Origin of the sequence: Desulfovibrio sp., from assembly GCF_018379785.1 — a bacterium.
GTDB lineage: Bacteria > Desulfobacterota > Desulfovibrionia > Desulfovibrionales > Desulfovibrionaceae > Desulfovibrio.
Genome location: NZ_JAGZUV010000022.1, coordinates 18726 through 61923, shown reverse-complemented (window position 1 = coordinate 61923; position 43198 = coordinate 18726). Strand labels below are relative to the sequence as shown.

42 protein-coding genes, 1 tRNA gene, 1 pseudogene and 1 riboswitch are annotated in these 43198 nt (G+C 63.1%); of the genes and pseudogenes, 29 read left to right on the top strand and 15 right to left on the bottom strand.

Annotation, left to right across the window (positions count from 1 at the left end; all coding sequences use genetic code 11):
• A partial coding sequence (locus KH208_RS06805; RefSeq protein ID WP_291434971.1) for a S24 family peptidase occupies positions 1 to 181 on the top strand: 181 nt, incomplete at its 5' end.
• A 197-nt stretch (positions 182 to 378) separates the two neighbouring features.
• Here KH208_RS06805 and KH208_RS06800 read toward each other — a convergent pair.
• The 4 genes from KH208_RS06800 to KH208_RS06785 all read right to left on the bottom strand — a co-directional run bounded on the left by KH208_RS06800 (position 379) and on the right by KH208_RS06785 (position 2978).
• Positions 379 to 468, bottom strand: a tRNA-Ser gene (locus tag KH208_RS06800).
• 112 nt (positions 469 to 580) lie between these two features.
• Positions 581 to 859 (bottom strand): HU family DNA-binding protein, encoded by a 279-nt coding sequence (locus KH208_RS06795; RefSeq protein WP_288228963.1) that lies wholly within the window; start codon positions 857 to 859, stop codon positions 581 to 583.
• A gap of 338 nt (positions 860 to 1197) precedes the next feature.
• Positions 1198 to 2028 carry a glutamate racemase gene (gene murI / locus KH208_RS06790; RefSeq protein ID WP_291434969.1) on the bottom strand — a complete coding sequence of 277 codons (831 nt, stop codon included), beginning with the start codon at positions 2026 to 2028 and terminating at the stop codon, positions 1198 to 1200.
• Positions 2029 to 2069: 41 nt separating this feature from the next.
• A complete protein-coding gene (locus KH208_RS06785; RefSeq protein WP_291434967.1) occupies positions 2070 to 2978 on the bottom strand; it encodes a sulfite exporter TauE/SafE family protein in 909 nt (302 codons plus the stop codon).
• A gap of 302 nt (positions 2979 to 3280) precedes the next feature.
• Between KH208_RS06785 and hisH the strand changes: the two genes are divergently transcribed.
• From hisH to KH208_RS06690, 19 genes are all read left to right on the top strand, one after another.
• Positions 3281 to 3922, top strand: a complete 642-nt coding sequence (hisH, locus tag KH208_RS06780; protein ID WP_291434965.1) for an imidazole glycerol phosphate synthase subunit HisH — start codon at positions 3281 to 3283, stop codon at positions 3920 to 3922.
• Entirely contained in the window at positions 3912 to 4691 is a 780-nt protein-coding gene (gene hisF, locus KH208_RS06775; protein WP_291434963.1) for an imidazole glycerol phosphate synthase subunit HisF, read from the top strand. The genes hisH and hisF overlap by 11 nt, the downstream gene beginning before the upstream one ends.
• A gap of 14 nt (positions 4692 to 4705) precedes the next feature.
• Complete coding sequence (locus KH208_RS06770; RefSeq protein ID WP_291434961.1) at positions 4706 to 5527, top strand: PP-loop family protein; 822 nt, start codon at positions 4706 to 4708, stop codon at positions 5525 to 5527.
• 768 nt (positions 5528 to 6295) lie between these two features.
• The gene (locus KH208_RS06765) at positions 6296 to 6688 is read left to right on the top strand and encodes an FmdB family zinc ribbon protein (protein ID WP_291434958.1); all 393 of its coding nucleotides are present in this window, start codon (positions 6296 to 6298) and stop codon (positions 6686 to 6688) included.
• A 264-nt stretch (positions 6689 to 6952) separates the two neighbouring features.
• Complete coding sequence (gene purB / locus KH208_RS06760) at positions 6953 to 8263, top strand: adenylosuccinate lyase (RefSeq protein WP_291434955.1); 1311 nt, start codon at positions 6953 to 6955, stop codon at positions 8261 to 8263.
• Positions 8264 to 8278: 15 nt separating this feature from the next.
• The gene (pyrE, locus tag KH208_RS06755) at positions 8279 to 8836 is read left to right on the top strand and encodes an orotate phosphoribosyltransferase (RefSeq protein ID WP_291434953.1); all 558 of its coding nucleotides are present in this window, start codon (positions 8279 to 8281) and stop codon (positions 8834 to 8836) included.
• A gap of 55 nt (positions 8837 to 8891) precedes the next feature.
• Positions 8892 to 11033, top strand: coding sequence for a L,D-transpeptidase family protein (locus KH208_RS06750; RefSeq protein WP_291434951.1), 2142 nt, complete (start codon positions 8892 to 8894; stop codon positions 11031 to 11033).
• Entirely contained in the window at positions 11030 to 11782 is a 753-nt protein-coding gene (locus KH208_RS06745) for a hypothetical protein (RefSeq protein ID WP_291434949.1), read from the top strand. The genes KH208_RS06750 and KH208_RS06745 overlap by 4 nt, the downstream gene beginning before the upstream one ends.
• A gap of 439 nt (positions 11783 to 12221) precedes the next feature.
• Positions 12222 to 13595 carry a sodium:alanine symporter family protein gene (locus tag KH208_RS06740; RefSeq protein ID WP_291434947.1) on the top strand — a complete coding sequence of 458 codons (1374 nt, stop codon included), beginning with the start codon at positions 12222 to 12224 and terminating at the stop codon, positions 13593 to 13595.
• Between the two features lie 543 nt (positions 13596 to 14138).
• On the top strand, positions 14139 to 14939 hold the full coding sequence (locus KH208_RS06735) for a cytochrome c3 family protein (protein ID WP_291434945.1): 801 nt from the start codon (positions 14139 to 14141) through the stop codon (positions 14937 to 14939).
• A 7-nt stretch (positions 14940 to 14946) separates the two neighbouring features.
• Positions 14947 to 16227: an electron transporter RnfC gene (locus KH208_RS06730; RefSeq protein ID WP_291434944.1), complete on the top strand. Its 1281-nt coding sequence runs from the start codon at positions 14947 to 14949 to the stop codon at positions 16225 to 16227.
• On the top strand, positions 16224 to 17180 hold the full coding sequence (locus KH208_RS06725) for an RnfABCDGE type electron transport complex subunit D (protein WP_291434943.1): 957 nt from the start codon (positions 16224 to 16226) through the stop codon (positions 17178 to 17180). Before KH208_RS06730 ends, KH208_RS06725 begins: the two co-directional genes overlap by 4 nt.
• Positions 17181 to 17182: 2 nt before the next feature.
• The gene (gene rnfG, locus KH208_RS06720; protein ID WP_291434941.1) at positions 17183 to 17758 is read left to right on the top strand and encodes an RnfABCDGE type electron transport complex subunit G; all 576 of its coding nucleotides are present in this window, start codon (positions 17183 to 17185) and stop codon (positions 17756 to 17758) included.
• A gap of 185 nt (positions 17759 to 17943) precedes the next feature.
• Complete coding sequence (gene rsxE / locus KH208_RS06715; protein ID WP_291434939.1) at positions 17944 to 18618, top strand: electron transport complex subunit RsxE; 675 nt, start codon at positions 17944 to 17946, stop codon at positions 18616 to 18618.
• A 54-nt stretch (positions 18619 to 18672) separates the two neighbouring features.
• A complete protein-coding gene (locus KH208_RS06710; protein ID WP_291434937.1) occupies positions 18673 to 19248 on the top strand; it encodes an electron transport complex protein RnfA in 576 nt (191 codons plus the stop codon).
• Between the two features lie 233 nt (positions 19249 to 19481).
• Positions 19482 to 20390: an RnfABCDGE type electron transport complex subunit B gene (gene rnfB / locus KH208_RS06705; RefSeq protein WP_291434935.1), complete on the top strand. Its 909-nt coding sequence runs from the start codon at positions 19482 to 19484 to the stop codon at positions 20388 to 20390.
• 12 nt (positions 20391 to 20402) lie between these two features.
• Complete coding sequence (locus tag KH208_RS06700) at positions 20403 to 21458, top strand: FAD:protein FMN transferase (protein ID WP_291434932.1); 1056 nt, start codon at positions 20403 to 20405, stop codon at positions 21456 to 21458.
• 56 nt (positions 21459 to 21514) lie between these two features.
• Entirely contained in the window at positions 21515 to 22504 is a 990-nt protein-coding gene (locus KH208_RS06695; protein WP_291434930.1) for a glycosyltransferase family 10, read from the top strand.
• Between the two features lie 45 nt (positions 22505 to 22549).
• Positions 22550 to 23491: a glycosyltransferase family A protein gene (locus KH208_RS06690; protein ID WP_291434928.1), complete on the top strand. Its 942-nt coding sequence runs from the start codon at positions 22550 to 22552 to the stop codon at positions 23489 to 23491.
• 49 nt (positions 23492 to 23540) lie between these two features.
• Here KH208_RS06690 and KH208_RS06685 read toward each other — a convergent pair whose 3' ends face one another.
• Entirely contained in the window at positions 23541 to 24890 is a 1350-nt protein-coding gene (locus tag KH208_RS06685; protein ID WP_291434926.1) for a sugar transferase, read from the bottom strand.
• A gap of 10 nt (positions 24891 to 24900) precedes the next feature.
• Positions 24901 to 26037, bottom strand: a complete 1137-nt coding sequence (locus tag KH208_RS06680) for a glycosyltransferase family 4 protein (protein ID WP_291434924.1) — start codon at positions 26035 to 26037, stop codon at positions 24901 to 24903.
• Positions 26038 to 26285: 248 nt separating this feature from the next.
• Between KH208_RS06680 and KH208_RS06675 the strand changes: the two genes are divergently transcribed.
• The 4 genes from KH208_RS06675 to KH208_RS06660 all read left to right on the top strand — a co-directional run bounded on the left by KH208_RS06675 (position 26286) and on the right by KH208_RS06660 (position 29117).
• Positions 26286 to 27308 carry an SDR family oxidoreductase gene (locus KH208_RS06675; RefSeq protein ID WP_062254244.1) on the top strand — a complete coding sequence of 341 codons (1023 nt, stop codon included), beginning with the start codon at positions 26286 to 26288 and terminating at the stop codon, positions 27306 to 27308.
• A 271-nt stretch (positions 27309 to 27579) separates the two neighbouring features.
• A complete protein-coding gene (locus tag KH208_RS06670) occupies positions 27580 to 27963 on the top strand; it encodes a CidA/LrgA family protein (RefSeq protein ID WP_291434921.1) in 384 nt (127 codons plus the stop codon).
• The gene (locus KH208_RS06665; RefSeq protein WP_291434919.1) at positions 27951 to 28646 is read left to right on the top strand and encodes an LrgB family protein; all 696 of its coding nucleotides are present in this window, start codon (positions 27951 to 27953) and stop codon (positions 28644 to 28646) included. Before KH208_RS06670 ends, KH208_RS06665 begins: the two co-directional genes overlap by 13 nt.
• A 126-nt stretch (positions 28647 to 28772) precedes the next feature.
• Positions 28773 to 29117 (top strand): YiiX/YebB-like N1pC/P60 family cysteine hydrolase, encoded by a 345-nt coding sequence (locus KH208_RS06660; RefSeq protein WP_291434917.1) that lies wholly within the window; start codon positions 28773 to 28775, stop codon positions 29115 to 29117.
• A gap of 86 nt (positions 29118 to 29203) precedes the next feature.
• Here the strand turns inward: KH208_RS06660 and KH208_RS06655 are convergent, their stop codons facing one another.
• From KH208_RS06655 to KH208_RS06645, 3 genes are read right to left on the bottom strand one after another with little or no spacing between them, the layout of a single operon-like run.
• Complete coding sequence (locus KH208_RS06655) at positions 29204 to 29914, bottom strand: septal ring lytic transglycosylase RlpA family protein (protein WP_291434915.1); 711 nt, start codon at positions 29912 to 29914, stop codon at positions 29204 to 29206.
• Positions 29911 to 30837 carry a hypothetical protein gene (locus KH208_RS06650; RefSeq protein ID WP_291434913.1) on the bottom strand — a complete coding sequence of 309 codons (927 nt, stop codon included), beginning with the start codon at positions 30835 to 30837 and terminating at the stop codon, positions 29911 to 29913. The genes KH208_RS06655 and KH208_RS06650 overlap by 4 nt, the downstream gene beginning before the upstream one ends.
• The gene (locus KH208_RS06645) at positions 30834 to 31103 is read right to left on the bottom strand and encodes a hypothetical protein (protein ID WP_291434911.1); all 270 of its coding nucleotides are present in this window, start codon (positions 31101 to 31103) and stop codon (positions 30834 to 30836) included. Before KH208_RS06645 ends, KH208_RS06650 begins: the two co-directional genes overlap by 4 nt.
• Positions 31104 to 31531: 428 nt before the next feature.
• Between KH208_RS06645 and dsrA the strand changes: the two genes are divergently transcribed.
• The 5 genes from dsrA to ribB all read left to right on the top strand — a co-directional run bounded on the left by dsrA (position 31532) and on the right by ribB (position 36443).
• A complete protein-coding gene (dsrA, locus tag KH208_RS06640; protein WP_291434909.1) occupies positions 31532 to 32845 on the top strand; it encodes a dissimilatory-type sulfite reductase subunit alpha in 1314 nt (437 codons plus the stop codon).
• A gap of 18 nt (positions 32846 to 32863) precedes the next feature.
• Positions 32864 to 34009, top strand: a complete 1146-nt coding sequence (gene dsrB, locus KH208_RS06635; RefSeq protein WP_291434907.1) for a dissimilatory-type sulfite reductase subunit beta — start codon at positions 32864 to 32866, stop codon at positions 34007 to 34009.
• A 56-nt stretch (positions 34010 to 34065) separates the two neighbouring features.
• Positions 34066 to 34302 carry a dissimilatory sulfite reductase D family protein gene (locus KH208_RS06630; RefSeq protein ID WP_291434905.1) on the top strand — a complete coding sequence of 79 codons (237 nt, stop codon included), beginning with the start codon at positions 34066 to 34068 and terminating at the stop codon, positions 34300 to 34302.
• 432 nt (positions 34303 to 34734) lie between these two features.
• Complete coding sequence (amrA, locus tag KH208_RS06625; protein ID WP_291434903.1) at positions 34735 to 35319, top strand: AmmeMemoRadiSam system protein A; 585 nt, start codon at positions 34735 to 34737, stop codon at positions 35317 to 35319.
• A gap of 71 nt (positions 35320 to 35390) precedes the next feature.
• Positions 35391 to 35543: riboswitch (FMN riboswitch) on the top strand.
• A 219-nt stretch (positions 35544 to 35762) separates the two neighbouring features.
• Positions 35763 to 36443, top strand: coding sequence for a 3,4-dihydroxy-2-butanone-4-phosphate synthase (gene ribB, locus KH208_RS06620; protein ID WP_291434901.1), 681 nt, complete (start codon positions 35763 to 35765; stop codon positions 36441 to 36443).
• A 120-nt stretch (positions 36444 to 36563) separates the two neighbouring features.
• Here the strand turns inward: ribB and KH208_RS06615 are convergent, their stop codons facing one another.
• The 6 genes and pseudogenes from KH208_RS06615 to aroC all read right to left on the bottom strand — a co-directional run bounded on the left by KH208_RS06615 (position 36564) and on the right by aroC (position 42897).
• Entirely contained in the window at positions 36564 to 36755 is a 192-nt protein-coding gene (locus KH208_RS06615; protein WP_291434899.1) for a hypothetical protein, read from the bottom strand.
• 351 nt (positions 36756 to 37106) lie between these two features.
• Positions 37107 to 37535, bottom strand: a pseudogene (tnpA, locus tag KH208_RS06610) (IS200/IS605 family transposase); the annotation flags it as partial.
• A complete protein-coding gene (locus KH208_RS06605) occupies positions 37534 to 39048 on the bottom strand; it encodes a glucosyltransferase domain-containing protein (RefSeq protein ID WP_291434973.1) in 1515 nt (504 codons plus the stop codon). The pseudogene tnpA and the gene KH208_RS06605, both read right to left, overlap by 2 nt.
• A 158-nt stretch (positions 39049 to 39206) precedes the next feature.
• On the bottom strand, positions 39207 to 41501 hold the full coding sequence (locus KH208_RS06600) for an ATP-dependent RecD-like DNA helicase (RefSeq protein ID WP_291434897.1): 2295 nt from the start codon (positions 41499 to 41501) through the stop codon (positions 39207 to 39209).
• Complete coding sequence (locus KH208_RS06595; protein ID WP_291434895.1) at positions 41501 to 41806, bottom strand: helix-hairpin-helix domain-containing protein; 306 nt, start codon at positions 41804 to 41806, stop codon at positions 41501 to 41503. Before KH208_RS06595 ends, KH208_RS06600 begins: the two co-directional genes overlap by 1 nt.
• A complete protein-coding gene (aroC, locus tag KH208_RS06590; RefSeq protein WP_291434893.1) occupies positions 41803 to 42897 on the bottom strand; it encodes a chorismate synthase in 1095 nt (364 codons plus the stop codon). Before aroC ends, KH208_RS06595 begins: the two co-directional genes overlap by 4 nt.
• Positions 42898 to 43198: the final 301 nt, after the last annotated feature.

Sequence of the window (43198 nt, the reverse complement as noted above, 5' to 3'; positions counted from 1 at the left end):
GAGCGGCGAACTGTTCGCCATCACCCTTCCCCACGGGGAGATCGTCCTGCGCCGACTGCTCTGGGAGGAGGATTATTTCCGCTTATGTGCCGAGAATCCAGTGTATCCGGATCGTCGGATCCGGTTTGCCCGGACGGAATTGATTCTCGGGCGGCTGGCCTGGGTCATGCAGGAAATATAAACGGCATGCACGCAATAACCGCCGCTATAAGAGCGGAGGCCAATCCGCTTTTATTGACGGGTGGCGGCGTAGGCGGGGCCTGACATGCGCCGTGCAGGGGGCCGGGTGAGAAGGTGGGAAGTCGGCAATGAAACGAAAAAAAAGACGCCGCGTCGCCGGTCTTTCGTCCCGGCAGCGTGGCGTTTTTATATGCCGCATGGCGGAAGGGGAGGGATTTGAACCCCCGGATGCCTCACGGCATCAACGGTTTTCAAGACCGCCGCATTAAACCGCTCTGCCACCCTTCCGTGTAAACGTAAGCACTGCCGCCCCGCATGGGCGCGGACAGGCTGAACGCAAAGGCGGCGCCCCGTTCCTTCTGGAATAAAGGCGCCGCCGAAAATCCGTAGACAGCGTGCCTTACTTAATGGCGTCTTTCAGGCCCTTGCCGGGCGTGAATTTGGCAACTTTGCTGGCGGGGATGGTGATTTCTTTGCCGGTGCGGGGGTTACGGCCCTTACGCGCGGCGCGCGCCACAACCTTGAAGCTGCCGAAGCCGGTAAAGGTCACGGATTCGCCGGCGGCGAGAGCTTCACGCAGTGAGGCCACCACGGCGTCCAGGGCTTCCTCGGCTTTAGCTTTGGTGGGCAGGCCGGCCTTGGCGTGGATTTTTTCAACAAGCTCAGCTTTAGTCATGATGTTTCTCCGTACAGGATTTTCGGGTTGCCCCGTTTGTGCCAAGTCAGACCAGACGGCCCGCACTGCGGATTTTGGAGGCCGCCTTGCGGAACTCTGGGGTCAGTGCGTTGTTGCTCAGCGACAGGCACGGCGCGCGCCCTGGGATTTCCGTATCTGGCCGCCGGCCTGGCGCCAACGACCATAACTTTGCTTTCTCTAAGTAATGCCTGGGGGCATGTCAACAGAAAAAGCGCGGGATCGCCCGGCCGCTCTTGTTTTCCCGGCGGATGCCTTCCTGCGCGCGCGACTGCGGCGTTTTCGGCGACTCAGCCGAGAGATACAATAACAGGCTGAAAAAATTACAGATCAACAAGCTCAACATCCGCACTTTTCAACGGGCCGCCCAGAAAGTGGCCGCCCGTGCGGGCAAAACGCTCCCGATTGTCCGTGGTCATAAAACGGCGGACGCCGGTATGGCCGTCCGCGCGCAGCAGGTTCAGGCGTGTCAGTTCTTCCTCCACGCTCTCGGCCGTGGTGGCCGCTGAATCCACAATGCGCACCTGCGGACCCACCACGTTTTGCAGGGCCTCCTGCAACAGCGGAAAATGCGTGCAGCCCAGCAGCAGGGTATCCGGGCGCGGCGCGGTGACCGCCGGGGTGAACATATCCTCCAGATAGCGCCGGGCAATGCCCTCCACCAGGGGACCGTCCATCCAGCCTTCCTCGGCCATGGGCACGAACAGGGTACAGGCCCGGCCCCGCACATGGGCTTCGGGCCGGATGCGCGTGATAGCCTGTTGATATGCGCCGCCGGTGATGGTGGCCTCTGTGGCGATGACCACGATTTCGCCGTTGCGGCTGGTCCGGGCCGCGGCCCGCGCGCCGGGTTCCACCACGCCCACCACGGGCAGGGGCGCGAAATGCTCGCGCAGGGCGGGCAGGGCTGCCGCCGTGGCGGTATTGCAGGCCACCACCAGCATTTTCGCACCTCTGTCCACCAGCTTCCGGGCGGCCAGCAAGGTATAGCGGATGATGGTCTCCCGGCCTTTGGTGCCGTACGGCAGCCGGGCCGTATCTCCCAGATAGAGCAAATCCTCGCCGGGCAGGCGGTCGGCCAGGGCCTTGAGCACGGTAAGGCCGCCCACGCCTGAATCAAACAGGGCCACGGGCAGCAGCGAAGTATCCTTCATGATCGTGATCGTCCTTTGCAGCGGCGGTCGTGCCGCGAAACTCAGAGAGCTTGGCCCAGATAGCGGGCCGCTGTAAAGAGCAAAATGCCCGCCAGCAGATATTTCAGGGCGGTGGCCGGGACGTGCTTCTGGCAGCGCGCGCCCAGATACATGCCCGCCATGCCGCCCAGGCCCAGCAGGAGGCCCAGCCGCCAGTCCGGGGCCACGGCCAGGCCGGGATGGAGCGGGGCCAGCAGGCTGTAAAAGCCGACTCCGGCCACGGAGGTCAGAAAGGTGGCGAAAAGCGAGGCCCCGGCCACGGCATGAACCGGCAGCCCGAAAAAGGAAACCAGAAAGGGCGCCATGATGGCGCCGCCGCCGATGCCGTACACGCCGCCCACCAGGCCGACGATCAGGCTGAGCAGCACAATGCCCCGGCAGGAGATGCGGTATTCCTGGTCCTGAAAGCGAAAAGCCAGCATACGGGTGTTCCAGGACAGAACCTGGCAACTGCCGCCTGTCCGCCGCGCTGCCGGGCCTGTGGCCGGGCCGGTGCCGCCGGAAGGATTTCGCCGCCGCGACAGCAGGTCGCGCAGCATTTTCCCGGCCACGTACAGCAGCACCAGGCCCGCGAAAATTTTAAAGTGGCGGGGATCAGGCAGCAGATTGATGCGGATGAGCGCTCCGGCGAACACGCCGGGCAGGGTGCCCAGAGCCACCACCAGGGTCAGGGGCCAGAGCAGACGGCCTTCGCGCCGGTAGCGCCAGACCCCGGCGGGGCAGGCCAGCACGTTGAAAAACTGGTTGGTGGCGCTGACGCTGGGGTTGACGTAACCCAGCACGCTCATCTGGAACGGCAACAGCAGAAACGCGCCGGAAACGCCGCCCATGGAGGTGAAAAAGGAAACAACCAGTGCCACGGCAAAAGGAACAAAGGGGGAACATTCAATACCGGCGGTGGGAAAATACATGGCCGCCTCCCGTGGGGTTGGGCGTGTGAATCCCGGCGTGGACGTCATTGCTCCGACGACTGCGGCGCCCGCCGTCTGGATGCGATGGCCAGGAACGTATCAGCTCATGGGCAAAATGTTGAGCCTGTCCGAACATGACTGGGAATATGGACGTTAATAATCACGGTTTTTATCATAAGCGTGATTATAAAAAATGTCATCCCCCTTGCTCCACCCCGCATTGCCTGCCGTTCCCGAACCGGCTATATTCGGCGCGCAGACCCGTGCTCCCGCGCGGGCGGCACCGCAACCAAGGAACACATATGCTGGCGATTCTGGACTACAAGGCGGGCAATCAGACGAGCGTCCGCCGCGCCCTGGAACATCTGGGCATTCCCTGCGCCGTCACGGCGGACCCGGCCCTGCTGGAAAGCGCGCAAGGCATCATTTTTCCCGGCGTGGGCGCTGCCGGGCAGGCCATGCGGGCCCTGAACGAGGCCGGGCTGGACGCGGCCCTGCGCCGTGCCGTGGCCGTGAACCAGCCTCTGCTGGGCGTCTGCCTGGGCTGCCAGATCCTGCTGGAGCGCAGCGAGGAAAACGACATGCCCACCCTGGGCCTGGTGCCCGGCGTCTGCCGCCGTTTCGAGGACAATCTCCGGCAGGAGGACGGCAGCCCCGCGCCCGTGCCGCACATGGGCTGGAACAGCCTGCGCGCGGCAGCGCCCTGCCGCCTGCTGGCGGGCGTGGAGCCCACGGCGGAATTCTATTTCGTGCACGGCTATTATGTGGAGCCGGACCCCGCCCTTGTCATCGCCACCACGGTTTACGGCCGGGAGTTCTGCTCCCTCTACGGCCGCGGCGGGCTCTGGGCCGCGCAGTTCCATCCGGAAAAAAGCGGACGGCCCGGCCTGGCCCTGCTGCGCAATTTTTACGAATACTGCCGGGAGGCGCGCCATGCTCAGTAAACGGGTGATTCCCTGCCTGGACGTGCGCAGCGGGCGGCTGACCAAGGGCGTGAAGTTCGCGGGCAACCAGGACATCGGCGACCCGGTGGAAAGCGCCCGGCGTTATTATGAGGAAGGGGCCGACGAAATCGTTTTTTACGACATCACGGCCTCGGCCGAGGCGCGCGGCATCTTTCTGGATGTGGTGGAGCGGGTGGCCGAGCAAATCTTCATTCCCTTCAGCGTGGGCGGCGGCATCGCCACTGTGGCGGACATGCGCGCCGTGCTCCTGGCCGGAGCGGAAAAAGTTTCGGTGAATTCTGCGGCGGTGAAGAACCCCCACATCATCAGCGAGGGCGCGGAGGCCTTCGGCTCCCAGGCCATTGTGGTGGGCATGGACGTGCTGGCCGTGCCCGTGAGCGAGACCATCCCTTCGGGCTATGAGATCGTGATTCACGGCGGCCGCACCCGCATGGGGCTGGACGCCGTGGCCTGGGCCCGGCGCTGTCAGGAACTGGGCGCGGGCGAGCTCTGCGTCAATTCCATCGACGCGGACGGCACCAAGGACGGCTATGAACTCAAGCTGATCCGCGCCATTGTGGAGGCCGTGTCCATTCCTGTCATCGCCTCGGGCGGCGCGGGCGAACCCCGGCATATGTACGAAGCCGTGAGCGAGGGAGGCGCGTCGGCGGCCCTGATTGCCTCCATCGTGCATTTCGGGGAGTACAGCATCCGCCGGTGCAAGGAAGATATGGCCGCCCGGGGAGCCAGAGTACGGCTGACGTGGTAGCCGGAGCCCCAAACTTGCCCGAAGCCTTTGCCGCGGCCCTGCGCGGTCTGCCGCCGCTGGCCGTGGCCTTTTCCGGCGGCCTGGACAGCCGTTTTCTCTGCCGTGCTGCCCGGCTCTGCGGTTGCGACGTGCTGGCTTTGCACGCGCGCGGGCCGCACATTCCGCCGGAAGAGAGCGCGCAGGCCGCGCAATGGGCGCGGGAGAACGCCCTGCCCCTGCTTCTGGTGGATTTCGACCCGCTGGCGCTGCCGGAGGTAGCGGCCAACAGCCGGGGGCGCTGTTACGGCTGTAAAAAAGGACTTATCACGGCCCTGCGCGCGGCCTTGCGGGAGAGAGGAGGCGAGCGCGACAAAAGCCGCCGCCTGCTCTGCGACGGCAGCAATGCCGACGATCTGCGCGCCTTCCGGCCCGGGCTGCGGGCTCTGGCTGAAGCCGGGGTGCGTTCGCCCCTGGCCGAAGCCGGGCTGTCCAAGGAAACCATCCGCGCCCTGGCCGCGTCCACGGGGCTGGACAGGCCGGAGCAGAAGGCCCGCCCCTGCCTGCTGACCCGTCTGGCCTACGGGCTTTCCCCGGATGCCGGAACCCTGGCGCGGCTGGCGCTGGCCGAATCAGCCCTGGCGCAATTGCCCGCGCCTGGGCATGCGCCGGGCGGTATGTCGGACAGTGCGCCGGTTTTGGGCGACTTCCGTCTGCGCCTCACCCCCGCTCCCCTGCTTCAGGTCACGCGCCTGCCCGGCAATGCGCGGTCTTTGGCGGAAGCCGTTCTGGCCGCGCACGGTTTCGCTCCCTGCGAGATCCGCCTGACGGACAAGGTCAGCGGTTTTTTTGACGGGTAATGCACGGGCTATGGCGGCGGAATCGGGGCCGGGGCTGGACTTTGCAATTGAAAAGGTCTATGAATAAACGCTTAATCATATGGATTCATCTGGAGGAACTATCATGGCACATAAGAAAATCGAACGGAAAAAAGAACTGGATCGTCGCCGTCAACGCCGCGCCGAGCGCCTGAAGCTGCGCGCGCGCGAAGCCAAGGCCGCGGCCAAAGCCTAAGCGTTTTGACGTTTCGGGCTTTGCCCGCCGGTGGCGCGGGGCAGCGTCTTTTCGTGGGGCGAATGCCGCAAGGGCATGTTCCTTAACAGCAAGCCCTTTGCTTTGCCGATGGAACGGCTTGCCGCAGCGCCGACAGCCGGTATGCCGTCCGGTCTGCACCGTTTCGCGTGCCCGGTGCCTAATTTGAAAATTAGACACACAAACCCGTGGAGTTTTGCGGCGGCGTAGCCGCCGTGAGCCAGCGAAAAAACACGTTTTTCCGCTGACGATCCTGTGAAAGCTGAGAGCATGACTATGTTCGAAATTTTTGCAGCTAGATCTTGGGGTCGTGTGCGCCGGGTTGACTTTTCGGCCGTCCATCGCGGCGGGTCCCGCGCTGACAGGGCCTTCGCCTCTTGACGGACGGCGGAAAAGCCGTATCTGCTGTAGCGGTGAGTTGCAAGGCAGCGCGGCGGCGGTTGCCCCGCGGACCTTCGCGTCCGGTCTGGAGGGGCGCGTCACTCCAATCCGGCGGTTGTTCCATTACGGTGGAACAGGCCGTCATCGGCGTCATCATGCCTATTTACGAATATCAATGTCCCAAATGTCAGCGTGTGTTTGAAGAGTGGGTCAAGGCGTCGGACGCGCACGGGCAGGAGCCCTGTCCCGACTGCGGCACGCCTTCGCCCCGGATTATTTCGCAGACGTCCTTTGTGCTCAAGGGCGGCGGCTGGTATGTGAGCGACTACGGCTACCGCAAGGGCATTTCTGAGGACGGCGGCGCCCCGGCGGGTTCCGCTTCCGACACGCCCGCCGGAGAGGCCAAGCCCGCGGAGGCGGCCAAAACCGACAAGGCCGAGGCAGCTCCCGCAACCGCGGAAAAGAGCGCCCCGGCGGAAAAACCCGTCGCCAAAGCCACGCCTCCGTCCAGGGCCGCCAAACCCAAGAGCGGCGCGGCGGCTTCATAACCCGGAACCCGGCGTCTATTTGAAGGTTGGGCACACAAAATCCGTAGGGTGCCGCGGTGGCGCAGCTGCCGTGAACCAGCGAAAATTGAGAGCATCCCATGCTCGAAATTTTGCAATCAGATACCAGGGCGGTTGCGACGGCAACCGCGCTTTGTGCGGTTTTTTCGGGAAAATTCGCGGCGCGAGGCGTTGGAGCATTTCAAGCGCTGAATGCTTCAGGCGGCGCGCGGCAATCTTAAGCGCAAGATTTCTAAAGGGGAAACCATGATCGAACGCTACACCCGGCCGGAAATGGGTCGGATCTGGACCCTGGAAAACCGCTATCGGGCCTGGCTCGCGGTGGAAGTGGCCGTGTGCGAGGCCTGGGCCGAGCTGGGACGCGTCCCGGCGGAAGCTGTAAAGGCGATCCGCGACAAGGCGGACATCGATGTGGAGCGCATCCTGGCCATTGAGGAAACCACGCGCCACGACGTCATCGCCTTTCTGACTTCCCTGGAGGAAAAAGTGGGGCCCGAGGCCCGCTTCATTCACCTGGGCTGCACCTCGTCCGATATCGTGGACACGGCCAACGCCCTCTTGCTGGTCCAGGCCGGGGAATTGATTCTCAAGGATCTGCGCGCCCTGCTGGAAACTTTGGAAGACCTGGCCCGCCGTCACAAGGGCGTGCTCTGCATGGGCCGCACCCACGGCATCCACGCCGAGCCCACCAGCTTCGGCCTGAAAATGGCCGGTTTTTACGCGGAATTCGCGCGCCATCTCAAACGGGTGGAAGCGGGCCTGGAAAGCGTGCGCGTGGGCAAAATCTCCGGCGCGGTGGGCACGTATGCCTTCCTTTCGCCGGAGCTGGAGCAGAAAGCCCTCAGCCGCCTGGGCCTCAAGGTGGACCCGCACTCCACCCAGATCATCCAGCGCGACCGCTACGCCCATTTTTTCACTTCCCTGGCGATCATGGCCGGGGGCGTGGAGCGGCTCTGCGTGGAGCTGCGCCACCTCCAGCGCACCGAAGTGCTGGAAGTGGAAGAAGGGTTCGCCAAGGGCCAGAAGGGCTCTTCGGCCATGCCGCACAAAAAGAATCCCATTTCCGCCGAAAACATGAGCGGCCTTTCGCGCCTGCTGCGCTCCAACGCCCTGGCGGCCCTGGAAGACCAGGCTCTCTGGCATGAGCGCGACATCAGCCATTCCTCGGTGGAGCGGGTGATCATGCCCGATTCCACCATTCTGGCCGATTACGTGCTGACCCGCCTGGCCCGTCTGCTGTCCGGCCTGGTGGTCAAACCCGAGCGCATGCGTGAAAATATGGAGCGCTCCTTCGGCCTGTATTTCTCGCAGCGGGTGCTTACGGCCCTGATCGCCGCCGGGCTGCCCCGCCAGCAGGCCTATGAGGCCGTGCAGCGCCTTGCCATGCAGAGCTGGGAAACCCGTCGGCCCTTCCCGGACCTGGTGCGGGAGAATGCGGACATGCGCGCCCGTCTGGGCGAGGCCGCCCTGGCAGAGCTGTTCGACCCCGCCTACTATCTGCAACACGAGGACGCCATTTTCACGCGCGTCTTCAGCGCCGATGCGGCGGAAAACTGAGCCGGGAGCAACGCCATGCTGGAACTCAAGCGCCGTCTGGCCCGTCTGCTGGTGGAAAAATCCTACCGCGAGGGGGATTTTGTGCTGGCTTCGGGCCGCAGGAGCGATTATTATTTTGACTGCCGGGTCACGGCCCTGCATGCCGAAGGGGCCTGGCTCATCGGCACATTGTTCAACGACATGCTCAAGGGGCTGGACATCAAGGGCGTGGGCGGCATGACCATGGGCGCGGACCCGCTGGTTTCCGCCACCACGGTTATTTCGCATGAGCAGGGGCGGCCGCTGCACGGGCTGCTGGTGCGCAAGGAGGCCAAGGGGCACGGCACCGGACAGTTTGTGGAAGGGCTGGGCAATTTCAGCGCCGGCGATTCCGTCGCCATGCTGGAGGATGTGGTCACCACAGGCGGTTCGCTGCTCAAGGCCTGTGACCGGGTGCGTGCGGCCGGTTTGTCCATTGCCGCCGTCTGCGCCATCCTGGACAGAGAGGAGGGGGGGCGTGAAAAGCTGCAAGAGGCGGGCTATGACCTGCTGGCGCTTTTCACACGCAAGGAGCTGGTGGATCTGGCCCGCTGAGGCCGGAGCCGGGCTTCCCTGCCGCGTCGCTGCTGCGGCGTCTCTTCGCGCGTCCATGTCCAGGTTGCTGGCGGGACTGGCGTTGTCCTTGGCGTTCGCCGTTGTAACGGCCGCTCCGGCCCGCGCCGACAACTGGCAGGCCAACCTCTATAATGAAGGCCTGCCCTCTCATCTGGTGGCGGTGGACAAAAATCGCCGCGCCTTCCTTTTTTTCGAGAAAAAAAGCCCTCTCAAACTCAAATATTCCTTTCCCTGCGTTACGGGCCAATTGGCGGGCGACAAGCAGCAGCTCAACGACCTGCGCACGCCCGAGGGCATCTATTTTGTGGAATACAAAATCGCCAGCGGCCTGGATTTCAAGGAATACGGGGGCATCGCCTATACCCTCAACTATCCCAACCCGGTGGACCGGCTGCGCGGCAAGACCGGGCACGGCATCTGGATTCACAGCAAGGGCTTCGGTCTGGTGCCCACGCGCGGCTGCGTGGCTATCGGCCTGAAAGAAATCGACACGGTGGGCCCGCAGCTCACGCCCGGCACGGCCGTGGTGCTGGCCGAGCAACTGGACGAAAGCAAGGTTCCCCAGCCGGACAACGGCACGGCGCGCGAGCTGCGCCGTCTGATGCAGGCCTGGAGCAATGCCTGGGCCGCGCGTTCGCGCAAGATGTTCGACTATTACGATCCCGAATCCTACTCCAAAGCCACCGAGAACTTCTCGGCTTTCCGTCAGAACAAGGAACGCCTGTTCAAGATGCTCGGCTTCGTCAAGATCTACAATCGTGAGATCCATGCCCTGGAAGGGCCGGGCTATTGGGTGACCTGGGCCGAGCAGTTTTACACCGCCTCCAATCTCTCCACCGAAGGCGTGCGCCGTTTGTACTGGCAGCGCGGCAAGGACAAAAAATTTCGCATTGTGGGCATGGAATGGACCCCGCGCGATGTGGGCATGCGCGCCGATTTCCAGAAGGGCCGCCTGGTGGCCGCGACCGTGCCCGTGGCCACGGATGCTTCTTCCGAAGCGCCCCTGCCGCCGCGCCTGGACATGCCCGAAGCCCCGGACGAAAAAACCGGGCCTGCCGCGCCTCCGGCGGCCGTGGCTGAAAAGCTGCTGGCCGTCAGCGAACCCCTGATTCCCCGCCGCGCTCCCGCGCCGCCGCCCGCTGAAGTCAACTGGGGCGCCAAGCCGGGCATGGATGCCGCCCGGGCGGAATCCCCCGCCATCGCGCCCGCTCCGGTTCCCTCTGACCCCGTAATTCCCGCTGCTCCCGAGGCCCCGGCTGTCCCCACGGCACCGGCGCCACCCGCGCCCGTTACCCCCGAAGAGGCGGCAACCTCCGCCGCGCAGCCCGAAGCCCCGGCCCCTGCCGCCCCCCTGCCGGAGGCTCCGGCCCTGACGCCGGAGACGCGCGCCGCGCTGGAAAAGGCCGTGCAAGCCTGGAACAAGGCCTTTGCCGCGCGTTCCGCCGATATCGCCGCTCTGTACGATCAGCAGCAGTACAACCGTCTGCCCGGCGTGCCGCGCGGGCATTCCTACAACAGCGTGCGGCGCGAGTTGGAGCGGCGGTTCCGCGCCCCCTGGCTGAGCCTGATCAGCCGCGCGCCGGTTCTTGAGATTCAGGGGCCGTTGGCCGTGACCCGGAGCGAACAGCTTGTGGCCGGTCCCAACGGTACGGAGCAGGGCGTGCGTACCTTCTGGTGGCGCAGGGAGGCGGACGGGAGCTTCCGCATTGTGGGATCGGAATTCAAGCCCGCTGAGCTGGGACTGGCCGCCGATTATCTGGAGGATGTCAGCGCCGCCGTCAGCGCGGACCTGGAATCCTGGCGCAAGGCCTGGGAGGCGGGCCGCCTGGACGACTACATGGCCTTTTACGCTGACGACGCCGTGCAGCAGGGCCGTTGGGGGGCCAAGAACATCCGCCGTCAGAAGGAAACCCTCTGGGCGCGGGTCAAACCCACCCTGGTGCAGCTTTCCGGTCTTCGCCTGGTCATGGACAAGCGCGGCATCCGCGCGGACATGAGTCAGGTGTATGCGGACAGCGCGGGCCACAACGACCGGGGCACAAAGACCTTGTTGATGCGTTTTGACGGTAAAAACTGGCGCATCCAGCGCGAGGATTGGGCCGCCCGGGCCCCGGCCGCTCCGGCCGGACAGAACGCCGCGGCATCCCGCCGGAGTGCGCAGAGGACTCTGCCTTGAGATATCAGGAGCGGCTCTGCATCATCTTTATGCGTGACAACGGCCCCCGGCGCAGCTTCCGCGTGCGCCGGGGCCGTTTTTTCCTGATGCTGGCTTTTTTCGCCTGTCTGCCGCTGGTTTGCGGCGCGCTGGGCTGGCAGACCTGGCGGCTCTGGCAGGAAAACAAGGCCCTGCGTGAAAATGTGCTGCGCTTTGAAAGCGATTACCAGGCCGCCCAGGCCACAGCCGAGCGGCTGGAAAACCTGGAGGAACTGCTGCGCGAGGAAGGCGTGCAGGGCCGGGAACTGGTCTTGCGCAAACTGGCCAGTGCCGAGCAGGCCGAAACGCCGCCCCAGAGCTCCGGCGGAGAGGCCGTCCCGGCTCCCGAAGGCGTTCCGGCCATGGGCGAAGGGCCGGGCCATGAGGAATTTCCGGCCATCGACACGGGTTATGTGAAGGTGGGCAACGTACAGGCCCGCGCCTTGCGCGGCGGCAAGCTGCGCATCGCCCTGGATCTGCGCAATGCCGATGCTCAGAGACTGGCTTCCGGCACGGTGCTGGCGACCCTGGTGACGGCGGACGGCCAGAAACATACGCTTTCTTTTGACCCGGACGACGTGGGCAATTTCCGCATCAGCCGTTTCAAACGCACGGTCATGGTGGCCCGCCTGCCCGAACGCCTGAGCCTGGTCAACGCCCAGGTCATCCTGGAGGTCAAAAGCCAGGATCAGGCTGTGGCCTACCGCAATATTTTCGCCGTGGAGCATTAGGCGCTGTTTCTAACTTGTTCTTTCGCCTTCTGTCTGCGGCAGGCCGTATTCCGACAGGCCTTTCCGGAAACCCGCCTGTTGCACTGTAGTCCGTGGCCGGGCATTTTACTGTCACACTCTTCGGATTCCGCCGAAAGACAAAATCCCCCTCTGTTACGGCTGCCTTTGGGCCGTGCTGTATTCCGCAACTCCCCGCCGTCCCGCTTCTTTCAGGCAAGCGCGGTGTAGCTTTTTTGCGTGCATGCCTTGTGGTATGACAATCAGCCTGCTCCGCGGTTGCACTCCATTGATCGAACACTCAATAGTAAAAAGCGCTTGCCTCTTTTCTTTTTTCCGGTGTATCCTCGTCCTATTCCATAAAACGTGTGAGGGGCGTTCTCTGCGGGAACGATGCCGGTCCACGGGCCGGCGCTGGAATTGTGAACATGCGGAGGTGGCGATGGAAGCATTGTATGGTTTTTTGCAAGAGGTCAGCAACGTGGTCTGGGGTCCGATCATGCTGGTCCTGCTGGTGGGCACGGGCCTGTACCTGACTGTCAGCCTGCGGTTTTTCTCTTTCCGGAACTGGGTCAGGGCTTACAAATGCTTGTGGGAAGGCCGCAAGCATCAGTCCGAACACGGTGAAGTTTCACCCTGGAACGCCCTGATGACCGCCTTGGCGGCGGATATCGGCACCGGCAATATCGTGGGCGTGGCCACGGCCATCGCGCTCGGCGGGCCGGGCGCGCTGTTCTGGATGTGGGTGACCGCCCTGGTGGGCATGATGACCAAATTTTCGGAAGTGCTGCTCTCCGTGCACTTCCGTGAAAAGACCCCGGCCGGCAACTGGGTGGGTGGGGCCATGTACTTCATCAAGAACGGCCTGGGCAAAAACTATATCTGGCTGGCCACGTCCTTTGCCGTGTTCGGCATGATAGCCTGCTTCGGCATCGGGGCCATGGTCCAGGCCAACTCCATCAGCGTGAATCTGGCCAAGACCGTGCACGTGCCGGAATGGGGCACAGCGCTGGGCCTGCTTTTCTTCGCGGGCATCGTGCTCGTCGGCGGCGTCAAGCGCGTGGGCGCGGTGGCTGGCAAGCTGGTGCCCTTCATGGCCGTGATTTATATCGTCATGTGCCTGATCATCATCTTCATGAACATCGACCGCGTGCCCTTTGTTTTCTGGTGGGTGGTTTCCGACGCCTTCACGCCCACGGCGGCCCAGGGCGGCTTTGTGGGCGCTTCTGTGATGATGGCTATCCGCATGGGCATGGCCCGCGGCGTTTTCTCCAATGAAGCCGGCCTCGGTTCCGCTCCCATGGCCCACGCCGCTTCCACGGCCGAATCCCCCCTGGTGCAGGCCTCCATCGGCATGCTGGACGTGTTCATTGACACCATCATCGTGTGCAGCATGACCGGCTTCGTGATCCTGGTGTCCCTGGATCCCGCCGGTCAGCCTCTCTGGAGTTCCGGCATGGGCGGCGGGGTGTTGACCGCAGCGGCCTTCCAGTACAACCTGCCCGGCTTCGGCGAATACGGCGTGACCTTCTGCCTTACGCTTTTCGCCTTTACCACCGCCCTGGGCTGGTGCGTCTACGGCGAGCGTTGCGTCATTTACCTCTTCGGCGACAAGGCCCAGAAGCCGTTCCGCGTCATCTATGTCTGCGCCGTGGCTTTGGGTGCCGTTCTGGCCCTGGACCTGGTCTGGCTGCTGGCCGACATCGGCAACGCCCTGATGGCCTTCCCCAACATTATCGGCATCATCCTGCTCAGCCCCGTGCTGTTCAAGATCGTGCGCGAGGAAGTCAAGAAGGATCCGCGTTTCGTCCTGTAGAGCAATTCACGTTTGTGAGGCACCGGCTGGCGGCCTAGCCGCCAGCCGGTGCACAGTTCAGGCCCGGACATTCTGATATGCCGGGCCTGCCGTTTTTGTTTCCATCTTCCGCAAGGTCTGGGGAACGTTTTTTTGTATATTCATTGAATAAACAAACAATTTGTGACGCGGCCAATCGCGCGGCTTTTGTTTTACATGGCGCGGCTCGTGAAAAATGGAGCAGCATGAATTTGTGTAACATGCCTTCCCAAAAGGGAAAAACTTTGCTATAAAGTCCAAAGAAGTCTCACCACAATATGGTTTCACTGTTGCGTCGCAATGACCGTGAGCGGGTTCGCTTTGAAGTTGCAGCCAACTTCAAGCAGGGCCGCCTTCAGTCGCCAACCGCAGTGCGGTAACGGCTGAAGCGGGTCCATGCTGCTCCGGGCCGGCGGCGGAAGATTGTCCGGTTTTCGGGGCGGAACGGCCTTGCGTCCGGCCGCTCCGCGCGGAGCGGTACGCGGTTCCGCGTCGCGCAACTGTTCTTACTGAAGGGGTGCAGCGTTGCAAAAGCGTTATCTTCCCATAGCGTTGTTGACAGCCGTTCTGGCGGTGGCGGCCGTGGTGGGCTATGTACTGCCGGAGCCGCGCGAGGCCGTGCCCCAGCGCGTCCTGCTGGACAATGCCGGCGGACCGGTGGTTTTTCAGCATGCGGACCATGCCTTTCAGCAGAAAATCCCCTGTCAGAAGTGCCACCATGAAAGTCCGGTCAAACGGGAAAACGTGCAGCGTTGCGAATCCTGTCACGGCGTGTCGTTCGACGCGGCCTTCAGAAAAAATCATGTGGCGGCCTTCAACGACAATGCTTCCTGCGCCACCTGTCACCACTATGAGCTCGGGGCCAAGAAGTGGGGGCACAAGAAGCATCAGGAAGAATACGGGGTGGACTGCCGCGAATGCCACCACAAGAATACCGACATCGAGCCTGAGCCGCAGAATTGCGCGGACTGCCACGACTCCGGCGCGCCCACGGGCCAAAAGGCCGAAAAGGGCACGCCGCCCGATCTGGCCGACGCCGTGCACGCCCGTTGCGTGACCTGCCACGAGGAGATGTTCGCCGCCAAGGCCAAGGGCTGCGTCCAATGTCACAGCCAGACGGCCGTGCGCGACATCCTGCCCAAGCAGGGCCTGGTCAAGCTCAATCCCATGTTTACCAATTGCGCCGTCTGTCACGGTCTGCCCGCGGAAAAGCTCATCCCCGGCCGCATGGACGCCTATCACAAGCTGTGCATGGGCTGCCACGAAAAGCTGAAGAAGGGCCCCTACGGCAAGCAACAGTGCGCGCAGTGCCATACCAGCAAGTGAGGCGGGGATGAAAGAGTTATTCCAGATGTTGAACGACCCCCGTTTTCACCTGCTGTACGGGGTGACGCAACGCTTCAGCACCGGGCCCGAGCCGCGCCTGGTGCGCCTGAACCGCGAAGGCTTCAAACTGGTGGAAGGGGTGACCAAGAAAACCCTGGTCCATCCGCGCATGCGCCTGGCCGTGCATCCCTCGCCGCTCAAGGGCGACGCCTTTTCGCCCATTTTCGGCCGCATTTGCGAGATAAACGAGCGCAGCATCTTTGTGGAGGCCGTGGAGCCCAACGAGGAACAGCGCCTGGCCGCCGAAGCCGTGGAAAGGGACAAGCTGGATCTGCTTTCCCTGCCGGAGCGCGGCGCGGAACTGGGCCTGATTCTCAAAAGCCTGGGCCTGAACACCCGTTCCCTGGGTCAGGACTGCAAGACCCTGATCATCAACGGCTTGAATCCGGACCCGGGCGTGACCTGGGCCGAGCCCATGCTGCTCACCCACCTGGACAACCTCAAGGCCGGTCTGGAAGTGCTGCGCCGCCTTTCCCCGGCGGAAAAAATTCTGCTGGCCGTGCCCAAGGAAATGCGTCTGCACCACCACGATATTGAGGTGGCGGCCGTGCCGTCCCAGTATCCGGCCAGCATCAATGCCCTGGTGATCAAGGCCGTCACCGGCAAGGAAAATCCCGAGGGCGTGGGCATCGTGGGCCTGCATAATGTCTGGAGCCTGGGCCGGGTGGCCCGCACCGGCCTGCCGCTCATCGAAACCGTGGTGACCATCGGCAGCTTCGAGCATTCGGGCAATTACATCGTCAAAGAGGGCAGCACCATCGGCGAACTGCTGGAGTTCGCCAACATCGAGCTGAAAAACGGCGACACCCTGGTGCGCGGCGGCCCGTTGCGCGGCGAAAGCCTAGACAAGCTGGACCGCAGCGTGACCAAGGGTTCCACCGGCGTCTTTGTGGTGGAGGCGGGCACCATTCCGCCCATGGAGGGGCACAGCCCCTGTATCAACTGCGGCGCCTGCACGCTGATCTGCCCGGCCCGCCTGAGCCCCGGCTTCCTCAGCCGTTATGCCGAATTCGCCCTGCACGAGCGCAACCGCGCCGAGCATATCGAATGCTGCCTGGAATGCGGGCTGTGCGGTTATGTCTGCATCGCCCGGCGGCCCGTGCTGCAATACATCCGCCTGTCCAAGCATAAGCTGGCCCAGGCCGACGCCGCGGCCAAACTTCAGGAATTACGGCCCGTGACGCCGCCCTTCAGCGACGGGGCCGCCGCCAAACAGGGAGGTGAATGATGTCCGCAGCCGCCACGCCCGTGCTTCTGGCCATGAGCGCCCCGCCTTACTGGCATTGCGGGCGCACCATCCGCCAGACCAGCCTGTATATGCTGGCGGGCCTCGCCCCGGCGATCATCATGTCCATATGGAACTGGGGTCTGCCCGCGGCGCGGGTCATGGCCCTGTGCGTGGCCACTTCCGTGCTCACCGAGGCGCTTTGTCAGAAAGCCATGGGCCGCGAACTTTCGGTGGACGACTTCACGGCGGTCAATTCCGGCCTGCTGCTGGCCTTCCTGCTGCCCGCCGCCGCGCCCTGGTGGCTGGTCATGCTGGGCGCGTTCATCGCCATGACCCTGGGCAAAATGGCCTTCGGCGGGCTGGGCGCCAATCCGGTGAACACGCCCCTGGTGGGCTGGGCCGTGCTGTTCGTGTCTTTTCCCCTGCTCATGGATCCCAACGCCATGCAGCTCGCCACGGATTTCGCGGACCCGCTGATCCGGCTCAAGTATTTCGGCTCCGCGGCGGCGGAGTCCATTCCCTTCACGGACCTGCTGCTGGGCGAACAGATCGGCGGCCTGGGCGCGACCCAGGTGGGCGCGCTGTTCCTGGGCGGTTCCTTCCTGGCGGCGCGCGGTATCATCCGCTGGCAGATTTCCCTGGGATTCTTTCTCGGCGTGGTCGGGCTGGCGGCCCTCTATAATATGCTGGACCCGGCCGTGGACGCCTCGCCCTTTTTCCATCTCTGCACCGGCTCGGTGATGCTGGGCGGCTTCTTTCTGGCCACGGAGACGGCCAACGCCCCGTCCAGGCCGCTGCCCATGTTCATTTACGGCCTGATGGGCGGCACGCTGACCATCGTCATCCGTAAATACGGCATCTACGCGGACGGCACGCCCTTTGCCATTTTGCTGGTCAATCTGCTGACTCCCTTCCTGGATCTGATCCGTCCCAAACCTTTTGGAGCGCGTTAGTCATGATCGGCATGTTGCGAATGGTAGTGGTGCTTTCGGTGCTGTGCGGGCTGTCGGGCTTTGCTCTGTCCTATCTCAAGATGGTCACGGCCCCGCGCATTGAGGAACAGGTGCTGACCTACGTACAGGGTCCGGCTCTGGCGCGGGTTTTTGCCCACAGTCAGAATTCCCCCATTGCGGACCGACGCAAATTCCCGCTGGACCACGGCTCGGTCACGGTGTTCCCGGCTCTGCGCGACGGCAAGCTGGTGGGCGTGGCCCTGGAAGAGCAGGGCAAGGGTTACGGCGGCGAGATCGGCGTCATGGTGGGCTTCAATGTGGACAACGACACCCTGGCGGGCATCGGCATCACCACGCTCAAGGAAACGCCGGGCCTGGGCATGCGGGTGACGGAACAGGCCTTTTCCGGACAGTTCGCCGGGGCGCGGACGCCCGTGGCGCTCGCCTCCCAGGGAGGCGCCATTGACGGGGTCTCCGGGGCCACCATTTCCTCCGGCGGCGTGGTAACGGCCGTGAACAAGGCGGTCCAGGTCTACAGTCGGCTCAAACCGGAAATTCTCAAGGCCTGGTCCAACTAGTGAAATGTCACGGCTTACCTGTCGGTTCGGCGTGAAGATCACACAGCAAAAAACGCATTTTTGCTGTGCTTACGCCGCCGCAACACCCTACGGATTTTGTGTGTCTGATTTGAAAAATTAGGCACTGGAGCGGCAACGCCGGACCGGGAAGCGCGTCACGCTGATTTTGCCGCAAGGAGGCAGTCATGACCGTCATGCAGGAATTCACCAAGGGGCTCTGGAAAGAATTGCCGCCCTTCCGTCTGGTGCTGGGGCTTTGTCCCACCCTGGCCGTGACCAATTCGGCGGACAACGGCCTGGGCATGGGCCTGGCGGTTATTTTCGTGCTGGTGCTCTCCAATATGCTCATTTCCATGGTGCGCAGCATCATTCCCAAGAAGGTGCGCATCGCCTGCTTCATCGTCATCGCGGCCTCGCTGGTGGTGGCCGTGGAACTGCTCATGCAGGCCTATGCCTATCCGCTCTACCAGCGCCTGGGCATCTTCGTGCCCCTGATTGTGGTCAACTGCATCATTCTGGGCCGGGCCGAAGCCTTTGCCGCCAAGAACGGCGTGGCCGCCTCGGTGGCCGACGGCCTGGGCATCGGCATCGGCTACACCCTGTCCCTGACCTTCCTGGGTTCGCTGCGGGAAATCTGGGGCAACGGCACCTGGTTCGGCCATGCCGTCATGTGGGACGGCTTTGAACCCTTCCGGATCATGGTCAAGGCGCCGGGCGCGTTCATCTGCCTGGGGCTGATCCTGGCCGGTATGAATCTGATCAACTTCTGGCAGGCCCGGCGCAAGGGCCGTGAGCCCCAGCCCCTGACCGAAGGCTGCGGCGCCTGTCAGGCCTGCAATATGGCGGCTCGCGAGGGCTAGGGCCGCCTCAGGCCCTCTGCCCGGATCATCGCGGATTTTTGAAAGGAGCGGCGCATGGAAATTTTTGCGATCTTTATTTCCGCCATCTTCGTCAACAACATCGTGTTGGCGCAGTATCTGGGCAATTGTCCCTATCTGGGCTGCTCCAAGGAAAAGGGCGTGGCTCTGGGCATGGGCGGGGCCGTGATTTTCGTCATCATCGTGGCCACGTTCTGCACCTGGCTCATGCAGCGCTATGTGCTGGACCCTTATGATCTCGGCTACCTGCAGACCATTGTGTTCATCGTGGTCATCGCCGCCCTGGTGCAGTTCGTGGAAATGTTCCTGAAAAAAGCCGTGCCGCCGCTCTATGCGGCCCTGGGCATTTTTCTGCCGCTGATCACCACCAACTGCGCGGTCATGGGCGTGGCCATCCTGGTGCAGCGCGAAGGCTTCGGCCTGCTGGAATCCGTGATCTGGGGCGCGGCCTATAGTGTGGGCTTTACGCTGGCCCTGCTGCTCATGGCCGGTATCCGCGAGCGGCTGGACACCTGCCGTCTGCCCAAGGCTATGGCCGGAACGCCCATCGCCCTGGTCATGGCCGGGCTGATGTCGCTGGCGTTCATGGGCTTTAAGGGCATGGGCCATTGAGAAGAGGCGTCTTTTGCCCCCGGCGGCGTCAGGCGTCGCGCGCCGGTCATGCATGTTTTGATGCACTCCCGTCGCGCAACGCGTGCTTTCCTTGCCGACGAACGAACTTGACGGAGCGCCCATAGAGAGCGTTGCGGGTAGAAAGAAAAGTCTTATCTGATAGTTAGAGTAGTTCAAGTATCAAATGCTCTGGAAGTTTTTGCGTTGTTGTTACGTTAGCCGAGGTTGCCGTTATGGTCTTTGTATCCATTATGACCCTGTTCGCCCTGGGACTCGCGGCTTCGGTCATCCTGGCCGTGGCTTCGCGTGTCTTTTACGTCAAAGAGGACCCCAGAGTGGAGGCCGTGGTGGAGGCCCTGCCCGGAGCCAACTGCGGCGGTTGCGGTTTTGCGGGCTGCGAGGGCTATGCCACGGCGGTGGTCAACGACCCTTCGGTGCCGGCGAACAAATGCTGCGCCGGCGGCGCGGCCACCAGCATCGCCGTAGGCGAGCTCACGGGCAAGACCGTGGCCGAGGCCGAGCCCCTGTATGCCTTGCGGCGTTGCGACAAGCTGGCCGGCAAGGTGGCTCCGCGCTACCAGTATCAGGGCATGCCTTCCTGCGCCGCAGCGGCTCTGATGCGCGGGGGCACGGATGTCTGCGTCTATTCCTGTCTGGGATTCGGCGATTGCGTGCAGGTCTGCCCCTTCGGGGCCATGGAAGTGCGCGACGGCCTGGTATGCGTGGACCGGAGCAAGTGTACGGGCTGCGGCGTGTGCGTGGCCGCCTGTCCGCGCGGCATTCTGGAGCTGACGCCCCAGCGGGGGCGCGTGGCGGTCTACTGCAACACCAGGGACAAGCTGCGCGCGGTCATGGATGTCTGCGACGTGGGCTGCATCAAGTGCGGCAAGTGTATCAAGACCTGTCCGGCCAAGGCCGTGCGCCTGGAGGACAACCGCATTGTCATTGACCATCTTCTCTGCCTTTCTTACGGCCCCATCTGCGAAGAGGCCTGCGTGAGCACCTGCCCGCGCCATATTCTGCGTTCCACCCGGAACCCCGTTGCGCTCCGGGCCGTTGCGGACGCGGACGACAAGGCCGCAAGGCCGCCCGCGCCCGAAACCGCCGCTTCGGACCAATCCCGGCCCCAACCCCAAGCCTGAGAGGGAGGCAGCATGCCGTCCATTTACAGTCGCCGTCACTTTCTGCGGGCCGCGCTGCTGAGCGGCGGGGTTTTCACCGCCGCTGCCCTGACGCCCGCCTTGCTGCCGCTGGCCGCCAGGGCCGGCGGGCTGTTGCCGGGCGGCGCGCCTGCGGAGCCGTTGCGGCAGACCAGCCTGTTCATGGGCACCATGGTCAGCATCAGCGTGGCTCAGGCCGAGCCGGGCCGGGCCGAGGAAGGCATGGCCCGGGCGTTCGCCCTGGGCCGCCGCATGGCGGACGTATTCACCCGTTTTGACGCCTCGTCGCCGGTGGGCGCGCTCAATGCTCACGGCGCGTTGCCCGACGCGCCGCCGGAGCTGAACGCGCTGCTGCAACGCGCCGCGCGCGTGGGCCGCCTGACGGGCGGCGCCTTTGATGTGACCGTACTGCCCCTGCTGCGCCTGTTGGACGCCCACCGCAACCCCACAGGCAGCCTGCGTCTGGCTGAAGGCGAGTTGCGCGAAGCCCTGGAACTGGTGGGCGCGGAACATCTGGAGGCGAGCGGCAAGGCTTTGCGCTTTGCGCGTTCCGGCATGGGGCTGACCCTGGACGGCATTGCCAAGGGCCATATTGCCGAAGCCATGTCGCGCGAACTCGCGGCCGCCGGTTGCCCGGATCACCTGGTCGATGCCGGCGGCGACATGGTGGCGCGCGGCCGCAAAGCTCCGGACGCGCCCTGGCGCGTGGCCGTGGAAGATCCGCAAAAGCGGGGCGAGTATCCCCAGGTGGTGGAGTTGCCCGCGGGCGGGGCCATTGCCACATCCGGCGGCTATGAGGTTTTTTACGACGCCGCGCAAAGCCACAGCCATCTGGTCAGCCCGGCCACCGGTCAGAGTCCGGCCTTGGCCGGCGTGACCGTGACCGCGCCCGATGGGCTCATGGCCGATGCCCTGGCCACGGCCCTGTCGGTCATGCCGCCGCGCGAAGCTCTGGCTCTGGCCGACGCCCTGCCCGGCTGCGCCTGCTGTCTGCTGCGCCGGGACGGGCTGGCGCAGGTGTCCGGTCGCTGGCAGGGGCGGGCGGCATAGAGGCTGTCCGAGGGCGCTTGCCCGACCCGTCCTTCCGAGTGTAAGAAAAGCGGGTGATGGATTGTTTTTTCTGCACCGTGCATGCGGCTTGGCCTTGGCTGCGCCAGACGGAAGACGGATCGGGCCGCATGGGGGACGTGCGCTTTGTCCTGGAGGACAAGGACGGCAGCGCTCCATGGCTGGTGGTCTTTGACGAGCCGCCCGCAGGCGCGGCCACCCGCGTTCCGCGTGGGCGGCGTGTGCTCTTCGTCACCGAGCCGCCGGAAATCAAGCGTTATCCGCGTTCCTACCTGGGCCAGTTCGGCACTGTCATTTCCCCCTACGCGTTCCGGGGCGTGGAGTCCCGCGCCCTGCTTCTGGAAAATCCCTGCCTGAACTGGCACTACGGGGTCGTCACGGGGCCCGATATGCCCGTATCTCCGGCCTTGCGCCGCCTCGGCGACATCAAAAACCTGCCCGTGCCGTCCAAGTCCAAAAAACTTTCAGTTATCTGCTCCACCAAAACAGCCACGGAAGCGCAACGACGGCGCATCCGTTTCGTCCAGCGCGTAAAAGCTATCCTGGGGGACGATCTGGATGTTTTCGGGCGGGGTTTTCGTCCCATGTCCGACAAGGCCACGGCTATCGCCCCGTATAAGTACCATCTGGTGCTGGAAAACAACTACATCGACAATTTCTGGACGGAAAAGCTGGCGGACGCCTGGATCGGCTGGGCGCTGCCCCTCTATCTGGGCGCGCCCAATCTGGCGACGGCCTGCGGCCTGCCGGATGGTTTTGTGGCGCTTGACCCGGACGACGAGGAGGGCAATCTGGCCCGCATCGCGCAATGCCTGGACCGCCCGCTCTGGGAAGAGCGGCGGGAGGCCCTTGCCCGCTGCCGTGCCTGGTGCCTGCAAGGCACCAATGCCTTTGCCAGGACGGCCGCGCTGATCCGCGACGCGCCGCCCGGCATCCAACGCCTGCCCATGTTGGCGCGGCCCGAAAGCCTGTACGGCACGGACCGGCAGGCCGTTGCCGCCTTGTACGGCCGCCGGGCCCGGACTTGAATCTTTGCTCCGGGCCGGGGAACACATTTTCCAGGGGAATTGAGCGTGCCGCAAATCACCGTCGCTATGCCCGCCCATAACGCCGCCCCGTATATCGGGGAGGCGCTGGATTCCATTCTGGGCCAGACCTGCCGGGATTTCGAGCTGCTGGTGGTGGACGACGGTTCCACGGATGATACCGCGCAACGCGTTGCGGACCGCGCGGACGCGCGCATCCGCCTGATCCGCCTGGAAACCAACCAGGGCCGGGCAGCGGCGCGCAATGTGGCGCTGGAGAACGCGCGCGGCGCGTATCTGGCCTGGATGGACGCCGACGACATCGCCGTGCCCCGGCGTCTGGAAAAGCAACTGGCCTTTCTGGAAAGCCACCCGGACGTGGCCGTGTGCGGCGGCTGGCTGCAATACTTTCACCAGTCCACGGCTCTGGAGCGCTTTCCCCGGACTCCGGAGGACATCCGCGCGGCCACGGTCTTCGGCACGTCCGTTGTCAACGGTTGCAGCCTGCTGCGCCTGGACGTGCCGCGCGCCCATGGTCTGCGCTATGATCCGGCCCTGGAACGCGCCGAGGATTTCGCCTTCTGGGGCGATCTGCTGCTGGGCGCGGGCCAGCGCGCCGCCAATCTGCCGGAAGTGCTGCTGCACTACCGCTATGTCCGTCGCCCCTTTGTGCCGCGTTGGCATGTGCGGGCTCTGCTGGGGCACGTCTTCCCCCATCTGGGCCTGGAGGCCGACGCCGCCGAGGCCGCCCTGCACGCGGGCCTGGTCTACGCTCCGCTTAAAACGCATTGCGCCCGCGCGGGCGCAATGCCGTTGCTGGCCTGGCTGGACAAGCTTTGGCGCGCCTGGGCCTTATCCTTTGGGGATGACCCGGCCATGCGGCGTTATCTTCTTTTTTTTGCGGGAAAAATCCTTTCCCTGGCTCCGGACAAGGAGGAGGCGGTCGCTTTTTTCCGCAGCCTGGACATAGCCGGGCTGACAAGAGATTGATGTTGCTTTCTTACAAGAAAAAACGGATGCGGTCCCGTAACAGCGGCTTTTACCGCGCCCCCTTGGGAAAGAGCACCACGCCGATGGTTTTGAAGATGATGTGAATATCCAGCAGAATGGACATGTTTTTGATGTAGTAGAGATCGTATTCCAGCTTGCGGCGGGCGTCCTCTTCGGACGCGCCGTAAGGATAGCAGACCTGAGCCCAGCCCGTGAGGCCCGGCTTCACCGTATGACGCAGGCTGTAGTAGGGAATGTCCTTCTTGAGTTGTTTGACGAAGGCCATGCGCTCGGGCCGGGGGCCGATGAAGCTCATGTCGCCCTTGAGGATATTCCAGATCTGGGGCAGCTCGTCGATGCGCACCTTGCGGATGAACTTGCCGAAGCGGGTCACCCGGTTGTCGTGGGCACTGGCCCAGACCGCGCCGTTCTTTTCCGCGTCCGCGCGCATGGAGCGGAATTTGTAGACCGTGAATTCCTTTTCGTACAGGCCCACGCGGTCCTGTCGGTAGATCACCGGGCCCGGCGATTCCAGGCGCACGATCAGGGCCGTGAGCAGCATGACGGGCGTGGCCGGAATCAGCAGCACCAGCGAGATCAGCACGTCCAGAGCCCGTTTCAGCCGCCGCAGCGAGCCGCGCGTGTTCAGGGAAAAGCCCTCGGTCTGCAGCAGCCATTCGTCGTTGATCTGGGAAAGAGGCAGGCGCTGCACCACGTGCTCGTAAAAAGTGCGGATGTCCACCACCATGCTGCCGCGCAGCTTGGCTTCCAGCAGATCGTGGGCGATGTCGTCGTCAATGGGCGCGTCGGGCAGCAGCAGGATCATGGTGGCCTGTTTTTCCCTGGCCACGTCCAGGGCCTTGAAGGGCGGCCCCAGGCAGGGACCCGCGTCCGGGCCCTGATCCCGCTCTCCCACATAACCGATGATGGTCGCCTGGGGCAGGCCTTCGGCCAGCAACTGGCGCACCTTGCCCGCGCGGTCCACGCCCACCAGCAGGATGCGCAGGGGGTGGGTCAGCTTGTCCGCATTGCGGTAGTAAAGCCAGCGCCAGCCCAGGCTGAAGGCCAGGGACAGGACAAAGAGCATCAGCAGGGTTTCGCGGTCGAAACGCCAGTGGTCGAAGGAGTAGGAAGCCGTGGCCGAGGAGATGATGCCCAGCACGCAGGCCACCAGCACCCGGCCCGAGGTTTCCCTGAAGTCTTCCCGGCCCACGCTGTAAGCGTCCAGAATGTAGAAAAAGAGCATGTAAAAAAAGACCGTGAACAGCGAAGCGCCGGTGTAGTCGTGAAACACGCTCAAATCCGGCGCGATGGTGGTCACCCCGGTGATGGTCAGCGCCAGCAGCAGGCAGAAGATGTCCAGAGCCTGCAAGAGCGCCATACGGTATGTACTGATCATTGCCCTTCCTTTATGCCCCGGCGGGCACATGCATGTCCCGCAGAATGCGGGCCGCCACTTTTTCGGCGTCGAATTCCCTGACGGCCAGCTCGCGCCCGGCCTCGCCCATGCGCGCGATAGTCTCCGGCGCGAGGAGAAAACTTTCCATGGCCCCGGCCAGGGCCTCGGGATCGCGCACGGGCGTCATGCGCCCGTTGACGCCGTCGCGCACCACTTCCCGGCAGCCGGGCACATCCGTGACCACGGCGGCGCGGCCCATGCTCATGCCTTCCATGATGGACGTGGGCGTGCCTTCCCGCCAGGAGGGCAGCACCAGCACGTGGGCGGCGGCCACATAGGGCCGCACGTCCCTGGTTTCGCCCAGATATTCGATGCCGTTCTCGCGCTCCCAGGTTCTGACCCGGTCAAGGCCGACGCTGCCCAGGCCCTGCTCCGGCGGACCCAGCAGCTGAAAGCGGGCTTCGGGGTAGCGGGCCTTGAGCAGGCGTGCCGCCTCGGCGTATTCCGGCAGGCCTTTGGCCTCCAGCAGACGGCCCACCAACAGAAAGACGACCGGTCCGCCGGGCGGCAACGGCGGCAGGGGCGCCTGCGCGAAACGCCGGATGTCCACGCCCGTGCCGCGCGCCGTGAGCACGCGCGCGCCGGGGCCCAGAATGCCCGACTCGCGGAAGATGCGGATATCGTCCTGATTCTGAAAAAAGACGCCTTCCGTGTTTTTGAGAGCCTGATGGTAGAGAAAGACGCTCAGACGGTTGACGCATTTCTTGAACAGGCTGTCGGCCTCAAAGGCGTAGCCCAGGCCGGTGATGGTGGCGTAGACGTGCGGCACGCGCGCGCGGCGCGCGGCCAGACAGCCGTAGATGACCGGCTTGATGGTCGAGGCGAAAAGCAGCTCCGGCTTCTCCGCCGTGAAAATGCGTTTGAGCTGGGCGAAAGAGCGCGCGTCATGCAGGGGGTTGAGGCCCTTGCGGTCCAGCTCGTAGTGGAGCACGCGCGCGTCCAGGGCTTCCAGCGCCGCGTCGGCCTCCGGGTCGCCGGGCGGCACGCAGCAGAACACCTCATGGCCGCCCTGATCCATTTGGCGGATCAGAACGCTCCAGAAATTGGACAAAGCCCTGGCCTGGTTGCCCAGGACAATGATTTTCATGCCTGTTTTCTCCCTTCCGCCGCGGCGGCGCACGGCCGCCGTACCGGAGCGGTCCCGGTATGGTCTTGCCTATAGCACCTGTGCCCTGCCCTGAAAAGAGGGCGGAGCGTGCGGAACGGCCCGCGTCTTTACAGGCCGCGCCGCGCGGAGTACAAGGAGAACGGCCCGCCGAGGCCGGCCGGCGCGGGTCCGGAGACGCGGCCGCCTTCATAATCAACCCTCAGAAAACGACAAAACAGGACGCAACCATGAGCGCGTATGCCGCCTTGTGCGAAACAATGACCGCCGCCCCCTCCCGTTGGCTGGTGACCGGCGTGGCGGGTTTCATCGGCTCCAATCTGCTGGAGCATCTTTTGAAAATGGGCCAGACCGTGGTGGGACTGGACAATTTTCTCACCGGCTATCAGAAAAACCTGGATATGGTCCGCGATCTGGTGGGGCCGGAGGCCTGGAAGCGTTTTACCTTCATTGAAGGCGACATCCGCGACCTGGACACCTGCCGCAAGGCCTGCGAGGGCGCGCGGCACGTGCTGCACGAGGCCGCCCTGGGTTCGGTGCCGCGTTCCATCGACGATCCCCTGCTCTCCAACAGCTGCAATATCGACGGCTTTCTGAACATGCTGGTGGCCGCGCGCGACGCCAAAGTGGAAAGTTTCGTCTACGCCGCGTCTTCCTCCACCTACGGCGATTCGCCGGAGCTGCCCAAGGTGGAAGACAAGATCGGCCGCCCGCTCTCGCCCTACGCCGTGACCAAGTACGTGGACGAGCTGTATGCCGATGTCTTTGCCCGCTGCTACGGTTTCACCAGCATCGGCCTGCGCTATTTCAACGTCTTCGGCCAGCGCCAGGACCCCTACGGCGCGTATGCGGCGGTAATCCCGCAATGGTTCGCCAGCCTGATCAAGGGCGAAACCGTGTACATCAACGGCGACGGCGAAACCAGCCGCGACTTCTGCTATATCGACAACGTGGTGCAGGCCAATCTGCTGGCGAGCCGCGCCCGCGCGGAAGCCCGCGACAAGATTTACAACGTGGCCTTCGGCCAGCGCACTACCCTGAACGAGCTTTTCCTGCTGATCCGGGAGGAAGTGGCCCGGCACCTGCCCGCCGCCGCCACGGCGGAAGCCGTGCACCGCGATTTCCGCGCGGGCGACGTGCGCCATTCGCTGGCGGACATCAGCCGGGCCGAAAAACTGCTGGGCTATGAGCCGCGCTACGACGTGCGCGAGGGCCTGCGTCTGGCCGGGGACTGGTACGCGGCCAATCTGTAGAGCGGATTCGGTTTGAAATTGCATATAATTAAGGCCTTTTTCCTCAAACGCTCATTGTTTCCGTCGGTCGCAACGGCGCAGTCCTGATTCCCGGCCGTGCTGTTCTTACCTGCATGTTGCGTTGCAGCGGCAGGTAAGGCACACGGCTTTGCCGTGACCGGCTCGGGCAATCAGGACTGCGCCGACGGCTGACGCGCGGCACAGCGCTGTTTCGTCCCGCGTTCAGGCGCGCCCGTCAGCTCCGGCCGGAAGGAAGATAAAGAAGGTTGGCATGCGGCAGACTCTGACCCTGCTCTGGCAAACGGGCATCCTGGCTGCTTTCGCCTGGGCGGCGGACTGGCTGGCGCGGACGTGCGACCTGCCCATCCCCGGCAATGTGCTGGGCATCGTCGTGCTTTTTCTCCTGCTCTGCACGGGCGTGGTCAAGGAGAGCTGCATCAGCGAGGCCGCCAATTTTCTGCTCAAGCACCTGGTGTTCTTCTTTGTGCCCATCGCGGTGGGGCTCATGAACTGGGGCGGCGTCTTTTACGACTACGGCTGGGTTCTGCTGGCGGCCATTGTGATCAGCACGGCCCTGCCTCTGCTTGTGGTGGGCTGGCTGGCCGGAGCTCTGCGCCGCCGCCCGGAAAAAGGAGCGGAGCCGTGTGGTCAGTGACGACGCTGCTCTGCGTGGCGGGCACGGTCTTTGTCTACGCGGTCGTGCGTCGTCTGTACCTGCGTTACAAGCATCCGCTGATCAATGTGGTGGGGCTCAGCGCCGCCGTAGTGATCAGCGCGCTGCTGCTTCTCGACGTGCCCTACGCGGCTTATGAACCGGCCAGGAAGATCATGACCGCACTCATCGGGGCCGCCACGGTCAGCCTTGCCCTGCCGTTGTACCGTTACAGGAAGTTGCTGCTGCGCCACGCCGTGGCCATCATTGTCAGTGTGGGCGCCGGGGCTTTTGTCGCCATGTTTTCCGCCGGGCTCATCGCCCAGAGCGGCGGCCTGCCGCGTGAAGTGGTCATGTCCATCCTCTCCAAAGGAGTTTCCATTCCCTTTGCCGTGGAGGTCGCCAAAATCTACGACGGGATTCCTTCCCTGGCAGCCGCCTTTGTGGTGGCTACGGGTACTCTGGGCTCGCTGCTGGGCGTCTGGACCCTGAATCTTGCGCGCGTCAATTCCCCTTTTGCCCGCGGGCTGACCCTGGGCACCATTTCCCATGCCCAGGGAACGGCGGCGGCCCTGCAGGAAGGCGAGGAGGCGGGCGCCATGGCCGGCCTGGCCATGATTCTGGCGGGCATCCTCACCGCCGCCTTCGCGCCGCCGGTGGTCTGGCTGTTGCGTGCCGTCGCCTGAACCCGGAACGCACATTCTCCATACTTTGCGGAGAAAAAATGCCGCGGCCGCGTTTCTCTCTTTTCTTTCTCACCGCGCTGCTTCCGGCAGTGCCGCTCGCGGCGATGCCGGACCGGCGGCCATTATGTGCTTAAACGCCTCAAGAATGCGGACGCCGCGCTTACGCCCGACATGCTGGAGCGCATGCGGCGTCTCGGCCGGGGCATGCTGGGCCGGGACTATGACCGGCAGTTCCGCTGGTCCGACACGAAACTGTACTGCTCGGAACCGGTCTGGAAACTCTACCGACGCGGCGCGGGAGTCACCCTCTGCAAGCCGCAGCAATTCAGGGATGTTAATCCGGCACGGCCCGTCCTGGCCGGAGAGGCCGCCCGCCGCTACGGGAAAAACATGCCGCCGCCGGGCGAGCCCGTGGTCACGCCCGCGGCCCTGTTTGACAGCCCCCTGCTGCGCACGGTGCGGGAGGAATAGGCGAACCTGAAAAAGCATGTTTGCGTTGCGGCGTCCGGGCGGGAAGGCGCTTATGCTCCAACGCTTTTGTTCCTCCGGCGTTACCGTCAGTTTCCCCCTACCACAAAGGCATGGGGGTAGAGGGCCCTGAACAGGTCCAGCATCTGCTGCGCGCCGTTGGAATCCTGCCAGGGACCCACCTGCACGTTCCACATGTTGTTGCTGCCGAACTGCAGGCGGCCCTTGTGCCCGGACCGGGTCAGGATATTGATCAGCTTGTAGGCGTTGTTCTTGTCGGCAAAGGCTCCCACCTGCACATAGAAGGGGCCGCTTATGTCGCCGTTCTCCCGCAGTTGGGGAATGCCGCCCAGGCTCTGGACGCGCACTCTGGCCGTGCCCGTGCCCATCATGTTCAGGCGCGTGGCCGCGCTGCGCGAGAGATCGATGACCCGGTCGTCCACAAAGGGGCCCCGGTCGTTGACCCGCACAATGATGGAACGGCCGTTGCCCAGATGGGTGACGCGCACCTTGGTGCCCAGGGGCAGGATTTTGTGGGCCGCTGTCATGGCGTACTGATTGTAGCGCTCGCCGTTAGCGGTTTTTTTGCCGTGAAAGCCCGGCCCGTACCAGGAGGCCGTGCCCACTTCCACAAAGCCGTGGGCGGATTTGAGGGGATAATAGGTCTTGCCGCGCACGGTGTAGGGCTTGCTGCCCGGCACGCCGCCCTTGCGCCAGGAGCGCGAGCCGCAGCCGGACAACAGGGCCGCGCAGAGCAGGAGTGCCAGGCAGACCCGCAGCGCGCGAAAGGCCTTGTTCATGCGGCGGGCTCCGGCTCGGCCAGGCAGCGCGGCGGGCCGTTCTGAACGCAGGCCGCGCACAGCGCCGTGTCGGCTTCTCCGGCGGAGCCGTTTTCCAGCCCGCGCAGCAGATCCCGGCTTTCGTCATTGAGCAGATTCCGTTCCCGCGCCCGCCGGAGCAGGGTCATGGCCGGCTCGTGCCGTCCCGACTCCAGAAAATCCCGGGCGGCCAGCAGGTAGAGGCGCGCGGGTTCGCCGTCGTACAGGGCCGTGAGCAGGTCCGGATAGAGCGGGCCGAAAACCTCGCGGGCCAGGGGCTCCTCGCAGGCCAGCCAGCGGGCCAGGCGGCAGTTGCGGCCCTCGGCCGTCAGATAGCGGGTGAGCAGGAAAAGCCCGTGCGACAGGACGTGGATGATGCGCTCCAGCTCGCGCGCCGAACTTTCGGCGGTCTGCGCGGCCAGGGCGCTCAAGGGGCCGTAGAGTTCGCCGGTCACCGCCGGGTGACGGCCCAGCTGGGCCAGGCGGTTGGCGTAATGCTGACCCTGGAAGGCGTCTTCCTTGAGTTTGGCGCACTCGTGAAAAGCGTAACCCACGCACCAGTCGATGAGGGCCTCCACCGGGCTCTGCACGGCGGTGCCGTCGGGATGGGGGCTGGCCGCGTACTGCCAGAGCACGATGCCCCGGCTTTCCGCCGGAACCTCCGTAGCTGCCGCCGCCGTGCGTGCCGTATTGCGGAACAGGTGGTGGGCCGTATCCTTGAGCCGCCAGAACACGCCCTTGCGCATGGCCTCGCCCAGCAGGTCGCGCAGGGCGGAATAGGAGACCGCGCCGTCGCGCTCGAAGCGCCGCCGCTGGTCGGACAGCAGCCTGAAGACCATGCAGTAGTCGCGCACCAGGTCGCGCACGAAAAAGGCTCTGTTGGCCAGCAGCCAGCGTTCGCTCACGCCTCGTCCTCCCGCAGGAGCGTCCTGGCAACGGCCAGATCGTAGAGCTTGAGCGGGTCGGCTTCCCGGTTGCGTTCCTCTTTGTACAAGCGGGCCGCGTTTTGCACCACGTTCAGGCTGAGCCAGGGGTGGCGCTCCCAGACTTCGGGATGGTCCGCCTGCCAGAGCCGGAATTCCACTTCGCCGTCCCGGCCGCGCCGCACGTAAACCCGGGCTCGGCTGTTGCCCGCCTGGGGGTGGTAATATAAGCCGCGTTCGTCTTTCATGGCTGTCGTTATCCTTTACGATGGAAAATAACGCGTCTGCATCCTACGCGTAAAGCGTCGCCTTGGCAAAGGCGGCGCATGCCCCCGGCGGGGCCGGAAGCGGCGCTGTGAAAATGTGGTCAATGTTCGACTCCGCCGGTTGTCATCAGGGGAAAAATGCGATATGCAACGAAAAGACCGCGTTGCGGCCCGAGGGGCCGAGGCTTTGGCTCGCCCGCTCGTTCGTGATCCCTTGGGGCGTTCCGCTTTTGCGGAGCGGGCGCTGCGGCGGCTTTGCGGGAAGTTGCCGGCGGCACCGGGGCGGGATGCGCTCCCGCCGCGCATCGGCACACGCGCAGAAGTCCGTTTTGCGATGCTCCGGGATCGGCGCACCTGAACGGCATGTCACGCGATGGCGTGATACAACCAAACCATGTGGAGGTATGGCAATGGCGAAATATGCAACCCCCAAGTTGGACGAGCTTGAAAGCGGCCCCTGGCCGAGCTTTGTGTCCGACATCAAACAGGAAGCGGCCGCGCGGGCCAAAAATCCCAAGGGTCTTGACTATCAGATCCCGGCGGACTGCCCCGAAGACTTGCTGGGCGTGCTGGAGCTTTCCTACAACGACAAGGAAACCCACTGGAAACACGGCGGCATCGTGGGCGTGTTCGGTTACGGCGGCGGCGTTATCGGCCGGTACTGCGACCAGCCCGAAAAGTTCCCCGGCGTGGCCCACTTCCACACCATGCGTGTGGCCCAGCCCGCGGGCAAATACTATGACACCAAGTTCCTGCGCGACCTGTGCGACATCTGGGATCTGCGCGGTTCCGGCCTGACCAACATGCACGGTTCCACGGGCGACATCGTGCTGCTGGGCACCCAGACCGTCCAGCTGGAAGAAGTCTTCCACGAACTGACCCACAAGATGAACGTGGACCTCGGCGGTTCCGGTTCCAATCTGCGCACGCCTGAAGCCTGCCTCGGACAGTCCCGCTGTGAGTACGCCTGCTACAATACGCAGGATATGTGCTATCAGCTGACCATGGACTACCAGGACGAGCTGCACCGTCCGGCTTTCCCCTACAAGTTCAAGTTCAAGTTCGACGGCTGCCCCAACGGCTGCGTCTGCGCCATGGCCCGTTCCGACTTCGCGGTGGTGGGCACCTGGAAGGACGACATCAAGATCGACCAGGAAAAGGTCAAAGCCTATGTGGCCGGCGAAATCAAGCCCAACGCGGGCGCGCATGCCGGGCGCGACTGGGGCAAGTTCGACATCCAGAAGGAAGTCGTTGACCGCTGCCCCAGCCACTGCATGAAGTGGGACGGTTCCAAGCTCTCCATCAAGACCGCCGACTGCGTGCGCTGCATGCACTGCATCAACACCATGCCCCAGGCCCTGCACATCGGCGACGAGCGCGGCGCCAGCATTCTGGTGGGCGCCAAGGCCCCGGTGGTGGACGGCGCGCAGATGGGCTCGCTGCTTGTTCCCTTCATCTCCTGTGAAGCCCCCTATGACGATGTCAAAGAAGTCATCGAAAAGATCTGGGATTGGTGGATGGAAGAAGGCAAAAACCGCGAGCGCGTGGGCGAAACCATGAAGCGCCTCTCCTTCCAGAAGCTGCTGGAAGTCACCGACACGCCGGCCATGCCGTGCCAGGTGAAAGCGCCGCGTGCCAATCCCTTCATCTTCTTCAAGGAAGAGGAAGTGCCCGGCGGCTGGAATCGCGATCTCGCCGAATTCCGTAAACGCCATCAACGCTAGTATAAGGGGGAAACGAACATGGCTTTTATTTCTACCGGGTACAATCCCCAGAAACCGATGGAAGGCCGTATCTCCGATATCGGCCCTCATAAGTACGACGACTATTTCCCGCCGATGATCAAAAAGAACTTCGGCAAGTGGCTCTATCATGAAATTCTGGAGCCCGGCGTACTGATGCACGTGGCCGAAAGCGGCGACAAGGTCTACACCGTGCGTGTTGGCGGCGCCCGCACCATGTCCATCACCCACATCCGTGAGCTGTGCGACATCGCCGACAAGTATTGCGGCGGCTATCTGCGCTGGACCACCCGTAACAACATCGAATTCATGGTGGACGACGAAGCCACCATGAAGACCCTGCGCGACGACCTGAACTCCCGCAAGTTCCCCGGCGGCTCCTTCAAGTTCCCCGTGGGCGGCACGGGCGCCTGCGTCTGCAACATGATCCACACCCAGGGCTGGGTGCACTGCCATACCCCCGCCACCGACGCTTCCGGCCCGGTGAAATGCGTGATGGACGCCCTGTTCGACGAGTTCGATCACATGCGTATGCCCGCGCCCGTGCGCGTGTCCCTGGCCTGCTGCATCAACATGTGCGGCGCCGTGCACTGCTCGGACATCGGCCTGGTGGGCATCCACCGCAAACCGCCCATGATCGACCACGAATGGGCCGACCAGCTCTGCGAAATTCCGCTGGCCGTGGCCGCCTGCCCGACGGCCGCCGTGCGTCCCACCAAGGTGGAGCACAACGGCGAGAAGGTGAATTCCATCGCCATCAAGGAAGACCGTTGCATGTACTGCGGCAACTGCTACACCATGTGCCCGGCCCTGCCCATCGCTGACAGCGAGGGTGACGGCATCGCCATCATGGTGGGCGGCAAGGTTTCCAACCGCATCTCCATGCCCAAGTTCTCCAAGGTGGTCGTGGGCTACATCCCCAACGAACCGCCGCGCTGGCCCAGCCTGACCAAGACCGTGAAGCACATTGTCGAAGTCTACGCGGCCAACGCCGAAAAATACGAACGTCTGGGCGAATGGGCCGAGCGCATCGGCTGGGAAAGTTTCTTCAAGCTGACCGGCCTTGAGTTCACCCATCACCTTATCGACGACTTCCGCGATTCCGCCTATTACACTTGGCGTCAAAGCACCCAGTTCAAGTTCTAGGCAGTTTGCTTAACCCCGGCGGCGCGTTGCCGCGCCGCCGGGCCAGGAGAACGCTCATGGCTGACGATAAAGAGATTGTTGTTGAATTTCTGAAAAGCAAATCCGCGGCCAAGTCCAAGTTCTACTTCAAGGACTTTCTGGAACTCTTCCCGGACAAGGGCCCCCGCGACGTGAAGAAAATCCTCACCAAGCTGATCAATGAGGAAGTGCTGGAATTCTGGTCCTCCGGTTCCACCAGCATGTACGGCCTGAAAGGTGCGGGGAAGCAGTCGCACGCCGAGGGCGAAGACTAGCCCATTTGGCCTTTTTTGTCGCTGGCAGCGTCAAATTTCACGGCGTGCCTCGGTTCTATGGGCGGCTTTTCGGCCGTTGCAACGTAGCGTTGCGGCCAAAGGCAGCACTGCCGCAGTCGATGATTCGTCTGAGCAAGAGCTGTCCTATCTATTGCCGTTCACGGCAACAGCGTATATGCGCCGTCAGCGTGCCGCTTATTTTTCTTGCCAGCGGCAAAAAACTCAAATGGCGCAACCTCTTTTGCGCAAGATCTGCCGCAACGTCTGTTGTGGCATTTCTTGTTTCGGCCCTGGTTCGCCTGAAGCCTTTGTTTCAGTGGCGGAGGAACGCGCAACTTAGGGTATTGTCGATGCACCCTGCCGTTGGCACGTTATTTTGTGCATGACATGGTTTGAGGGCAATCGGCCCGGTCAGGAATCCAGGAGGTGATCATGGCGCTTTCCTTTTCCTTGAATGCCGGGGAGCAGGCTTTTCTGGCCCGGCTGGCCCGTTTGTCCATTGAAAGCGCGCTGGCGGACAAGGCCATGGCCCAGCCGCCGAAACCGCCGGAGAAAGGCGACGCGGTGGAGGAGAGCGTCGGCGCATTGCGCCGTCCGCTGGGTTCTTTTGTAACCATCACCCGGAACGGGCAGCTGCGCGGCTGCATCGGCACCATTGTGGGCCGCGAGCCCCTTTACCTCAATCTCTGGCGCATGGCCCGCGCCGCCGCCTTTGAAGATCCGCGTTTCCCGCCGCTGACCCTCCGGGAGTGGGCTGGAGCGGCCCTGCACATTTCCGTGCTGGACGAACTCACGCCTTGCCCGGATCCGGAAGCCATTGAAGTCGGGCGGCACGGTCTGGCCCTGCAATACCTGGGGCACAGCGGCGTTTTTCTGCCTCAGGTGCCGGTGGAGCAAGGCTGGGATCGCCCGACCTACCTGGAGCATCTTTGCGCCAAGGCGGGCCTGCCGGGCGGCAGCTGGCGCGCGCCCGGCGCGCGTTTGTTCTGGTATGAAGCTTTGGTTTTCGATGCCTGAGGATGAGCCGCGTCCGCCCCGTTTTGCCCTTGCCCCCGGCTTGCCATGCGCCCGCGCCGGGGGTATGCTAATTCCATTCTCAGGGCGGGGTGCAAGTCCCCACCGGCGGTGATGCGGCCGCGCCATGTGTGCGCCGCCAGCCCGCGAGCGCCTTCCGTGAAGGGTCAGCAGATCCGGTGTGATTCCGGAGCCGACGGTAACAGTCCGGATGGAAGAGAATGGTCAAGCATGTCGCGTGGGTGAGCAAGCATGCCGCCTTGGAATCGGAAAACACGGTCTTTCCTTTGTCTTCGGCGTAGGCGTCAGCTTGTGTTGCCGCCGGGCAATGCCGCCTGTTCCGGGCGGAATTCTTTGCCCAGTGGTGTTCCTTTTTCGCGCGCGACGTCCCGCCACGCCCTGATGCACCATCTCCCGGCCTTTAACGGCCGGACAAGGAGCATGTCATGCATCAGACCCAATCCCCCCTTGCGTTGCTCGGTTCTTCCACGGAGCGGATGCGCCGTGCCCTGGATGCAGTGCGCGCCGGTCAAGGCGTCTGCATCGTGGACGATGAGGACCGCGAAAACGAAGGCGATCTGATTTTTCCGGCCCAATTCCTCACCGTGCCGCAGATGGCTCTGCTGATCCGCCATTGCAGCGGCATCGTCTGCCTCTGTCTGACTGACGAGCGCATCCGCCGTCTGCATCTGCCCATGATGGCGGAGGTCAACACCAATTTGCAGGGCACGGCCTTTACCGTGTCCATTGAGGCGGCCGAGGGTGTGACCACCGGCGTTTCCGCCGCGGATCGCGTGGCCACGGTACAAGCCGCCATCAGGCCAGACGCCCGGCCGGAAGATCTGCGCCGCCCCGGCCATGTTTTTCCGTTGCGTGCGCGGCCCGGCGGCGTTCTGGAGCGTCGCGGCCATACCGAAGCCACGGTGGACCTCATGGCGCTGGCCGATCTTGAGCCCTGCGGGGTGCTTTGCGAACTGACCAATGAGGACGGCAGCATGGCCCGTCTGCCGCAGGTGGCGGCCTTTGCCCGTGCGCACGCCATGCCGCTGCTCAGCGTGGAGGATATCGCGTCCTGGCGGCAGGCTCTGGCCGGGGAAAAAGCGCGTTCTGCGGGTCGGGTGGCGTAAACGTCATTGGATCAGCACTGAATTAAACGTCGGGAGGCGGCCCTACGGCCGCCTCCTGTCCGCGTACAGGCGCGGAAATGATCTCTTCGAACGCGCGGACCTGTGCCGTCCGCCGAAGCGTCATTTTATTTTGGTAAAGCCCTGGCTTTCCAACCAAGTATACAGTTTTTTATGCGTCCAATGGCTGATAACGCCGTCGGCGCATTTTTCCTTGAGAAGTTCACGAACTTTTTGTTGTTCCAGATATAAGGACGCAACATAATTGATCTCGTGGTCCTGGCCGCAATTAAAAAGGGCGTTGTCGCTGGGCATGGCGCACCTCCCATTTTTCTTTACGATTTACCTAAAAATGCATTTTGTCAATATAGAGTGAACTAATTGGTTCTACAACATTTTGCGTTTGAAATGTTATACATTTCAAACTCTACGCCATCAGCGTGCTGCGGAAAAAATGCAGCTTCTCCTTGCACTTGGACGCTGGTGCCCGCTCACGCGGTCACCAGCGTAATTCACATTTAAGATGAGTGAATTATTCTGGCGACATTGATCCGGTATAAAAAAGGAACCCCCGTCATAGCCGGGGGTTCTTCATATGCGCCTGTAAGGCTTTCTTACCAGCTGCGCCCTAGCAGGTGCTCTTGCGATCTGACATTTGCATTTCTGCTACTTGCGGCCCGTAAACGGGCTTCCTGGATATGGTAAGCTCAACTGATCCCCAAGTTTATCCGACTCCAACTGATGCTTGATGTCGTCCTGAATCTTGGCCTTATTCTTGCCCACTGTATCGACGTAACACCCACTGCACCCAAATTATCGATTGCGGTATTTGAATTTCAAATCCCCAAATTGTTCATAGATCATGAGGCTACTCTTACCTTTAAGATAGCTCATAAAACTCGACACACTCATTTTGGGGGGAATCTCAAGCAACATGTGGATCTGGTCAGGACAGCACTCTGCCTCCACTATTTTTACATCTTTCCATTCACACAGTTTTCGCAGAATTTCGCCAAGCGCTCGTCTCTTTTCACCATAGAACACTTGACGGCGATATATGGGCGCAAAAACAGTGTTCGCAGCATATTTGAGATTATTGTTTCAGTGTTTTTAAACGAGCCTCTGCCGTCGGAATGGCGTCGCGATCAAAAATTAGAATAATTGTATCATCCACAATGCCGATAGACCCCTGATGTGGAAAAGCTTGCTTGTCGCGCGCAAAATGTAGAGCTTTTTCCATAAGATCCGGCCGCTTCTGGATTTCTTCATTAAGCCTGTCTCCCAGTTTGAGATATTTGGAGAGCAGCCAAAGCTCAAAGCCGGGATTCCAGGCTTGAGATATTGTTCGAGAAGACAGGGGCGTCAAAGGGCCAACCCGAGGGGTATCTTGGAGGTAAGACTTGGTACGGCCCAGTTGAACAAGATTGTATGTTTTGTCAGGGTCGAAATTCGGCAGGCTTTCTATGCGCCCAATGACACGATTGAGCACCGCCAGATCATGCTCTGTGGAGCGCACATGACGGATTTGTTGGTCCAGACAGTTGACGGCCATGCACGGCAGTAACAAAATAAAAAGCAAAAGACCGGCATTGCGTATGGGCGTTTTGCTGTCGGCAAGCAATGTCAGAAGGAAAAAACTGTATACATAGCTGAGACCCATCGCCAGAAAACGGTAAAGGTACCAATTGCTGTTGTTGCTGACCAGAAATTGCGACTTGGCGGCTACCGGGAAGAGCGCAATGGCCACTATGAGAATGGAAACTTTCAGGAGCTGGCGTTGCGTCACATGCACCGCCCTGCTCAGCATGGCTGCCGCGCCTCTCGCCAGAGCGCAAAGTAGAAGGATTTTAAGCCATAGAGACATAAAACCCTGCGGCACGACAAGATGTAGCCAGGATTGACGCGCCAGCTCCCAAAGGCGTTGAGGTAGATCGCTGAATGCAATCGTCTGAAATTGATACAATTCCAGTGATAAGCCTAACAGAGGATAAAGGCGAAGACTTATGGCATAGAGCAGGCAAGCCGCCATAAGGCAGAGCAAAGTCGGGCAGAGCGCCTTACACAAAACATATAGCGCGCTCAAATTGCCGTCCCATTCCAGAAGTTTGATCAGAACTAGGCCCCAGAAGCAGGTGGTCCAGGTCATAATGGAAGACTGGTAGCTGGCCAATGCACATGTCGCCAGGACGACGGCCAGAGCATAGCTGAGCAGGCGATGCCTTCCGGGTTTCAGGCTGGCGTGTAGGGCGAGGACCATAAAGAGTTGTGAAGCTGTAAAGGCCAGCGCCATGTAGTGATAATAGTAAAAATCCGTCACTGCCGGCATGCAGGAAATCACAATGCCGCCGACGAACAGAAGCCATGCCTTGGCCTTGGGTCGCCAGAGCAGAACCGCGCCCATACCCGCAGTAATCTGTGTGGCAAAAGCCAGAAGCTGGGTATAGACAGGAACTTGTACATGGCCGCTCAGCAGATGTAGAAAGGGGGTAAACCAACGGCCAGCTCGGCCTCCGCTCAGAAGAGGGATGCCGTCTTCATAACCTACATCGTGATCGCCAAGAGGAAATTGAGCAAAATCAAAGAAATAGACGAGGATATTGACCAGCATTGCCGCGGTAAAGGCTTTTTTCCAATCGGGGGAATGCGCTGCCACAACCTAAGCAAGTCTTCGCGCCAATCGGATCTTATCAGGTAGCTCTCTCTCATTCAGACCTCTTCTTTTCATAACTAAGTGTCAGCGAAAACGTTTGGGTCTTGCCTCCAAACTCAGTCCTGCGGCGCCAGGCGCCAAGCCAGGCGTGTATAGCGCTTGCGCGTCTTGTTGTTTTTGACGGCCAGATGCAGGGCCCGGGATTCGCCTACCAGCACCACCAGCTTTTTGCCGCGCGTCACGCCGGTATAGATCAGGTTGCGCTGCAGCAGCACGTAATGCTGCATCATGATGGGAATGACCACGGCCGGGTATTCCGATCCCTGGGACTTATGGATGGAAATGGCGTAGGCCGGGGCCAGCTCGTCCAGTTCCTCAAAGTCGTAAGGCACCACACGCTCATCAAAGCTGACGCTCAGGGTGCGTTCCTTGGAGTCCAGAAAGACGATGCGGCCCATGTCGCCGTTAAAGACATCTTTCTCGTAATTGTTGCGCACCTGCATGACCTTGTCGTGCAGACGGAAGGCCCGGTCGCCGCGCCGCACCTCCAGGCCGTTGGGGTTGAGCGCTTCCTGCAGACAAGTGTTCATCCGGCCCGCGCCCACGGCGCCCTTGTGCATGGGCGTGAGCACCTGGATGTCGTCCACCGGGTCCAGGCCGAAACGGCGCGGGATGTGATTTTTGACCAGATCCACCATCAGGTCGGCCGCCTTTTCCGGATCGTTCTGATGGATGAAATAAAAATCCGACAGCCGTTCCTTGCTGGATTCCAGGCGTGGAACCTCGCCGTGATTGATGAGGTGCGCGTTGCAGATGATTTCGCTCTCGGCGGACTGGCGGAAAATTTCGGTCAGCTCCACCACCGGCAACACGCCCGAGGAAATGATGTCCGACAGCACATTGCCCGGTCCTACCGAGGGCAGCTGGTAGACGTCGCCCACCAGCACCAGGGTCGCGCCCAGCGGCACGGCCTTGAGCAGATGGTAGAAGAGCAGAGTGTCCATCATGGAGGCTTCATCCACCACCAGCAGGCCGCAGGCCAGAGGGTTGTCCTCGTTGCGGGCGAAGCCGTCCTCCTTGGGGCTGTACTCCAGCAGGCGGTGGATGGTGCGCGCCTCGCGGCCCGAGGTCTCGGCCATGCGTTTTGCGGCCCGGCCCGTGGGCGCGGCCAGCAGGATGCGCGCCCGCACTTCACCGAACAATTTGATGATCGCGTTGATGATGGTGGTCTTGCCCGTGCCCGGCCCGCCGGTGAGCACCATGACCTTGCTGCGCGCCGCCGTGCGCACGGCTTCCAGCTGTTCCGGAGCCAGGGCGATGGGCAGTTCGGCCGTGACCTTGTCCACCAGCGCGTCAGGATGTTCAAAGCGCACGGCCTTGGGCGAGTGCAGCAGGCGCTGGAGATAAAAAGCGGTTTTGGATTCGCAATGATGATAGCGGCGCAGGTAGACGCCCACTTCCACGCCGTCCCCGGCATCAAAGTCGCCCGCGCCGTCCTGACCTTCGGAATCGTCGGGCGCGTCCATGACCTCGCGTACCAGGCGCTCGTCCTGTTCCAGGGCGGCAATGGCGTCCCGGGCCTGTTCCGGCTCCACGTTCAACTGTGCGCAGACGTCCCGCACCAGCTTGTGCTCGGGCAGGTAGACGTTGCCGTCGTCCGTGGCCTTTTGCAGGATGTAGAGCGTGCCCGCCTGGATGCGCAGCGGATTGTCCGCTTCAAAGCCCAGCTTGGCGGCGGCCGCGTCGGCGGTCACAAAGCCGATGCCGTGAATGTCCATGGCCAGACGGTAGGGGTTTTCGCGCACCACGTTGAGGGCCTGGCTGCCGTAGGCCCGGTAGATGCGCACGGCATAGGCCGGAGTGATGCCGTGGGGCTGCAAAAAAAGCAGCAGATCGCGCATGCCCCGGTGCTCGGCCCAGGAGTCGCGGATGCGGCCCAGGCTTTTGCGGCCCAGGCCGCGCACTTTGAGCAGGCGCTCCGGTTCCTCGTCCAGCACGCGGATGGTGTCCGTGCCGAAGGCTTCCACAATGCGCCCGGCCAGTTCCTCGCCCACGCCCTTGATCAGGCCCGAGGCCAGATAGAGGCGGATGCCCTCGCTGGTGGCGGGCAGCACTTCCTCGGCGGTGTTGAATTCCACCTGGCGGCCGAAACGGACGTTGTTCACCCAGCGCCCGGCCACCTTGAGCTGGACCCCGGCCTGCGGGTCCACCATGTGCCCCACGCAGGACACGGGATCGCGGCTGACGGTACGCGGCGGCGCGCCCGTTACCTTGGCCTCGCCGGTCAGCCCCTTGTCGGGCAACAGGCGAAGGACAGTGTAGCCGTTTTCTTCATTGTGGAAGATCACGCGCTCCACCGTGCCGGTGAGTTCCACGGCGTCGGGATCGCGCAGCAGGGGCAGATCGGCCATCAGTCCTCCGCCTCGTCCGGCTTGGCCGCCTTGCGGCGGCGCGACCACCAGAACCAGTCGCGCTGCTCCGGCGGCAGATGCGGATCGCGGGCCTGCGCCACGGCGCAACAAAAAAGATCGTACTGGCAGACGTCCACGCTGACGCCCTTCAGGCGGCAAAGGCGCTCGTAGAGTTCGCGCGGGTCGCAGGCGGCCAGAGCCGCAACGCTGCCCACGCCCAACAGGCGAAAGTCCGCCAGCGCTGCCTTGCCCACGGATTTCAGCTCCGCCAGGGCGCGCCCATCCGTTGCGGCGCACGGACTCACAGGCCGTGCTCCATGCGGCTTTGCAGCAGCAGGGCGTCGGCCAGGGCCAGGGCGGTCATGGCTGAAAGCACGGGCACAATGCGCGGAATGGCGGAGAGGTCGTGGCGGCCCCCGATACGCACTGTGGCGGCGCGCCCTGCCGTGTCCACGGTATGCTGCTCGCGCGCGATGGAGGCGATGGGCTTGACGGCCGCGCGCAGTACGATGTCCTGCCCGCTGGAAATGCCCCCCAAGATGCCCCCGGCGTGATTGGAGGCGAAACGCGCGGATTCAACGGCGCCGTCGGCGCCGGGCAGCAGGGGATCATTGTTCTGTGAGCCGCGCAGGCGGGCCGCCGCGAAGCCTTCGCCCACTTCCACGCCCTTGACCGCGCCCACGCTCATGACGGCATGAGCCAGCACCGCCTCCAGCTTGTCGAAGACCGGTTCGCCCAGTCCGGCGGGCACGCCGCGGGCCATAATCTGCACAATGCCGCCCAGGGTGTCCCCGGCCTTGCGGGCCTCGGCCACGGCCGCGTCCCAAAGGACCGGGGCGGCGTCCGAAGCCGCGAAATACGGGCGGCCCAGGGCCTTGTCCAGATCCACGTCCGTGGCGGGCACGGCAATGCCGCCCAACTCCACGCAGGCCGCCAGAACGGCCACGCCCCGGCGGGCCAGGATTTTCTTGGCGATCACGCCCCCGGCCACGCGCGCGGCTGTTTCCCGGCCCGAGGAGCGTCCGCCGCCGCGATGATCGCGGATGCCGTTGTATTTCTGAAAATAGCTCCAGTCCGCATGGCCGGGCCGGAAGATTTCGGCCAGATTGCCGTAGTCGCGTGAGCGCTGGTCTTCATTGGCGATATAAAAGGCAATGGGCGTGCCTGTCGTACGGCCTTCGAACACGCCGGAAAGCAGGCGCACGCGGTCCGCCTCCTTGCGTTTGGTGGCCGTGGGGCCCTGGCCGGGCTTGCGCAGGTCCAGCTCGGCCTGAATGTCCGCCTCGCACAGCTCCAGGCCCGCAGGACAGCCGTCCAGCACGCCGCCCAGACCGGGCCCGTGGGATTCGCCGAACGTGGTCAGGCGCAGAACGCGCCCGAAAGTGTTGCCCGCCATGGTTACGCCCCGTCCGCGATCGTGCCGGTGAAGGTGACCGGGAAGAGAACGGGAAGAGAGCGGAACGCGAAGAGGCTTGGGGAATTGTGCTGGCTCATGGGGCTCCTTGGGCTGGCGTTGCGGTGGAGGGCCCGTCCGCAAGCGGTCCGGGTTCGCAGTATATGAAAGGCTCCGGCCACTGGCAAGGCTCGGGTATTCCACGCGCAGGGCAGACGCATCTAATTCCAGCCTTTGTAGACCTCTTATTTGCCGTGATAATCCGTCAAAACCAGCCTTTTATGCGCTGGCTGCGTCATCTGGC

What these genes read in the sequence shown, in the direction of transcription:
- murI (WP_291434969.1), bottom strand. Translation starts at nt 2,028, where the DNA reads ATGAAGGATACTTCGCTGCTGCCCGTGGCCCTGTTTGATTCAGGCGTG.
- KH208_RS06785 (WP_291434967.1), bottom strand. Translation starts at nt 2,978, where the DNA reads ATGTATTTTCCCACCGCCGGTATTGAATGTTCCCCCTTTGTTCCTTTT.
- hisH (WP_291434965.1), top strand. Translation starts at nt 3,281, where the DNA reads ATGCTGGCGATTCTGGACTACAAGGCGGGCAATCAGACGAGCGTCCGC.
- hisF (WP_291434963.1), top strand. Translation starts at nt 3,912, where the DNA reads ATGCTCAGTAAACGGGTGATTCCCTGCCTGGACGTGCGCAGCGGGCGG.
- KH208_RS06765 (WP_291434958.1), top strand. Translation starts at nt 6,296, where the DNA reads ATGCCTATTTACGAATATCAATGTCCCAAATGTCAGCGTGTGTTTGAA.
- purB (WP_291434955.1), top strand. Translation starts at nt 6,953, where the DNA reads ATGATCGAACGCTACACCCGGCCGGAAATGGGTCGGATCTGGACCCTG.
- pyrE (WP_291434953.1), top strand. Translation starts at nt 8,279, where the DNA reads ATGCTGGAACTCAAGCGCCGTCTGGCCCGTCTGCTGGTGGAAAAATCC.
- KH208_RS06750 (WP_291434951.1), top strand. Translation starts at nt 8,892, where the DNA reads ATGTCCAGGTTGCTGGCGGGACTGGCGTTGTCCTTGGCGTTCGCCGTT.
- KH208_RS06740 (WP_291434947.1), top strand. Translation starts at nt 12,222, where the DNA reads ATGGAAGCATTGTATGGTTTTTTGCAAGAGGTCAGCAACGTGGTCTGG.
- KH208_RS06730 (WP_291434944.1), top strand. Translation starts at nt 14,947, where the DNA reads ATGAAAGAGTTATTCCAGATGTTGAACGACCCCCGTTTTCACCTGCTG.
- KH208_RS06725 (WP_291434943.1), top strand. Translation starts at nt 16,224, where the DNA reads ATGATGTCCGCAGCCGCCACGCCCGTGCTTCTGGCCATGAGCGCCCCG.
- rnfG (WP_291434941.1), top strand. Translation starts at nt 17,183, where the DNA reads ATGATCGGCATGTTGCGAATGGTAGTGGTGCTTTCGGTGCTGTGCGGG.
- rsxE (WP_291434939.1), top strand. Translation starts at nt 17,944, where the DNA reads ATGACCGTCATGCAGGAATTCACCAAGGGGCTCTGGAAAGAATTGCCG.
- KH208_RS06710 (WP_291434937.1), top strand. Translation starts at nt 18,673, where the DNA reads ATGGAAATTTTTGCGATCTTTATTTCCGCCATCTTCGTCAACAACATC.
- rnfB (WP_291434935.1), top strand. Translation starts at nt 19,482, where the DNA reads ATGGTCTTTGTATCCATTATGACCCTGTTCGCCCTGGGACTCGCGGCT.
- KH208_RS06700 (WP_291434932.1), top strand. Translation starts at nt 20,403, where the DNA reads ATGCCGTCCATTTACAGTCGCCGTCACTTTCTGCGGGCCGCGCTGCTG.
- KH208_RS06695 (WP_291434930.1), top strand. Translation starts at nt 21,515, where the DNA reads ATGGATTGTTTTTTCTGCACCGTGCATGCGGCTTGGCCTTGGCTGCGC.
- KH208_RS06685 (WP_291434926.1), bottom strand. Translation starts at nt 24,890, where the DNA reads ATGATCAGTACATACCGTATGGCGCTCTTGCAGGCTCTGGACATCTTC.
- KH208_RS06680 (WP_291434924.1), bottom strand. Translation starts at nt 26,037, where the DNA reads ATGAAAATCATTGTCCTGGGCAACCAGGCCAGGGCTTTGTCCAATTTC.
- KH208_RS06675 (WP_062254244.1), top strand. Translation starts at nt 26,286, where the DNA reads ATGAGCGCGTATGCCGCCTTGTGCGAAACAATGACCGCCGCCCCCTCC.
- KH208_RS06670 (WP_291434921.1), top strand. Translation starts at nt 27,580, where the DNA reads ATGCGGCAGACTCTGACCCTGCTCTGGCAAACGGGCATCCTGGCTGCT.
- KH208_RS06655 (WP_291434915.1), bottom strand. Translation starts at nt 29,914, where the DNA reads ATGAACAAGGCCTTTCGCGCGCTGCGGGTCTGCCTGGCACTCCTGCTC.
- KH208_RS06645 (WP_291434911.1), bottom strand. Translation starts at nt 31,103, where the DNA reads ATGAAAGACGAACGCGGCTTATATTACCACCCCCAGGCGGGCAACAGC.
- dsrA (WP_291434909.1), top strand. Translation starts at nt 31,532, where the DNA reads ATGGCGAAATATGCAACCCCCAAGTTGGACGAGCTTGAAAGCGGCCCC.
- dsrB (WP_291434907.1), top strand. Translation starts at nt 32,864, where the DNA reads ATGGCTTTTATTTCTACCGGGTACAATCCCCAGAAACCGATGGAAGGC.
- KH208_RS06630 (WP_291434905.1), top strand. Translation starts at nt 34,066, where the DNA reads ATGGCTGACGATAAAGAGATTGTTGTTGAATTTCTGAAAAGCAAATCC.
- amrA (WP_291434903.1), top strand. Translation starts at nt 34,735, where the DNA reads ATGGCGCTTTCCTTTTCCTTGAATGCCGGGGAGCAGGCTTTTCTGGCC.
- ribB (WP_291434901.1), top strand. Translation starts at nt 35,763, where the DNA reads ATGCATCAGACCCAATCCCCCCTTGCGTTGCTCGGTTCTTCCACGGAG.
- KH208_RS06615 (WP_291434899.1), bottom strand. Translation starts at nt 36,755, where the DNA reads ATGCCCAGCGACAACGCCCTTTTTAATTGCGGCCAGGACCACGAGATC.
- KH208_RS06605 (WP_291434973.1), bottom strand. Translation starts at nt 39,048, where the DNA reads ATGCTGGTCAATATCCTCGTCTATTTCTTTGATTTTGCTCAATTTCCT.
- KH208_RS06600 (WP_291434897.1), bottom strand. Translation starts at nt 41,501, where the DNA reads ATGGCCGATCTGCCCCTGCTGCGCGATCCCGACGCCGTGGAACTCACC.
- aroC (WP_291434893.1), bottom strand. Translation starts at nt 42,897, where the DNA reads ATGGCGGGCAACACTTTCGGGCGCGTTCTGCGCCTGACCACGTTCGGC.